This is a genomic window from Streptomyces sp. NPDC041200 (assembly GCF_055591805.1).
Window position 1 is genome coordinate 56,443 of the sequence record NZ_JBVIZF010000007.1, and the last position, 56,023, is coordinate 112,465.

The following is a 56,023-nucleotide window of genomic DNA, read 5'->3' on the forward strand; positions in this document are numbered from 1 at the left end:
CCTTCCGGGATGCTCGCGCTCCCGGTCGGATCACCTGATCAGACGGGGGTACGCCCGGGGGAGAGGGGGCGGGAGCGCGGAATGGTGAACGTGTTCATGGCTCGGCGCCTCCTTCCTCGTCTCACGGGCGTTGACGCGCACTCTAGGGGCGCCGACGGGCCCCCGTCCACGCCTTTTTGTGTTCCGCGGTCACTGCTGATGCAACCCCCGCCCGGCGAGCGTCAGATACGCCTCGCCGACCGCCTCGGAGAGGGTGGGGTGCGGATGGATGTGCTGGGCCACATCGGCCGGTTCGGCGTCCCAGCCGACGACGAGCTGGCTCTCGGCGATCATCTCCGACACATGCGGGCCCACCAGGTGGACGCCGAGGACGCGGCCGCCCGGCCTCTCGGCGACCACCTTCACCATGCCGCCCTGCCCGTGCACCATGCCCTTGGCGACGGCGGTCAGCGGCATGGTGTTGGCGACGGCCTCGCCGCCCGTACGGTCCCGCGCCTCGGCCTCCGAGAGCCCCACCGAGGCCGTCTGCGGGCTCGAGTAGGTGACGCGCGGCACCGCGTCGTAGTCCACCGGCCGGGGCGAGCCGCCCGCCAGTGTCTCGGCCGCCAACAGCCCCTCCGCGAACGACGCGTGGGCCAGCCCGAGGGACGGCGGGGGCAGTACGTCCCCCACGGCGTGGATGCCCGGCACCGCCGTCTCCAGCCGTGACCAGTCGGCGGGCGCGAGGAACCCGCGCGCGTCGGTGGTGAGTCCGGCGGCGGCCAGGCCCAGCCCGTCCGTCACGGGCGCGCGGCCGACGGCGACCAGCAGCCGCTCCACGTCCAGCTCGCGCACCTCGCCCCGCTGAGGGCGGACGGTGGCCCGCACCCAGTCCTCGTACGGCTCGGCCCCCTCCAGGCGCGCCCCGGTCAGCACCTCCACGCCGCGCTTCTTCAGCCCGCGCGTCAGATGACGGCTGACATCGGCGTCCTCCAGCGGCAGCAGCCGGTCCGCCGCCTCGACGAGGACCACCCGCGCGCCCATGGAGCGGTGCAGCGAGGCGTACTCGACGCCGATCGCGCCCCCGCCCAGCACCAGGACGGAGGCCGGGAGGCCGGGCGCGAACAGCGCGTCGTCGCTGGTGACGACCCGCCGCCCGTCCGGCGCGAGGCCCGGCAGCGTACGGGGCCGGGAGCCGGTGGCCACGACGACGCCCCGGCGCGCGGTCCACTCCCCGTACGGCCCCCCGCCCGGCGTGATCCGCACCGTACGCGGGCCGGTGAGGGCGGCGCTGCCCCGGACCACCTCGACGCCCGCGTGGGCGAGATGGCCCTCCACCCCGCGGTGGTTACGGGCCACGATGTCGTCGCGGGTCGCGGTCAGCGCGGGCCAGTCCACCGCGTCCAGGGTCGCCTTCACCCCCCAGCGCTCACGCGCCTCCGCGATCCCGTCCACCAGCTCGGCCGCGTGCAGCATCGCCTTGCTGGGGATGCAGCCGCGGTGCAGACAGGTCCCGCCGATCAGGTCCCGCTCGGCGAGGACGACCCGGAGGCCCAGTGCGGCGGCGCGCAGCGCGGTGCTGTAGCCGCCGGTGCCGCCTCCGATGACGATGATGTCCGTCTCATGCTCATGCATGCCGTCAGGCTCCGCCTTGAGCCCACCATGAGTCCAAGGCATTGTCTCTCTCAGGTCCATGAACAACCTTCATGCCCAGGGGGGCGTATGAGCCTGCGTCAGATGGAATACCTGGTGACCGTCGTCGAGGAGGCTTCCTTCACCCGCGCCGCCGATCTGCTGGGCGTCACCCAGTCCGCACTTTCCCACCAGATCAAGGCCCTGGAACGGGAGGCGGGTGGCCTGCTGCTGGAGCGGCTGCCGCGCGGCGTACGGCTCACCCCCATGGGCCGCGCCTTCCTGCCGCACGCCGAACTGGCGGTGCGCAGCGCCGGACGGGCCTGGCGCGCCGCACACGCCGCCGCCGACGCGGAGGGCGGCGAACTGCACCTCGCGACCCTGCACGCCCTCGCCGTCGGCGTGCTGCCCGCCCTCTTCGCCCGGTGGCGGCGCGAACGCCCGGGCATGCGCTTGGTGCTGCACGAGTACGCCACCGGCGAGGAACTGCGCGACGCCATGGACCACGGCGTGGCGGACCTCGCCGTCGGCCACCGGCCGAAGGGGTGGCAAGGGCCCGTGGTGTCCCTGGGCGAGGAAGAGGTGATGGTCGTCGTGGCCCAGGACGACCCCCTGGCCTCCCGTGAGACCGTACGCCTCACGGACCTGGCCGACCGGGACTGGGTGCGCTGCGCGCTGGAACCGGTGGTCGACGGCCGCCGCTTCCTGGACCTGGCCTGCGAACGCGCCGGTTTCACGCCCCGCACCGCCGTGGACACCGAACACAGCTCGACGGCGGTCTCCATGGCCGCTGCCGGGGTCGGGGTCCTCATCACCCCCGCCCACGTCGCGGCCCGCCATGCCTGCGCGACCCTGCCCCTGGACCCACCCTGGCACCGCGAGCTGACGGCGTTCTCCCGGGTCCGCCTCTCGGGCGCGGCCGCGGCGTTCGTCACCCTGCTGGGCAGGGTCGGTCTGCCGTCCGGGAACGCGGCGCGTACACCAGCGCGGCAGCGATGAGTTTGGGCACGGTCGAGGGTCGGTACTGGTGAGCACTCCGTATGACGAGAGGAAGGCCCTGTCATGGCGACGTTCGTGACCATCGGATATGGCGACCAAGACGGCTATGACCGTACCGACCCGGCGGTACGGGACGAGGCACATGCGCATGAGGCCCGCATGCTTGAGGCCGGGGCCATCGCGGGCATCGCCGGCTCGCCTGTACAGGTGCGCAACCACGACGGCGGCGGCATGATCGTGGAGAGCGGCTCCTTCATGTCCTCGGCCCTCCGGGTGGCCGGGTTCGGGATCATCGAAGCCGCAACCATCGAAGAGGCCGCCCAACTCGTGGCGAAGACCCCATGCGCAGTCGCACAAGGCGTGGTCGAGGTCTGGCCATTGCAGGTGGCACTGACCGGGCCGACGGAATAAGCGAGGTCCCCCGGCGGGCGCCGCCGGGGGACCCGCACGCCCGAGCGGTCCAGCGGTCGAACTCCCGGCGTCTGACACCCCGGATGAACGCGTGCCACGCGTCACCCGCGAACGCCAGATGCGGGCCGCCCCTGCCCAGGGCGACGCTCGCCACGGGCGTGGAGGCGCTGCCGGTAATCGCCCAGGACGGCGGATATATTTCGTAGCTCGATATATGCTCGACGCATGACACGACGGAACCCGTCCTTGACGGAACCGCAGTACTTCATCCTTGCTGCGCTCATTGACGCGCCGTTGCACGGTTACGGCATCATCAAGGCCGCCGAGCAGGCCACCGACGGGCGGCTCCGGATCGCTGTCGGCACTCTCTACGGCGCGCTGGAGCGGTTGGAGCGGGCCGGGCTGGTGGCCGCCGGCCATGAGGAGATCGTGGACGGGCGGGCGCGGCGCTACTACCGGATCACCGAGGACGGCTCCGAGGCGCTCGGCCGGGAGGCGCTGCGGATGCAGCAGGCGGCGGCCGTCGTCATCGGACGCTCGCGGGATGCCGGAGCGGCCCCGGCATGAACCGTTTACTGCTTGTGGCCTATCCCGAGCCCTACCGTTCCCGGCAGGGAGAGGAGGTGCTGACCTGCCTGGCCGAGGCGTATCCCGGCCGCTCCTGGCCCCCGCCGCGGGAAGTTGCCGCCTTGGCGCGTGCCGGGGTGCGGGCCCGCGCCCGTGCCGTCGTCGACGACACGGCCCGGCCGTGGTGGCTGGACGGCATCCATCTGGCCGCCCTGGCCCTCGCCGCGCTGGCGCTGGTTCCGTACCTCCAGGACGTGTGGCACTGGGCGCTGCGCATCGACCCCGGACAGCACGCCATCGCCTTCCACTTCTCCGGCTGGTACCCGTGGGCCGAAGGTCCCACGCGGGTACGGCTGCTGCCCTACGGGCTGCTCCCGCTGGGCTGCCTGATCGCTCTGCTGCGTGGCAGACCGTGGATCGCGCTGCCGGCCGCGGCAGCCATGATCTGGGCCGGCGCCACGTCCCACGGCCGCACCCTCTTCGGCGACGAGGGCAAGGCGGGCCTGAGCTACTACGGTCTCGGCGCCCCGATAACGGCCCGTGACCTGGTGCTCTCGGGGACACTGTGCGCCGCGTGCGCCGTGCTGGCGCTCTGCCGGCCCAGCTGCCTGCGACGCCGGTCCTACCGCTGGCTGGCTCCCGTCGTGCTCGCCATGTTCATGGCCGGGGGCCTGCACATCATCTCCGTCAGTCCGGCTTTCCAGCGCGGCTTGTTCGTCATCGAAGCAACCGCGCTCCTCGGCGCGTGGGTGGCGACGGCCGCAACCGGCGACTACCGGTGGCTGATCCCCGTCGCGGCGGTCGCGATCGTCCGCACGCAGGCGATCGTCGTCCAGCCGGACGCGTTCATGCAGTCCCTTCCGGACCTGGTCGTCCTCCTCCTGCTGATCGCACCCCTCCCCGCCCTGGCGGTCACCGCCCAGCGCCGACAGGGGCAGGCGCTCGCCGAATAGGAGCGGACCCCGGCGGGCCGCACCGTGCCCTTGACGTGCGTGACCGAACTCCCCCCCCCAGCGGAAGAAACAGAGCGATGACGAAGCACGATTCTCCGACCCTGCCCGCGCACCGTCCGGGGGGCTCAAGGCAGGCCCCCGAGGCCCCCGACGACCCCAGCCCGTCGCGTACGACACGGCGGTGGATGCCGGCTCTGCTGTACACCCTGGGGTTCCTGACGGTCTACCTGCTCGCCATCTGCACCCCGTGGGGGCAACGAGCTGAGAACGCCTTGTTTGATCTCGGTAAACAGGGCGGCGAAGAAGCATGGATCTACCCCCTGTCAGGAGCGGCCTACGGCTCGACGCCCCTGCCGCCGATGGAATTGAGCGCCAAGCCCACCCTGATGGTGGGCCTGGCCGTCATCGTGGTCCTCACCCTGGTGCGGCGGTGCTGGCGGCAGGGGTGCGCGGCGCTCGGGGTCGTCATTCTCACGACCGGAGGCAAGGAGGTGCTCAAATCGACCATCCTGCCCCGCCCCGATCTGGTGGGCGCGCCGGAGAATCTCCTTGATCAGGGTTTCCCCAGCGGGCACACGGCCATCCCCGCCGCGCTGACCCTCGCCGCCGTCCTCGTGGTTTCCCCCCGCATCCGCCCCTACGTCGCCACGGCCGGTGTGCTGTGGCTCGCCTGCATCGCCGCCGCCAGCGCGACCATGGGCGGCCACCGGCCCAGCGAAGTGCTGGGAGCCACACTGTTGGCCTGTGCCTGTTACGGCCTCGCCACCTGGCTGCTGCCGCCGGCCGCCGCGCCAGGCGTCATGCGGAGCCCCCGTGCGCTGCCCGTCATCACCCTGACGCTGGCATTGGCCGTCGCCCTCGTTTCCGGCGCACGGAACGACACCCTTATAAGGTCACTGGTCTCCGCGGCGACGGCCTTCACCTGTGCGGCCCTGGTCTGGTACGCCACAGCCGGGCGGCCCGCACACACCGGGCACCCCTGCAGGACCCGCGGGGCCGGTCTGCCGTCCGGAGGGGACGGGGGCGGCAGACCGGCGGGGTGAGGTGCGCCTGACGGTTCGGTGAGCGGGTCAGTGCACCATGCAGATCGGGGCGGTCGCCGTGTCCGGGGGGCCGCCGCTGGCGACGTAGCCGAAGGTGGTCGACGCTCCGGCGGACAGGGAGCCGTTCCAGTCGGCGTTGGTGACCGAGGCCGCCGTACTGCCGCTGGCCAGTTTCCCGTTCCAGACGCTGTCGACCCGCTGGCCGGACGGCAGGGTCCAGTCGACCATCCATGAGGAGATGGGCGTGGCGCCGGTGTTGGCCACCGTCACCTCGGCCTGGTAGCCGCCGTTCCAGGTGCCGGTGGTCTTCTGGGTCGCCGTGCACTTGGCGGTCGGCGGGTCGGTCGGGTCGGTGGGGTCAGTGGGGTCGCCGCCGGAGCTGGCGCCCGGGACCGTCACCTCGCCGTTGCCGCCGTCGAAGACCACGTCGGAGCAGCTGTAGAAGGTCTCCTGGCTGTCCGAGCGGGTCCACACGGTGTAGATGATGTGGCGCCCGCTCTTGCCCGAGGGCAGGGTGGCGTTCCACGTGTACTTGCCGTCGACCGTGCCGACCGGGCCGGACTGCGGCGGGTTGGTCACCGTGTCGAACGGCTGGTCCTCCAGGTCGTTCCAGGTGAGCGGCTTCGTCGGGTCGATCGGGTTCTTGGTGACGTAGCTGCGGAACGAACCCGGGTGCGCCGCCCAGGCGTTGTACGAGAACTGCATCGACTTGCCGGAGGTCAGATGGGTCACCGGCCAGTCCTTGCTGCCCAGGTCGAAGCCGGAGAAGTCGTAGACGGTGGCCGCGCCGCTGCACAGCTTGCCGTCCGGGATGAAGCCCTTGGTCCGGCCCGCGCCGTCCGAGCGGAGCACGGCGAACCAGTTGTAGAACGGGGTCGCGCCGCTCTTGTTGAACGCGGCCTTGCAGGCCGGGTTGGTGGGCTTGACCTCACCGGTGCTGGACAGGCTGTACTTCCAGCACAGATAGGTGCGGCTGCCCGGCGCCATGGGCGCGCCGTGGGCGGAAGCGCTGCCTCCGGAGGTGAAGACGAGCCCGAGGGCGGGCAGGACGGAGAGCAGTACCAGCAGGGCGTATCCGCGGGCGCGGGAGCCGCCCGGCGGGTGTGGGGGGCGTGCGGGGGCCAGTAATCGTCGAGCCATTGCGCTGGTCTTCCCTTCGACGTGATCGGGTCAGGAACCGTCGTTATGGGAGCGCTCCCAAGTTGCTTTGTGAACGTAGCGCGCGGGGGTGTGACTGTAAATGCTTCAGGACGCGAACACACGCGCCCTGTCGTCAGGTCCGGACCAGGAGGGCCACCGGGAGATGGTCCAGGAGGTTGGAGAGGGGGGCCGGGGTCTCGGTGGTGCGGTCGGTCAGCAGGTTCCGCCAGGGGCCGGGGGGCAGCGGGAGGCGGGTACGGGGGTCCCAGCCGCCCGTCTCCGCGAGGCGGCGGGAGAGGCGGGTGACGATGGTGATCGCGCCGTCCCCGTCTTTCGTACGGGCGAAGGCAACGCAGTGGGCGGACGCCGGGCCCGCGGCGATCAGGGGGGTATAGGCGCTGCCGGGGCCGAACCAGCTCGGGTGGTCGCGGCGCAGCCGTAGCGCCGCCCGGGTGAGCAGCAGCTTCTCGGCGGACAGCGGGTCGTCGGCCGCTGGGGCGTCCAGCGTGGGCGGGCGGCGGTTGTCCGGGTCGACGAGGGCGCGGTAGGCGCGCTCGGTGTCCAGGTACAGGTCGGGCACGCCCGGCATGGTCAGGTGCAGCAGGGCCGCGCCGAGGGTGTTGGCCCGGGCGGGGGCGGCGATCTCGGCGTCGGATGCCGCCCAGAGGGGAGAGGCGGGGTCGCAGGGCCCGGCCTCCAGGTAGGCGGTCACGGCGTCCTCGTACGCGGCGTTCCGCTCGGTCCAGGTCGTGTGCAGCCCGGCCTCCCGGACCGCCTTGAGCACGGCCGGGACGAGCCGTTCCGGGGCCGCCGTGCCGAGGCCGAGCGCGGTCTGCCAGGCCGTCCAGGCGAGGTGCGGATCGGGGGCCTCCGGTTCTCGGGCCACTTCCGTCAGCAGCCGACCCCACCAGGCCGGGGACTCGGTGAGCGCCGCGATCCGGGCCCGTACGTCCGCGCTGCGCTTGGTGTCGTGGGTGGACAGCACCGTGCCGGTAGTCGGCCAGTCGCGGAGCAGCCGGGCGGCGAAGGCGTGGAACTCCTGGGGGGAGACGGCCGGGCGTCCGGGGTCGCCGCCCACCTCGGCGGCCGAGAGCAGCGGGGTGTAGCGGTAGAAGGCGGTGTCCTCGACGGACTTGGCGCGTAGCGCGGCGGCGGTCTGGGCGAAGCGGGCGCAGAAGTCGCGGTGGTCCGGGCCGTCGCCGAGCCTGCCGAGCGCCGCGTCCCGTACGGTGTCCACCGCCCGGGCCTCGTCCGCGACGGTGAAGGCGGTACGGGCGTCCCGAGCGGCCCGGTGCAGCATCTCCGCGTCCGCCGCGTGCGCCGCGTCCGTCCCCGCCGCCGGGGGGTCGACCGTGGCGTAGGGGCGGTACACCGGCAGGCGCACCAGCAGGGCGCGGATCGCCGTGCGCAGGGCCCACGGTGCGTGGTCGCGCAGGGCCGTCGAGGAGGCGCAGACGCGGGAGGCGGTGCGGGTCAGGCGGTTCACCTCGGCGGCGAGTTCGTGGGTCACCACGTGGTGGGCGGCGCGGCGGACGGTGGCCGTCCAGTCGCCGCCCTCGTCCGGCGGGGCGGCGGTGAAACTCCGGTAGACGGCGGTCAGCTTCTCCAGGCCGTCCGGGTCGACGAAGAGGCCGTCGATGTGGTGCAGCGCGTCGTAGCCGGTGGTCCCGGCGACGGGCCAGTGGGCGGGCAGGGGTTCGTCCCGGGCGAGGATCTTCTCCACGACGGTCCAGCGGCGGCCGCCGGTCGCCGTCCGCACCGCCTCGTCGAGCCGCCGCAGATAGCCCTCGGGGTCGGCGAGACCGTCCGGGTGATCCACCCGGAGTCCCTCGATCACCCCGTCGCGCAGCAGCTCCAGCAGCTTGCCGTGGGTCGCGTCGAAGACCTCCGGGTCCTCGACGCGCACCGCGATCAGCTCGGAGATGGTGAAGAAGCGGCGGTAGTTCAGCTCGGTGCGGGCCAGCCGCCACCAGCCGAGCCGGTACCACTGGGCGTCCAGCAGCTCGGTGAGCGGCAGCCGCTCGGTGCCGGGGCGCAGCGGGAACTCGTGGTCGTAGTAGCGCAGCACCCCGTCGGCCCCCGCCCGCAGCCGGTCCCGCTCGTCGCCGAGCGGGCCGCCGAGCACGGGCAGCAGCACCTTGCGGCCGTGCTCGGCCCAGTCGATGTCGAACCACCGGGCGTAACGCGACTCCGGGCCGTCCCGCAGTGCCTCCCACAGCGGCCGGTTCAGCCGTTCCGGAACCGGCACCGCCATATGGTTCGGCACGACGTCGGCGATCAGCCCGAGGCCGTGCGCCCGGGCCGTGCGGGCGAGGGCGCGCAGCCCGTCCTCGCCGCCCAGTTCGGCCCGTACGGCGGTGGGGTCGACGACGTCGTAGCCGTGCGCCGACCCGGGGCAGGCCGCCAGGACGGGCGACAGATGCAGATGGGAGACGCCGAGCGAGGCCAGATACGGCACGGCCCGCTCGGCGGCCGCGAAGGGGAAACCGGGCTGGAGCTGAAGCCGGTAGGTGGCGGTGGGCGCGGTGGGGTCAGCCGGGGTGCGGTCAGCCGTCATATGAACGTACGTACCCAGGCGGGGCGCCTCATGACGTGCCACACCTCCATCCGGGCGCAGGTGCTTGCCGTTACGGCACGTTTCGTTGCCGCTGTACCCGGAACCCGGGGACCGTGGTCCCCGTCGTCGCCGGGGCCGCGCCACCTGGATCGTCCGGCCGTCCGTGAAGGAGTCATGGCTGTGTTCTTCATCGACACCCTGGACATCGAAGGTCTGGGAAACCGCAGCTATCTCGCGGGCGGACCGCACACCGCGGTCGCCGTCGACCCGCCCCGGGATGTCGACGCGGTGATCGCCAAGGCCGCCCGGCGGGGTGTGCGCATCGCGTACGTCGCCGAAACCCATGTGCACAACGACTATGTGACCGGCGGCCCGGAGCTGGCCCGGCTCACCGGGGCGAGCTATCTCGTCCCCGCCGGGGCCCGGGTCGCCTTCGCCCGTACGCCGGTGGCCGAGGGCGACACGTATCCCGTGGACGACGACCTGGTGCTGCGCGCGGTCGCCACCCCGGGACACACTCCGCACCACACCGCCTATGTGCTGGAGGAGGCGGCACGCGCGGCGGCCGTCTTCACGGGCGGCTCGCTGCTGATCGGCGCCGTGGGGCGGCCCGATCTGGTCGAGCCGTGGCTCACCGAGCCGCTGGCCAGGGCCCAGCACACCTCCGTACGACGCCTCGCCGAGCAGCTCGGCGACGAGGTGCCGGTGCTGCCCACGCACGGCTTCGGCAGCTTCTGCTCCTCCACCCAGGCGCTGGGCGACGCGACCACGATCGGCCGGGAACGCACCGCCAATGACGCGTTCACCCTGGACGTGGAGCCGTTCGTCGCCCGGCTCCTCGCGGGGCTGGATGACGTACCCGCCTATTACACCCATGTGGGCCCGGTCAACGCGGCCGGGCCGCCGCCCGTGGACCTGACGCCGCCCCAGCGGGCCGACCCCCGGCAGCTCGCCGAACGGCTCGCGGCGGGGGAGTGGGTGGTGGACCTGCGCAACCGCGTGGCGTTCGCCGAGGGCCATGTCGCCGGAACGCTCAACTTCGCGAGCGACGGCAAGCTCGCCACGTATCTGGCCTGGCTGATCCCCTGGGGCAAGCCCCTGACGCTGCTCGCCGAGACGCCCGGTCAGCTGGCCGGGGCCCAGCGGGAACTGGCCCGGGTCGGCATCGACCGCCCGGCCGCCGCCGCGCTCGGCGCACCCCGGAACTGGGTCGCGGGCGGTGACCGGCTCGCCTCGTTCCCGTGCGCGGACTTCGCCGCGCTGGCCGCCGCCCGCCGCCGTGGGGAGCGGGTGGTGGTGCTCGATGTGCGCCGTGACTCCGAGCGCGCGCACAGCCGCGTCGGCGAGTCCGTGCACATCCCCCTCCACCAGCTGCGAGGGCGGCTCGGTGAGATCCCGGAGGGCACGGTGTGGGCGCACTGCGCCACCGGGATGCGCGCGGCCATCGCCGCCTCGCTGCTCGACGCGGCGGGGCGCGATGTCGTCACCGTGGACGACGACTTCGACGCGGCGGCCCGGGCGGGTCTGACCGTGCCGCGGGAATCCGGTCCCACGGAGTGACGAGCCCCACGGGGTGACCGGCCCGGCAGGGTGACCGGCCCCACCGGGTGGTCGATCAGGCCGGGCGCCGCAGGACCATCAGGCTGCGGTCCACCAGGGTCAGCCGGTCGCCCGCGGCGGCCTTCTGGCCGCTGCCCGGCTCCACGCCCTCCGGGACCGAGGTGTCCACGATGACCTGCCACTGCTTGCCGTGGTCGACGGGCACGACGAAGTCCAGGGGCTCGTGGTGGGCGTTGAACAGCAGCAGGAACGAGTCGTCGGTGATGCGCTCGCCCCGCGCCCCCGGCTCCGAGATCGCGCTGCCGTTGAGGAAGACCGTGAGGGACTTGGCGTGGGCGGCCTGCCAGTCGCGCTGGCGCATCTCCTCGCCCTCGTGGGTGAACCACGCGATGTCGGACAGCTCGTCGTGGGTGCCCTCCACCGGGCGGCCGTGGAAGAAGCGGCGGCGGCGGAAGACCGGGTGGTCGCGGCGGAGCCAGATCAGGGAGCGGGTGAAGCGGAGCAGTTCCAGGGCCTCCCGGTCCTCCTCCCCGGAGTCCTTGCCGGCAAGGGGCCAGCGCACCCAGGAGGTCTCGTTGTCCTGGCAGTACGCGTTGTTGTTGCCGCCCTGGGTGCGGGCGAACTCGTCACCGTGGCTGAGCATGGGCACGCCCTGGGAGAGCATCAGGGTGGCGATGAAGTTGCGCATCTGGCGGCGGCGCAGGGCGCGTACCGCCTCGTCGTCGGTCTCGCCCTCGGTGCCGCAGTTCCAGGACCGGTTGTAGCTCTCGCCGTCCTGGTTGGACTCCCCGTTGGCCTCGTTGTGCTTCTCGTCGTAGCTCACCAGGTCGCGCAGGGTGAAGCCGTCGTGGCAGGTGACGAAGTTGACCGAGGCCAGCGGGCGGCGGCCGTCGTTCTGGTAGAGGTCGGAGGAGCCGGTGAGCCGGGAGGCGAATTCGGCCAGGGTGCGCGGCTCACCGCGCCACAGATCGCGCACCGTGTCCCGGAACTTTCCGTTCCACTCGGTCCACAGCGGCGGGAAGTTCCCCACCTGGTAGCCGCCCTCGCCGACGTCCCACGGCTCGGCGATCAGCTTCACCCGGCTGACGACCGGATCCTGCTGCACCAGGTCGAAGAACGACGACAGCCGGTCCACCTCGTGGAACTGGCGGGCCAGCGTCGCCGCCAGATCGAAGCGGAAGCCGTCCACCCGCATCTCGGTCACCCAGTACCGCAGCGAATCCATGATCAGCTGGAGTACGTGGGGGCTCCGCATCAGCAGGGAGTTCCCGGTGCCGGTGGTGTCCATGTAGTACCGCCGGTCGTCGGTCAGCCGGTAGTACGAGGCGTTGTCCAGCCCCCGGAAGGAGAGCGTCGGGCCCAGGTGGTTGCCCTCGGCGGTGTGGTTGTAGACGACGTCGAGGATGACCTCGATGCCCGCCTGGTGCAGGGCCCGCACCGCCGATTTGAACTCCAGCACCTGCTGTCCCCGGTCGCCCCAGGACGCGTAGGCGTTGTGCGGGGCGAAGAAGCCGATGGTGTTGTAACCCCAGTAGTTGGCCAGCTCCGCGTCGACCAGCCGGTGGTCGTGGACGAACTGGTGTACGGGCATCAGCTCCAGCGTGGTGACGCCCAGCTCCGTCAGATGTTCGATGATCGCCGGGTGGGCCAGCGCCGCGTACGTCCCGCGCAGCTCGTCCGGCAGCCGTGGATGGCGCATGGTCAGGCCCTTCACATGAGCCTCGTAGATGACCGTGCGGTGGTAGTCGGTGCGCGGCGGCCGGTCGTCGCCCCAGTCGAAGTACGGATTGACCACGACCGAGGCCATCGTGTGGGGGGCCGAGTCCAGGTCATTGCGCTTGTCGGGGCGGTAGAAGTGGTAGCCGTAGACCTCCTCGCCCCAGTTGATCTTCCCGCTGATGGCCTTGGCGTACGGGTCCAGCAGCAGCTTGGCGGAGTTGCAGCGGTCTCCGTGCTCCGGTTCGTAGGGGCCGTGGGCCCGGAAGCCGTAGCGCTGACCCGGCATGATGCCCGGCAGATAGGCATGGCGGACGAACCCGTCGGTCTCGCGCAGCTCGACCGCGGTCTCCGAGCCGTCGTCGTGCAGCAGACACAGTTCGATCCGCGTGGCGGCCTCGGAGAACACCGCGAAGTTGGTTCCGGCGCCGTCGTACGTGGCGCCCAGGGGATAAGGGTGTCCCGGCCAGACCTGCATACGCCGACTCTTCCACTTCTTCTCCCGGGGCCGCGAGCACCGCGGGCCCCGGACCGGAACCGACCGACGACGCATCCTTTCCCAACTCGGGCGGGAGAGCGGCGGTTTCAGCGGAACTTCCTCAAAGAGGAGGCAACCTACGGCCATATCGGTTCGTCCTACCGGGTGACCCTGACGTATGCGATATCCCGTTATGCCAGGGAATAAAGCGCGATGGGATCACCGGGGGGGATTGGGGAGGAACGTGCGCAAGTTGAACCACCGTCACCTCGGGAGAGCGCTGGCGGGCGCGGCCGTGGCCGCCACGGCCACGGCGGTCATGATCGGGGTGACGCTGCCGGACAGCGCGTCCGGCAAGGAGGGGGCGGGCGGCGGACCGCAGGGTTCCGCGGCGGAGCAGGGGCAGGCTGCCCGGCAGCTGCCCGGTGTCGTCGAGTCCGCGCCCCGCCAGGAGAAGACCGGCACGGGCCGGGACCCGCTCACCGACGCCGAGCTGAAGCGCGCCCAAACACTCGCTCTCGGCCGTGCCTTCCGGGACAGCAGCGAGGACGTCACGGGCGACAAGGGCCCGGAGCAGCTCTCCTCCGACCTCGCCGAACTGACTCCCGACGAGGTGGGCGCCGCCGATCCGCCCCGGCGGGCCGACGTCACGTACTACGACTACAGCGACGACACCTATGTGACGAAGACCGTCGACCTGGGCTCGGGCAAGGTCGAGCACACCGACACCCAGCGCGGCGTCCAGCCGCCGCCCAACCGGGACGAGGCGCGCGAGGCGGCCCGGCTCCTGATCGCCGACAAGCTCGGCAAGGGGCTGAAGAACGACTTCAAGGACGCCACCGGAAGGACGCTGACCAGCCCCGACCAGCTGATCGTCACCGGCTTCGTCTACCGCACGGGCGTGGACGGCCCGGGCCCCGCCGCCACCCGGGACTGCGGCAAGCACCGCTGCGTACGGCTGTTCACGAGGGTGACGGGCGGCGGCCCGTGGATCGACACGCGGCAGCTGGTGATCGACCTGAGCGACCGGTCCGTCGCCCGCCTCGGCTCGTAGCCCCGAGGCCCGCGCACCCCCTTATCTCCCTCAGCGACAGGAGTCACCCATGCGTGAAAGAAGGCTGCGCCGGACCCGGTTCCGGGTCGCGGCGGCCCTGGGCGCCTCGGCGCTGGTCGGCTCGGCGGCGGTCGCCGCCGGACCGGCCCAGGCCGCCCCGCAGGCCCCGGCCCCGGCCGCCGCGGACTGCAGCGCCGCTTACTCGATCAAGGAGACGCTGGACGGCGGCACCACCTGGCGGATGTGCTGGCACTACGAGAGCAAGGCCGGGCTGGTGCTCGACAGCGTCTCGTACCAGCCCAAGGGCGAAGCCCGCCCGATCAAGGTGCTGACCTCGGCGAAGCTCGGCCAGATCCACGTCCCGTACGACGACGGCCAGACCGAGTACGACGACCTCACCGGGCAGGGCTTCGCCCAGGGACTCCAGCAGCTGGCCCCGGCCGAATGCCCCGGCGGCACCATCAAGACCGTGCGGGTGCCGGACGCCTGGGACCCCGCCCACCCGAACGTCAAGGGCCTGTGCGCCACCACCCGGGCCCGCGGCCATGCCTACCGCATGAACGACGGTGAGAAGCTCTACCAGGCCCAGGGCAAGGACCTGCTGGTCTATACGGTCAACCAGGTCGGCTGGTACGAGTACATCACCGAGTGGCGGTTCTCCGGTGACGGCACCATGTCGATGCAGGTGGGCGCCACCGGCACGCTCTCCCCGATGGACTACGACGCGGGCGACGGCCGCGGCTGGCCGATCGGCAAGGGCGCCAAGGACTACGCCACCAGCCACGCCCACAACGTCTTCTGGCGGCTGAACTTCGGCCTCGACGGCTCGCCGAAAAGCAAGGTCGAACAGTACGACTCCAAGACCACGGCCGCCTCCGGCCGCATCCCCACGACCAAGACCACCCGCACCCCGGTCGGCAAGGAACTGGCGGGCGACGCGGCGGGGTCGCGCTGGTGGCGCGTGGTGAGCACCGCTGGAAAGAACAAGGACGGCCATCCGCGCAGCTACGAGATCGTGCCCGGCCACACCACCAAGTACCAGGGACGCAGCTTCACCAAGCACGACGTCTACTTCACGCAGTACAACAAATGTGAACAGTTCGCGAGCAACAACCTGGCGAACTGTGGCGCCCGAGCGGGCAAGAGCGTCGACAAGTGGGTCAACGGCCAGACGCTCACCCACCCGGTGGTGTGGGTCAATGTCGGGTTCCACCACATCGCCCGTGATGAGGACCAGGAACCGATGCCGCTGCACTGGCAGGGCTTCCAGCTCGCGCCCCGTGACGTGACCGCGATGAATCCCCTGACGCCGCCTGCACTCTCCCGTCACAACGGCCATACACAAGAATAAGGTTGACCTTCAGGCCGACCGGAGTGTCGCACCGCCCCCGCCCGAGCAGTAGTCTGCGGTGATCGTTGGAGCGGGGGCGGAAGGCGGTGCACAGGTGAGCTCGGGCGGGCTGGAGCTGCCCCCTGGTGACGGAGGTCCCGGGGGTGACGGCTCCACCGAGGCACCCCCCGGTGCGGTGTCCCTGGTGCGTCCGATGGAGATCGGAGCGGAACTGGACTGGGGCGCGGACGCCTGGGACGAGGTGCGGACGCGCGCACGCCGGGCCGGGCGGGCCTACATCTGGCTGAATCTGGTCGAACAGCGGCTGCGCGCGGTGGTCGGCGCGGTGCTCCGGCCGATCTACGAACCGGTCCACGGCGACGACTGGGTCATCGCCGCCGCCGGACCGGCCGGCCAGGAGTGGGTGCAGCGGGCCGTGGCGGTACGGGAGGTGAGCCGCCGCAAGGGTTATCTGCTCGACCCGGCCGACGACAACGTGCTCAGCTTCCTCACCCTGCCCCAGCTGCGCGAGCTGCTCGTCCAGCACTGGCCGTGCTTCGAGCCCTACCTGGACGACCGGCGCGAGGTGGAACTGGCCCTGGACGAGCTGGAGGTCGCCCGTAACGTCGTCTCCCGCAACCGCGCCCTGTCCGGCACCGTGCTGGCCCAGGCCGAGCGCGCCTCGGCCCGGCTGCTGGAGATCCTGGGCAGCGGCACCGGCTCCCCCTCCACCGACCGGCTGCCCATCGACGCGGTCGAGGACCTGGTCGGCGACCGGTACGCGGATGTGGTGGGTGTCCATTCCGACCGGGTGCGGCTCCAGCGGCAGCTGCCCGTCGAGGACCTGTTCGCGGGTGCCCGACGGCTGGACGCGGTCGGCATCGGGCTCAACCTGCTGGTCCAGAACTACTCCGGCCGCCGCCTGGTCCGGCTGGCCGAGGCCGGGTGCCGGGCCCGGCTGCTCTTCCTCAACCCCGCGAGCAGCGCGGTGCGGCGGCGGGAGCGCGAGCTGGGGCTGAAGAAGGGCGAGCTGAGCCGCTCGGTGGAGATGAACATCCTCCACATGCGCCGGGTGCGCGCCGCCCTGCGCGACCCGGGCGCCTTCGAGATCCACGTCTTCGACGAGACGCCCCGCTTCACCGCCTACCTGGTCAACGGCGACGGCTCCGACGGCCTCGCGGTCGTCCAGTCGTACCTGCGCAAGGCCCGTGGCATGGAGGCCCCGGTCCTGGTCCTGCGCGGCGGCGGCCGGGGGCGCGAGGTGGTGCACGAGGGGCGCGCCCCGAACGAGGGCGACGGCGGCCTCTTCGGCACCTACCGGGAGGAGTTCGAGAGCGTCTGGGCGGACTCCCGGCCGGTGTCCTGAACCCTGGCCGCGACGTCCTCCAGGAACGGGCGGACCAGGGCCAGCAGGGCTTGCGGCCGGTGCAGCGGGATGATGTGGCCGCAGTCCTCCAGGAGATGGCCGGTGAGGTCGTCGGCGAGCGGACGCAGCTGGCGCTCCAGCGCCGTACCGACGGGGTGGGCGCCGACGGCCATCACCGGCACCGTGAGCCGCGCCGAGGCGGTGGCCTGCCGGATCTGCTCGGCGCTGGTGGGCATGGCCCGGTAGTGGGCGAAGGCGTGGCCCAGCGCGTCCCGGCCGGTGTAGGCGTGGACGAACGCGTCCCGGATCTCCGGGCGCACCCCGTCGCCGTGGGTGCCGGTGTCGAGGAACCAGTCGATGTAACGGTCCTCGTGGCCCTCGATCACGCTCTCCGCCAGGCCGGGCACGGCGTGGAAGCCGAACCACCACGGAGCGCCGTCCGCGAGGAAGTCCTCGGCACCGGGCTCCCTGCCCAGCAGGGACTCCATGACGACGAGCCCGTCCACGAGGCCGGGGCGGCGCAGCGCCAGGAGGAAGGCGGGCGGGGTGCCCGCGTCGATGCCGATCACCGTGGCGGGGCCCGCGTCCAGCGCCTCCAGCAGACCGGCGGCGTCGTCGGCGAGGGAACCGGCGTCGTAGCCGCCCTCGGTGCGGCCGCTGGCGCCGAGCCCGCGCAGGTCCGGCGCGATCAGCCGGTACCGGTCGGAGAGTCCGTCGATGACATCGCTCCACAGCTCCCAGGTGTGCGGGAAGCCGTGCAGCAGCAGGACGGCCGGTCCCTGGCCGGTCACGGCCACGTTGAGGTCGACACCGTTGACGGGAATGCGGCGAAGCTCGATCACGGACTCTCCCTAGGTAACGAATAGTGACAAGGCAACGTTAGGTAACTAGCCTGGCGGAGCCAAGAACGCACTTTCTCTTCAGGTGGTGAGCTTCAGGTGACCAGGGGTGGCCGCGGTGACCTGTTCGATCCGGACTGTCCGACCCGCCGACTGCTGGACCGCATCGGCACGAAATGGACGTCGATGGCGATCAAAGTGCTGGGCGAAGCCGCCCCGGACGAGGTCCGGTTCGCCGATCTGCGGCGCCGCATGCCGGGCATCTCGCAGAAGATGCTCTCCACCACCCTGCGCAGCCTCGTCCGCGACGGCCTGGTGGCCCGCCGGGTGCGGCCGACGGTGCCGCCGAGCGTCTACTACCAGCTCACCGAGCTGGGCCAGTCCCTCGAAGGCCCGCTCGCCTGCCTCCGTGCCTGGGCCGAGGAGAACATGGCCCGGATCGAGCACCACAACCGCCTCGACGACGAGGGCCGCACCTCCCCGTAAGCGGCTCGGCCCCGGCCTACCCCCTCCCCGGCTTCCGTACGGTACGGGCCGTCCAGCGGCCGTCGGCGCGGGTGATGTGGACCGGGTGGTCGAAGCACTTGGTGATGTGATCGGTGGTCACCACCTCGTCCACGGCGCCCGACGCCAGGCACTGGCCGTCGCGCAGCAGCATCGCGTGGGTGGTGGACGCGGGCAGCTCCTCCAGGTGGTGGGTCACCAGGACCGTGGCCAGCTCCGGGTGGGCGAGGCGCAGCGCGTCCAGGCTGTCCAGCAGCTGTTCGCGGGCGGCCAGGTCGAGGCCGGTGGCCGGTTCGTCGAGCAGCAGCAGCCGGGGGCGGGGCATCAGGGCGCGGGCGATCAGCACCCGGCCGCGCTGGCCCTGGGAGAGCGTCGGCCAGCGGGCGTCGAGCTTGTCGCCGATGCCCAGGGTGGTCAGCAGCCGTTCGGCCCGTTCGCGCTGGGCGGGGTCGGGGCGGCGGCGGGGGACCGGCTCGACGGTGTTGGTCAGCCCGGTCAGCACGACGTCCCGCGCCCGCAGCGGGGAGCGCAGCGGATGCCGGGGGTCGACATGGCCCACGTACGCGCGCAGCTCCCGCAGATCGACCCGGCCCAGGGTGCGCCCGAGCACCTCCACCACGCCCCGGGTGGGGTGGGCGTGCGCGCCGAGCAGGCTGAGCAGGGTGGATTTTCCCGCGCCGTTGGGACCGAGCAGCGCCCAGTGCTCGCCCTGGCGGACCGTCAGCGAGACCGAGCGCAGCAGCGGGGCGCCGTCGCGGACCACATCGACGTCGTCGGCCTTCAGGACGGGGGTGCCGGTCGTCGTCCCGGTCATCGTTCCTCCTCGGCGATCAGTGTCATCTGATCTTCTCCGTGGATAGTCCGCCCTTCAGGGCGGAGAGGAAGCGGACCCCCGCGGAGCAGGGCAGGGAAAGCCGATTCGCCGCTGGGGCGGATCGACGTTCGGTACCAACTGCAGTCATGCAGTCACAACGTGTCATGGTAGTTTGTGAGTTGTGGCCACTCACGTGAAGCGTGCCTTCAAGTACCGCTTCTATCCGACGGATGCGCAGGCAGCTGAGCTGTCGCGGACGTTCGGGTGCGTGCGGAAGGTCTACAACATGGCGCTTGCCGCCCGTACCCAGGCGTGGGCTCGCCAGGAGCGGGTGAACTACAACGCCACCTCGGCGATGCTGACGGCGTGGAAGAAGACCGGGGAACTGTCCTACCTCAACGAGGTGTCCTCGGTCCCGCTGCAGCAGGCGCTCCGGCACCTGCAGGTCGCGTTCACCAACTTCTTCGCCAAGCGGACCGGGTACCCGCACTTCAAGTCGCGGAAGAAGTCCCGGAAGTCCGCCGAATACACCACCAGCGCGTTCCGCTACCACGACGGCGAGCTGACATTGGCGAAAATGAGCGAGCCGCTTGCCATCGTGTGGTCCCAGCTCCTCCCGGAGGGCGCGAAGCCGTCCACGGTGACCGTCTCGCAGGACGCGGCGGGCCGCTGGTTCGTGTCGCTGCTGTGCGAGGACCCGGCAGTGAAGCCGCTTCCCGCCCGAGATCAGGCTGTGGGGATCGATGTCGGTCTCGATCACCTGCTGACCCTCTCCACCGGGGAGAAGATCGCCAACCCGCGGCACGAGCGCCGTGACCGGGAACGGCTGGCCAGGGCCCAGCGGAAGCTGTCCCGCACAGCGCGGGGGAATGGTGCGAACCGGGCCAGGGCCCGGCGGAAGGTCGCCCGTATCCATGCCCGGATCGCCGACCGTCGCCGGGACCATCTGCACAAGCTGACCACTCGACTCATGCGTGAGAACCAAACGCTCGTGATCGAGGACCTGACCGTGCGCAACATGGTCAAGAACCGGAAACTGGCCCGCGCGATCAGCGATGCGGCGTGGTCGGAGTTCCGGAGCATGCTGGAGTACAAAGCCGCCTGGTACGGGCGCGAGGTAATCGCGGTCGACCGCTGGTTTCCCTCCTCCAAGCTGTGCTCGAACTGCGGCACCCTCGCCGAAGCCATGCCGCTGCACATCCGTACCTGGACGTGCGGCGGCTGCGGTGCGACCCATGACCGGGACGTGAACGCGGCGAAGAACCTTCTGGCCGCCGGGCTGGCGGTCTCTGTCTGTGGAGCCGGTGTAAGACCTCAACGGAGAACTCCGGGCGGGCAGTCGGCAACGAAGCGGAAAACCTCACGACGCGAGCCGTGAGAATCCCCCTCGTTCGCGAGAGGGCGAAGTCAACACGGATTCCAGGTTCTTCACGGTGGCGGCGATCGCGGCGTCCGGGTCGCCGTCCGCCAGCGCGTCAAGCAGTGCCGTATGGGCGCAGGTCAGATCGGGCAGCCCGGTCTCGTGGACGACCATCTCGACCAGCTCCTCGCGCAGCACCGGCAGGACGGAGGTGAACAGGCCGAGCAGCACGGCGTTGCCGGACAGCTCCACGACCGTGCGGTGGAAGGCCAGGTCGGCGTCGACGAAGGCGGCGGGACCAGCTCCGGCCGCCTTCTGGCGGCGCTTCAGGTCGTCCGTGAGCCGGGCGATGTCCTCCGGCCGCACCCGTCGCGCGGCCAGTCGGGCGGCCTCCACCTCAAGTGCCCGGCGGACCTCGTACACCTCCAGCAGCCGGGCGCGGCGCAGCAGCTGCCGTACGTCGCGCGCCTCCCGGGGCGCCTCGGCGGCGTAGGTGCCCGAGCCGTGGCGTACGTCCAGCAGGCCGTCATGGGCCAGCAGCCGGACGGCCTCGCGCACCGAGGAGCGGCCGACGCCCAGTTCGGCGGCGAGGGTCACCTCGCTGGGGAGGCGTTCGCCGGGGCGCCAGCGGCCCTCGTCGAACATCGCGCGCAGCGCGCTCTCGACCTGCGGCACGACGCGGCCGTGCCGCAGCGGTGGGGCTTCCGCCATCTCGTCTCTCCCGACGGGCTTGTTGATCATGTCGGATGGCCTCGCGGACTCTAGCAGAACTCCTCAGACGTCTGAGGAGTCGGTCCGTGCGGGACGCCGCCTACGACGCACCGTCAGGCCCCCAGCCGGGCCATGCGGTCGGCGACCCGCCGCGGCGTCGGGTTCTCCATCGCGTCGACCAGGGTGCCGTCGGCGAGGAACAGCACCCGGTCCGCGTACGCGGCGGCGCCCGGATCGTGGGTGACCATGATCAGGGTCTGGCCGGTGCCGTCGACCACGTCGCGCAGCAGCCGCAGCACGTCCTGACCGGACGACAGGTCCAGCGCCCCGGTCGGCTCGTCGGCGAAGACCACCTCGGGCCGGGTGACCAGGGCGCGGGCGACGGCCACCCGCTGCTGCTGGCCGCCGGACAGCTCGGCGGGCCGGTGGCCGAGCCGCTCGGTGAGCCCGGTGCGGTGGACCACGTCCCGCATCCAGTCGCGGTCCGGCCGCTTTCCGGCGAGCCGGAACGGCAGCAGGATGTTGTCCTTCGCGGACAGCGACGGCACCAGGTTGAACGACTGGAAGACAAAACCGATCCGCTCCCGCCGCAGCAGCGTCAGCTTGTGCTCGCGCAGCCTACTGATCTCGGTGTCGCCCAGGAACACCCCGCCGGAGGTGGGGCGGTCGAGACCGGCGGCGCAGCGCAGGAAGGTGGACTTGCCCGAGCCGGACGGCCCCATGATGGAGGTGAACGACCCGGGCGGCAGCGACACGGTGACGCCGCGCAGCGCGTGGACCGTGCCGTCCCCCCGGCCGTAGCGCCTGGTCACGTCCTCCAGCCGCATGGCGGGGAGCGTGCCCCGCGTGGTCATGCGCGCCGTCTGATCCGGCAGCGTCATCAGATGCCTTCCTCTCCGTGATGGTTCATCGCGTTCCGTGTCGGCTCGGCGCTCAGCGCTCGCGCAGCATCCGCCAGGCCGGGACCAGCGCCGAGGCGAGCGCGAGGGCCACCGCGCCCGCGGCCGCGGCGAGGAGGAATCCGGGCGGGCCGCTGATGTGGACGCCGCCGGTCAGCGCCAGGCTGGCGGCGGACAGCACGATCGCGGCGACCGCCGCGCCGAGCACCACCCCGCAGCCCGCGACGACCAGGCTCTCCCAGGCCACCAGGGCCAGGATGTTGCGCCGGGTCGCCCCGATCAGCCGGAGCATCGCGAACTCCCCGGTCCGCACGAGCGTCCCCATGACGACCGTGTTGACCAGCGCGAGCGCCGTGAAGGCGGCGATGAGCGCGCTGAAGAGATAGACCGGCCAGGTCTCGGCCACCGCGTTGTCGGCGCCCGCCTCCTCGACCTGGTCCCGGTCGGCCGCCCGCGCCGAGGGCCAGCGCTCGGTCAGCCGTGCCAGGTCCCGGTCCAGGGAGGGCCGGTGGTCCGGGCCGGTGATCAGATAGACGGCGTCCAGCAGCGGGTCGGGGGTGTGCGGGCGCAGCACTGCGGCGGGTACGACGAGGTCGGCGAAGCCGAGGGAGCGGTCGAAGCGGGCGCCGATCGTCAGCTCCTCGCGGGTGCCGTCGGGCAGCCGCAGCCGGACGCGCTCGCCGGTCTTCCAGCCGTACTCCTTGGCCTGCTCCTCGCTGACCGCGACCGCCCGCCCGGCGGTCAGCCCGCGCAGATCGCCGTCCTTGAGGTGGATGTCCAGGGCGCGGGTCACGTCGGCGTCGGCGCCCAGCGCCCGCGCGGTGACGCTCTCCGCCTCGTCGGTGTGCACCGACGTACGCACCCACGCGGTGCTGGTCGAGGAGACCGCGGTGACGCCCGGCAGCCGCGCCGCCTCGTCGGCGACGCCCGGCGGCAGCCCCTCCGCGTCGTGCGGCAGCAGCACATGGCTCGCCGTCAGCCGCTGCCCCGCCCAGTCGGCCGCGACGCTCTGCTGAGTGGTCTGCGTGAACAGGGCCGATACGGCGAAGCCGACCATCAGCACGATCGGCACCGCGGCGGCCGCGACCTGGCGCGGCGCGGCCGAGGTGTTGGCCAGCGCCAGCTGCCCGGTGCGCCGGGAGAAGATCCGTAGGAGCGCTCCCACGAACGGCGTGAGGGGCCGCACCAGCGCGGGCCCGAGCGCGGCCGCCGCGATCAGCAGCGTGAGCACACCGCCGAACGCCAGCCCCGCCCCCGACACCCCGCCCATGGAGATGCCGAACGCCAGGAACAGCCCGGTGAAGACGAGGAAGGCCAGACCGGTCAGCAACCGTGACCGCGGCATCCGCCGCTCCGGCGCCGCGGCCTCACGCAGTGCCTCGGCCGGGCGCACCCGGGCGGCGCGGCGCGCGGCCGACCAGACGGCGAGCCGGGTGAGGACGAGCCCGGCGACCGCGGCCCCGGCCAGCGGCCACGGCCCGACCTCCACTGTCAGCTCCTCCGGTGCGATCCCGAGCGAGACGAGCCCCCCGGCCAGCGGCCCGGCCAGCGCGGCGCCCGCCGGGATGGCGATCACCCCGCCGAGGATCGCGACCAGCAGCGTCTCCCAGCCCAGCATGCGCTTGATCTGACGGGGCGTGGCGCCGATCACCCGCAGCAGCGCGATCTCCTGGTAGCGCTGGAGGATCGCGAAGGCGAAGCCGCCCGCCATCACGAACAGGGCGACGAACACGGCCAGCGAGCCCATCGACACCACGAAGACCAGGGTGTCGATGAAGAGCACGTCGCTGGAGGAGACCTCGGTCTCGCCGGTGTCCGTCAGCACCGTCACCGACGGGCCCGCCCCGAGCGCCGCGCGCACCCGGTCCGCCACCGCCTCCGGATCGGCGCCCTCGGCGGTGGTCACCGCGATCGCGTGCACCCGGTCACCGGGCGGGGCGAGCCGGGCGGCGGTGTCCGGCGCGAAGAACAGCGCGGACTGATCCTTCGTCAGCCCGCCGCGCGGTCCGGCGACGACACCGCTCAGCCGGTACGTATCGCGGCCCTGGGCCCCGGTCAGCACGGTGACCGGGCCGCCGACCCGCAAGGCCCCGCGGCGCGCCGTGGCCGTGTCCACCACCACCTCGCCGTCCGCGCCCGGGGCCCGGCCCGCGCGCAGGGTGTACGGGGTGACCCCCGCGCTCGCCCAGGAGTGGCCGTAGGACCGGGTGCCCCGCTCCGGGGTGACAGGGCTGCCGCCCGGGCCCATCACTTGCGCGTAGAAGGCCAGATCGGGGACGGCCGAGCGGACGCCCTCGACGCCGCGCACCCTCTCCACCAGCCGGGCGGGCACCGGCGGGCGCGGCACCAGCGGCGCCTCCACGTCGCCGAACCCGGGCTCGTGTTCCTTCCCGTCCAGCCCTGCGTCGGCGTTGCCCGCGACCACCAGGGACGCCCCGTGGAAGCGGTTCGGCTCGCCGTGGCCGCGCAGCGCGGACTCCAGCAGGATCCCGGCGGATGCGAGCAGCATCAGGGCCAGCGTCACCGCCGCGAGTGATCCCGCGAACAGGGAACGCCGGGCGCGAAGCGTACTGAAGGCGAGCCGCAGCACGGCGCTCCTCGTGTCGTGGTTTGTATCGACCTGGGCAGGATCCTCCGGTGGTCTGTCCGAATTCTGTCCGCCAGCTGTCCGGCTGCGCCGTCCGTGTCGGCCGGTCCGGGCCGGTTCGCGGGACAACCGTGCCCGTCCCATGGTCCGATATCGCCCATGGAGTTCGAATTACTGGGCGACCTCACGGTTCGTAACGGCTCCGGCATGGCCCTTGCCATCGCGGGGGCCCGGCCGCGCGCCCTGCTGGCCCTGTTGCTGCTCCACGCCCCCTCGGCGGTCAGCACCGGCCGGATCCTGGACGAACTGTGGACGGGGGCCCGAGCCAAGGACCCGGTGGCGGCCCTCCACACGGCGGTGGCCAAGCTCCGCCGCGCCCTCCAGCCGCACGCCCCCGGCCTGGTGGTCACGGGCCCCGCGGGCTACCGGCTGGACCTGACGGGCCATACGGTCGATGTGCGGCTGCTGGAGGAGGAGCTGATCCGGGCCCGCGCCACCGGGGACCCCGGCCGCCGGGCGGCCCTGCTGCGCGTCGCGCTCGGCCGGTGGTCCGGGACGCCGCTCGCCGGACTGCCCGCGCTGCCGTTCGTCCAGGCTGAGCGGGCCCGGCTGGAGGCCCTGCGGCTGACCGTCCTCGAAGAGCGCGCCGACGCCGAACTGGACGCGCACGCCGCGGTGGGCCGGGCTTCCGGTGGAGCGGATCCGGCCGATCTGGCCGAGGAGCTGCGGGCCGCGGCCCGGGCCGACCCGGACCGGGAGCGGCTGCACGCCCTGCTGATCCGTACGCTCCAGGCGTGCGGGCGGCAGGCCGAGGCGCTCGGGGTGTACCGGGCGGCGCGCGCTGATCTGCGCGAGCGGCTCGGCATCGAGCCGGGCGCCGAGATGCGCGCCGCCCAGCAGGCCGTCCTGCGCGGCTTCTCCGCCCCCACCGGCACCGGGGCCCGTACGGCGAACGGTACGGCGACGGGGACGGCGACCGGGGCGGTACGGGCGCGGGGTGTCCCCGCGGCCGGTGCCACCGCTCCCGCCGCCCTGCCCGGCTCCGACTTCGTCGGGCGCGCCCCCGAACTCGCCGTGATCGCCACCCGGCTGGCCGACACCCGGCTGGTCACCGTGACCGGCACCGCGGGCATCGGCAAGACCCGGCTCTCCCTGGCCGCCGCGGCCCGCGAACAGGACGCCGGGGCCACCGTCTGGCGGGTCGACCTGGTGCCCTGCTCAGCCGCCGACGTACCCGGCGCGGTGGCCGCGGCCCTGGGCATCGCGCCCGGCCCCGCCGAAACGCTCGCCGACCGGACGCGGCTCGCCATCGACCGCGCTCCCCGCTGCCTGCTGCTCCTCGACAACTGCGAACACCTCACCGAGGCCGCCGCGGACCTCACCGTCCGGCTGCTCGGCGACTGCCCCCGGCTGCGGGTGCTGGCCACCAGCCGGGAAGGGCTCGGCGTGGCCGGGGAATCCCGCCTCGCCCTGCGGCCGATGACCGGCCAGGACGCCACCCGGCTCTTCCTCGACCGGCTCGCCAGGATCTCCCCGCCCGCCGCCCGCGCCGCCGACTGGGACGAGGTCCGCGACCTGTGCGAGGCCGTCGACCGGCTTCCGCTCGGCATCGAACTCGTCGCGCCCAAGGCCGCGTCCACCCCGCTGCCCGTCATCGTCCGCCAGCTCCGCACCCGCCGCGGGCTGCTGGAGGTGCCGCTGCGCTCGGCCGACGCCCGGCACGGCACGCTGCGCGCCGCCCTCGACTGGAGCTACCGGCTCATCACCGACGAGGAGCGGGAGGTGTGGCGGGCCATGTCGGTGTTCGCCGCGCCCTTCACCGTCGACGCCGCCGAGGCGGTCGCCGGACCCGGCGCGGGCGACACGCTCGCCCTGCTCGCCGAGAAGTCGCTGCTCGTGTACGACCCCGGCCCCGGCAGCCCCCGCTACCGCATGCTCGTCTCCCTGCGCCAGTACGCCCGGCAGGCGCTCGCCGAGCGCGGCGAGGAGAGCGGGGCGCTGCGCCGCCACGCCGACTGGGTCGCCGCGCTCGCGGGCCGCACCGACGCCGCGCTGCGCACCGGCAGCGGCCCGGCCGCCTTCGCCGAGATGAACGCCGTCACCCCCGAGGTGGCGGGCTGCCTGGACTGGCTGCAGGACAGTGCCGACCCCGCCGACCGGCTGCTCGGGTCCCGCATCGCCACCCACCTGTCCCTCTACTGGATGGCCGCGGGCCAGCGCCAGGAAGGCCACCGGCGGCTGCTGCGGGCCCTGGAGTCCACGCCGCCCAGCGCCGCCTGGTACGCCGAGATCCTGGCCTGGTGCGGCTGGCTGGGCGTCAACATCCGCCGCGCCGGGGACGACGACGAACTGCTGCGCCAGGCCCTCCCCGCCGCCGAGAAGCGCGGCGACCCCGCCGTGGTGACCCTGGTCGGAGCGCTCGCCCTCACCGTCCACGTCCGCCAGGAGCGGCTCGCCGAGGCGCGCGAGGTGGCCCGGGCGACCGCCTCCGCCCTCGACGAGCACGGCCACCGCTGGGAGACCGGGGTGTGGCGGCTGTTCCACAGCGAACTCCTGGTCGCCGAGGACGAACGGCGCGCCGCCCTCACCTCCGCCATGACCGCCCGGGAGCTGCTGACCACCCTCGACCCGCACTCCGCCGCCACCGCGCAGATCATGACCGGCATGGCGTACGAGCGGCTGGGCGAGCGCGCCCTGTCGGCGCGCGCCTTCCGCGCCGCCCACGACGAACTGCGGCTCATCGGCGCCGAGCATGAGGCCGCCTACGTCAAGGCCGTGCTCGCCTGCGCGGCCGCGGGCGACGGCGACTGGGACGACGCCACCTCCTTCGCCGACGCCCTGGAGACGTACGCCCGCGAGAGCGCCGAGGGCTATCTGCTGGCCAAGGTGGAGACCGTACGGGCGCTGGCCGCCCGCGCCCGCGGCGACCTCGACCAGGCCGAGCGGTTGCATCTGCGCGCCTCCGAGCGCTATCGGGGCGGCAACCGCCCCGAGTGCGCGGCCCACGACCTCACCATGCTCGGCGTGGTCGCGGCCGAGCGCGGCGAATCGGTGCTCGCCCAGGTCCGCTGGGAGCACGCGCTGCGCACCGCACAGCTCTCCGGCCGCCGCTACGCCGAGGCCCTGCCGCTGCGCGGCCTGATCGCGCTGCGTGAGGCCCAGGGTGACGGGACAGCCGCCGCCGAGCTGCGCGACCGGCTGGAGCGTACGGTCCGCGAGGCCTCGCCGCCGCGCACCACGGAGTGCCCGTTCCACCTCGCGGTGTCCTCGGTCGGGCCCGTCGCGTGGGACGCGACGGCCCGCGCCCTGCCGGGCGGTTGAGGGCAGCGGCGTCCGTTGTCAGTGGCGCGTGCGAAGGTGGCGACACCTGGGGGAAGCACAACAAAGGGAGGGCAATCGCCATGGGCTGGCACAGGGAGCTGCTGATCGGATTCGATCTGGAGACCACGGGCACGGACCCGCGCACGGCACGGATCGTGACCGCCGCGGTGGTCGAGGTGCGCGATGGGGAGCCGATCGGACGGCACGAATGGCTTGCCGCACCGGAAGTGCCCATTCCGGACGATGCGGTGGCCGTGCACGGGATCACCAACGAGCGGGCGGCGGCGGGCCGCCCGGCGCGTGAGGTGGCCGACGAGATCGCGGACGTGCTGGTGGCGCACTGGCGCACGGGCGCGCCGGTGGTGGCGTACAACGCGGCGTTCGATCTGAGCCTGCTCGCCGCCGAGTTGGACCGCCACGGGCTGCGCTCGCTGAGCGAGCGGCTGGGCGGCGCGCAGACCGGCCCGGTCGTGGATCCCTACACGATAGACCGCGCCGTCGACCGCTACCGCAAGGGCAAGCGCACGCTGGAGGCGGTCTGCGGGGAGTACGGGGTGGCGCACGAGCGCGCCCACGAGGCCGGGGCGGACGCCCTCGCCGCGGTGCGCGTCGCCTGCGCGCTCGCCGAGCGGCACGGGCAGGTCGCCGGGCTCGACCTGTGGGAGCTGCACCGCAAGCAGGTCGGGTGGTATGCCCACTGGGCCGCCGACTTCCAGTCCTGGCTGCGCCGCAAGGGCACCCCGGACGCGGTCGTGGACGGCAGCTGGCCGCTGCGGGAGGCGCGGGCGGCGGTGGGGTAGGGCCGGGGGCACCGATGAGTTCCCGGCGCCGCGCCGGTCCGTACAGATGAGGGGGAACGGACCGGAGAAGGAGAGCGAACGATGACCGACCAGACCTCGCGCATCGACCTCGGCCCCGCGGCCGAGCGGGTGACGGCGCTGCTCAGCGGCGTCTCGGACGACCAGCTCGGGGCGCCCACACCGTGCCCGGCGTACTCCGTGGGCGATCTGCTCGACCACTTCATGGGGCTGGCCATCGGCATGCGCCAGGCCGCGGAGAAGGCCCCCGGCCAGGACCCCGGCCACGGACGGGCCGACCGGCTGGCCCCCGACTGGCGCGATGAGCTGCCCCGGCGGCTGGACGCGATGGCCGCCGCCTGGCGCGACCCGGCCGCCTGGCAGGGCACCACCCAAGCCGGTGGCGTCACCCTGCCCGCCGAGGTCATGGGCATCGTCGCGCTGGACGAGCTGGTGATCCACGGATGGGACCTGGCCCGCGCCACGGGGCAGCCCTACGACTGCGCTCCGGGCTGCGCCGAGGCGATCGCCGGATGGCTGTCGGCGTTCCCGGACGAGGAGCAACGGGGCGAGGCCTTCGGAGCCGTCGTCACCGTGCCGAAGGACGCGTCCGCACTGGACCGCGCCGTCGGCCTCAGCGGCCGCGACCCCGCCTGGTCGGCCTGACGAGGGCACCGCGCCGTGCGCGCCACCCCGCTCGCGCCCCCTGCCACGGCATCTAGCGGCGCCCGGCACGGCACCGCCCGGCGCCCGCGCGGCATCTAGCGGCGCCTGGCGCGGTCGCTCCCGTGCCTGGTACGGGCGTCTCGCGCGGCGCCTGGCGCGGTATCTTGCGGGGCCTGGCGCGGCGCTTCGCGGCGCCCGGCACTCGGCGCCCGCGGCGCCTAGCGGGGCCTTGCGCCGCAGTGCCCCGCGGGCTCAAAAGGCGTACCAGCGCACCGCCGGGTCGCCCTCCCGCAGGGAGGCGACGCGGCGGCGGAACTCGGTCAGTGCCGCCGGGTTGCCCGGCGCGTGCTGGGCCACCCACGCGCAGCTCGCCGTCTCCCGCGCTCCCCGCAGCACCGCGCACCCCGGCCACTCCCGCACATCCCAGCCGTACGCCGCCGTGAACTCGTCGTACGCCGCCGCGCCCAGCCCGTAGCGGTCCCGGGACAGCGCCATCACGACGAGGTCGTGCTCGCGCAGATCGGTGGCGAACGTCTCCAGGTCGACCAGGACCGGGCCGTCCGGCCCGATGTGCACATTGCGCGGCAGCGCGTCGCCGTGGATCGGGCCGGGGGTTTGGTGTGGGGTCAGCTCGGCCGTGGCCGCCGCGATGTCGTCCCGGCGGGCGCGCAGATACGCGGCGTCCGCCGGATCGATCGCCTCCCCGGCCAGCCGCAGCCAGCGTTCGACGCCGCCCAGCAGGTCGCGGCGCGGCAGCGCGAGGTCCGGCGGCGGGTCCGGCAGGGCGTGCACCTGCCGCAGCAGCGCGGCGAGGTCGCGTGGTTCGGCGGGGCGCTCGGGCGGGGGGAGCTGCTGCCAGTAGGTGACCAGGTGTCCGTCGTACGCGAGCGGCTGCTCCGGGCCGAAACGGTGGTCCGGACGCACCGCGGGCACCCCCTCCCGGGCCAGCCAGTCGGCGACCCGCGACTCCCGCGCCGCGCGCTCCCGTACGGCCAGGTCGCGGCTGACGCGGACCACCAGGGCGAGGTGGTCGAGGGCGAAGACGGCGTTCTCGCCGAGCGCCAGCAGCCGGGCCCCGGCGGCGCCGCCCGTGCCGCCCGTGCCGTGCGGCAGCGCGGCGTCGAGCACCGCCCGCGCCCGCTCCTCCGTGAACCCCGTGTCCGCCACGCCGTACCCTCCCGAAGCCTTGCCCACCGGGCCGAACCGCCCGTCCCGGACAGCCCAGTCTCGCACCCGGCCGGGGCCGGATAAGTCCGTACGCTGCCGGGATCCTTGACGGCGCGGTGCGCCGTCCGCACGATGACGGGCGTGACATCCACGACCGCGACGGAGCGGTCCGACAAGCCTCCGGCCCGCGGGCCGGACGGCGGCGGCGTCCCCACCGCGCGGCGGGGGCCCGGTACCGGCCACGGCGCGTGGTTCCTGGTGCTGCCCGCGCTGCTGCCGATCCTGCTGCTCAGCGTCGGCCCGCTGCTGTACGGGATCGCGCTGGCCTTCACCGACGCCCAGTCCGGCCGCACCGAGCCGACCCAGTGGACCGGACTGCTCAACTTCCAGGACCTGGCCCGCGACACGCTCTTCTGGGAGTCGTTCCGGATCGGCCTGGTGTGGGCGGTCGCGGTGACCGTTCCGCAGTTCGTGCTGGCGCTCGGGCTGGCGCTGCTGCTGGTGCAGAACCTCCGCTTCCGCTGGCTGGCGCGGGCCCTGGCGATCGTGCCGTGGGCGATGCCCGAGGTCGTCGTCGGCATCATGTGGCGGCTCGTCTACCACCCCGACGCGGGCCTCTTGGGCGGCGCGCTGGGCACCGACCGGGACTGGCTCGGCAGCCTCTCCACCGCCCTGCCCGCCGTGATCGTCGTCGGCATCTGGGCCCGTATGCCACAGGTGACGGTCACGCTGCTGGCCGCGCTCTCCAACGTCCCGCGCGAGCTGCACGAGGCCGCGGCGATGGACGGCGCGGGCGCCTGGCGGCGCTTCCGCACCGTCACCTGGCCCGCCATCAGGCCGGTGGCCCTCGCCATCAGCGCGCTCAGCCTCATCTGGAACATCAACTCCTTCGCGCTGGTCTACGTCCTGACCGGCGGAGGCCCTGGCGGGCGCACCCGGCTGCCGATGCTCTTCGCGTACGAGGAGGCCTTCCGCTACGGGCAGTTCGGGTACGCGGCGGCCATGGGATGCGTGCTGGTCGCGGTCGTCTCCGTGCTGCTCGCGCTCTTCCTCGTCGGCCGGCTCAAGGGGGACGACGCGTGAACCGGGCCGCCGCGCTGCGCAGGCGCCGGGCCGCCCGCGCCGGGCAGTACCTCGCCCTGCTGGGCTATCTCGTCTTCCTCGCGTTCCCGCTGCTGTGGCTGCTGTCCACCGCGTTCAAACCGCCGCGCGAGCTGGCGAGCCCGGACCCGAGCTGGTGGCCCGGCGATCCGACGCTCGACAACTTCCGCCAGGCGTTCGACGAGCAGCCGCTGCTGCGGGCGGCCGCGAACAGCCTGACCGCGTCGGTCGCCGCCGCGGCCATCACCGTCGTCATCGCGACCCCGATGGCGTACGTGATGGCCCGCCACCACCGCTCCCCGCTGTCCCGGGCGGCCACCGGATGGGTCGTGGTCAGCCAGGCGTTCCCCTTCGTCCTGGTGATCATCCCGCTGTTCCTCGTGCTCAAGAACCTGTATCTGATCAACTCCCTGACCGGCCTGATCATGGTGTACGTGGTGTGGTCCCTGCCGTTCGCCCTGTGGATGCTCGCGGGGTACGCCCGGGCCGTGCCCAGGGAGTTGGAGGAGGCCGCGGCGGTGGACGGGGCGGGGCGGCTGCGCATCCTCGTCTCGGTCACCATGCCGCTGCTGGCGCCCGGCCTCGTGGCCACCGCCCTCTTCGCCTTCATCACCGCATGGAACGAGTTCTTCTTCGCGCTGGTTCTGCTCAAGACCCCGCAGAAGCAGACCATGCCGGTCATCCTCACCCACTTCATCGGCGCGGAGGGCGTCGCCGACCTCGGTCCGCTGGCCGCCGCCTCGCTGCTCGCCACGCTGCCCTCACTCGTCCTGTTCGCCGTCATCCAGCGGCGGATCACCAGCGGGACCCTGGCCGGGGCGGTGAAGTCCTGATGCGCCGCCGCACGCTGCTGACCGGCGCGCTGGCCGCGCCCGCCGCCGCTCTGGCGCCAGGATGCGCGCCCTCGCGCCGCCGGGCCCGCGGGGGAGAGGTGACCCTCCGCTTCCAGTCGCTGGCCTGGCAGAAGGAGTCCATCGAGGTCAACAAGCGGCTGGTGGCGGAGTGGAACGCGGCCCACCCCAGGATCAGGGTGGACTACGTCCAGGGCAGCTGGGACAGCGTCCACGACCAGCTCCTCACCTCCTTCGAGGGCGGCGAGGCGCCCGACATCATCCACGACGCCGCCGACGACCTCGCCGACTTCGCGTACGGCGGCTACCTCGCCGATCTGCGCGGTCTGCTGCCGGACCGGCTGCGAGCCGACATCCCGGCCCGCAGCTGGGCGACCACCACCTTCGGCGACGGCGTCTACGGGGTGCCGTTCCTCCAGGAGCCGCGCGTGATCATCGCCAACCGGGCGCTGCTGGAGCGGGCCCGGGTGCGGATCCCGACCGTGCGCGAGCCCTGGAGCTGGGCGGAGTTCGAGGACGTGGCGCGGGCGCTCACCCGGGGCGGGACGTACGGGGTCGCCTGGCCGCTCAAGGAACCCGTCGCCGCGACCCTGGGCCTCGCCCTCTCCACCGGCGGCCGCGTCTTCCACCGGGGCGCCGACGGCAAGGTCACCGTCCGCTTCGGCGCCGCCGACCAGCGCGTCCCGCGCGCCATCGCCCGTACGGCGGCCAAGTCCACGCTCGGCATGGGCGGTTCGGACACCCTCCCCGGCTTCTTCGGCGGCAAGTACGCCATGGTGCCGCTCGGGTTCTCCTACCGTCAGCAGATCGTCCAGCAGGCGCCCGAGGGCTTCGCCTGGACGGTGCTGCCCGCGCCCGCCGGGTCCGGCGGGCGCGGGCAGCGTCAGGGCGTCAGCCCGCAGACCCTGTCCATCGCCGAGGACAGCCCGTACCAGGAGGAGGCCGCCCGCTTCCTCGACTTCCTGCTGCGCCCGCGCAACATGGTGCGGCTCGCGCTGGGCGACTGGATGCTGCCGACCGGCACCGGCGCGCTGCGCGACCGGGCGCTGCGCACCGGCGAGCACGGCTGGGCGACCGGCACGGCCCTGGCCGCCCAACTGCGCCCGGCCCCCGCCCTGTCGGTGCGCGGCTATCCGGAGTGGAAGGACAAGGTGGCCACACCCGCGCTGCAGGAGTATTACAGCGGTGCCGTAGGAATGGAGGAACTCAGGCGGAGCCTGATCGAGGACGGGGGTCTGGTGCTCGCCCGGTACCAGCGCTAGGGGCGTCTCCCGAGTCCTTCACGCAGTCAACTCCGCTACGAGCGTGACCCATTGCCAGGGCGCCACCCGGGCCACCACCACGTCCCGCTCCAGCCCCGCCCGCCGGAACGCGGCGGTCAGCCGCCGGGCGGGGCAGGCCCGCCGCAGTGACGCGTAGAGCGAGCCGCCGACCCCCGAGAAGCCCAGCTCCACCAGACGCGCGTACGCTGCCCGCTGGTCCGGGTCGGCCAGCAGTGGCCGCGGGCGCCGGGTCAGCCGCAGAATCCCGCCGTCCACCCCCGGCACCGGCCGGAAGGCAGTCCGCGCCACCCGCCCGCACAGCCGCCACTCCGCCCTGGCCACGGGCATGCGGAAGCGGGTGAAACGAAGGATTCGGAGACGAGCGGTTGGACCCTTGAAATCAGTGGTCAGCGGCTCGGCGTCAGAAGGAGCGCGTCCGGTCCGGCCAGGGCACCGGGCCGCGCCGCGGGCGGCGGATGAGCGGGACATACGCGAGCACACGCGCCGCCGCGGCACAGCCGCGGGTGGTGAGGCGGGTGAACACGCCGATGCCGGGACTGCCGCCCATCGGTGTACTCCTCCCGTGCGCGCGTACGCGATCGACGCGTATGCGGATCTCCGCTGTTTCCCCGGCACCGTACGGACGGGGTGGAGCGTGCCGCAACGGGTTTTCCCCGTGTGCCCGCCGCCGTACGACGGAACCGGCCGCGCGGCTCATGGGAAGCCGCGCGGCCGGTCCAGGTCACGGAAGGAGGTGGGGCGTCAGACCCCGGCATGCCGGGGGCGGTCGTCCAGGTCCGCGCCCGGCACCGCACCCACCGGTACGGGGGCGGGCGGTGTGGCGAGCCCGGCCTCGTCGTGGGTCAGGTCGGGCAGCCACCGCAGCCACGTCGGCAGGTACCAGTTCCGCTCACCCAGCAGCGTCATCACGGCGGGCAGCAGCACGCCGCGGATCACGGTGGCGTCGATGAGGATGGCGGCCGCCAGCCCCACTCCCATCTGCTTCATGGACTGCATCGACAGCGTTCCGAAGATGGCGAACACCGCGACCATGATGACGGCGGCGCTGGTGACCACGCCTGCCGTGGTGACCACGCCGTGCACCACCGCGTCCCGGGTGGTGCGCCCGGCCAGCCGCGCCTCGCGGATCCGGGAGACCACGAACACGTGGTAGTCCATGCTCAGCCCGAACAGGACCACGAAGAGGAACAGCGGCAGCCACGACACGATCGCGCCGACACCCTCCGCTCCGACCAGCCCCGCGCCCCAGCCGTGCTGGAAGACGGCGGTGAGAACGCCGTACGCGGCGCCCACCGACAGCAGGTTGAGCGCGATCGAGGTGACCGCGATGGTCAGCGACCGGAACGACATCAGCATCAGCAGGAAGGCGAACACGACGACGAAGGCGAAGACCGGGGCGACCGCCGAGCCGAGCGCGTCGTTGAAGTCCTTCGAGGCTGCGGTGGAGCCGCCGATCGGCGCGTCCACCCCGTCCACCGTGCCGAGCGTCTCGGGGCGCACCTCGTCCCGGAGGATGGTCAGGCTCTTCCCGGCCTTCTTCTCATCGGATCCGCCGGTCAGCGGCACCGACAGCACCGCCAGGTCGTCCTTCGCGTGGAAGGCCACCGTGACCGGGCCCGTGGAGGCGCCCTTCGCGACGGCCTCGGCGCGGAAGCGGGCGATGGCGTCCCGTACCGGCGCGGCGTCGATGTCCTTGGCCTTGACCACGACCCGGGCCGGGTCGGGGCCGCCGGGGAACGCCTCGTCCATGTGCCGGTACGCCGCCACGATCGGCATGTCGCCCCCGAACTCCTGGTCCAGGGTGAGGTTCGCGGTGTTCATGCTCACCGCGGGGGCGGCGATCGCGATCAGCGCGCCACCGGCCAGCGCGAGCGACAGCTTCGGCCTGCGCAGCACCCGGCCGAGGACCGCGCGCCACACCCGGCTCTCGCCGTTGCCCTTCCGCTTCCCGCGCCCGACGAACGGCAGCTTGCCCTTCTCGACCCGCTCGCCGAGCAGCGACAGCAGCGCGGGCAGCACCGTCACCGAACCCACCATGGCCACGGCCACCACCATCAGGGTCGCCAGGCCCATCGCCTTGAACTCGGCGATGCCGGTGAAGAGCATGCCCGCCATCGCCACGATGACCGTGACACCCGAGACGAGGATCGCCCGGCCCGACGTCGCCGCCGCGATCCGCAGCGCGGTCTCGGCGTCCCGCCCGGCGGCCCGCTCCTCCCGCTCCCGGCGCAGGTAGAACAGGCAGTAGTCGACGCCCACGGCCAGACCCACCAGCAGCATCACCGAGTTGGCCGTATCGCTCATGTGCACCCAGTGGCTGACCACCGCCACCAGACCGGTGGTGGCCAGGAACGCGGTCATCGCGAGCGCCACCGGTAGCAGCGCCGCCACCAGCGCGCCGAACGCGATCAGCAGGATGCCGAGCGCCACCGGCACCGCCGAGTACTCGGCCTGGGTGAAGTCGGAGCCGAACGCGTCGTCGAAGGCCTTCTGGCCGCTCGCGTCGCCGAACTCCTCGATCCGCAGAGTCTGGTGGTCCCGCTGCGCCTTCTCCACCGCGTCCAGCACCGGCTGGATGCGGTCGACGGCGGTCTCCGGGGCGCCCCGCAGATCGAACCGCACCAGCGCGGACCGCCGGTCGGCCGAGATCGCCTTCGTTCCGTACGGGGATTCCACCCCGGTGACCTCGCCGGTGCCGCGCACCGCGGCGAGCACCCCGTCGACCGCGCCGCGGAACGCCGCGTCGTCCGCGGTCAGTCCGTCGTCCTTCGACTGAATCAGCACGGTTTCCCCGGCCGGTTCGTCGATGCCCGCATCGGCGAGAATCTTCACGACGCGCCCGGACTCGCCGGGAAGCTCCTCACTGTCCGTCGAATCGACCCGGCCCGTCATCGACCCCACGGCCAGCGCGAGGACGACCAGCAACAGCCAGCCCCCGACCGCCGTCCAGCGGTGCCGGGCGCTCCAGCCGCCCGCACGGGCGGCCAGCCCCCGTGGTTTCTCCAGCCGTCCTCTGTCCCCCACGACGTCCCCTTTTTCCATGGTGGCGACCCCCTGCCGCGACCCTGGGACGACGCTAGGGCGCCGGTGTGTCCGGGCCCATCCTGCTGGCCGGTGATACGGGGGGCGGCGCGCTCCACCCCGAGGAGGGGGCCAGCCCTACCCTCACCGGTCCAAGCCCCTTACAGGTAAAGGGACTTGTCATGATCGGACCGCGATGACGTTGCATATGTCACACATGGGCCAGGATCTTGAATTGCCCGGTTCGATCCGCCAGGGTTTCGTCTCAGCCCGGAGTGATCCGAACACGCTCCGGCGCCATCGCAAGCGCGTGTGAAAACACGCGTGCGCGAAATCCCCCCACAATCGCACGAGGAGGATCCCTCGTCATGGCAGTACACAAGCAGCGCAACGCGCGTCGACTCACTCTGGCGATAGCCGCGGCGGGTGCCGTCACCGCCGGTGCCTTCGTGGCCGTCCCGGCCGGGGCCGCCACCGCGAAGCCCGCCGAGGGCACCGTCTACGGCACCCAGGCCACGAACGCCGTCGACGGCAGCTACATCGTCATGCTCAAGGGTGGACCGACCGTCAAGGCCGCCGCCGAGGGCAAGGACCTGGCCCAGAGTTACGGCGGCAAGCTGAGCCGCAGCTACGACTCGGCCGTCAACGGCTTCTCCGCCACCAGCCTCAGCGAGACCGAGGCCAAGCGGCTGGCCGCCGACCCGTCGGTGGCCAAGGTCGTCCAGAACCACCGCTACTCCATCAAGACCACCCAGGCGGACCCGCCGTCCTGGGGTCTGGACCGGATCGACCAGGACGACACCAAGGGCGACAAGAAGTACACCTACCCGGACAGTGCGGGTGAGGGTGTCACGGCGTACGTCATCGACACCGGGGTCCGTGCCTCGCACAAGGACTTCGACGGCCGGGTCACCTCCGGCTTCGACGCCATCGACAACGACGAGGACGCCGACGACGGCAACGGCCACGGCACCCATGTCGCGGGCACCATCGCCGGTAGCGACCACGGCGTGGCCAAGAAGGCCAAGGTCGTGGGCGTCAGAGTCCTGGACGACCAGGGCTCGGGCACGACCGAGCAGGTCGTGGCCGGTATCGACTGGGTCACCAAGAACCACAAGGGCCCGTCCGTCGCCAACATGAGCCTCGGCGGCACCGCGGACGAGGCCCTGGACGCGGCCGTGCAGAAGGCCATCGACTCCGGTGTCACCTTCGGCGTCGCGGCGGGCAACGAGTCCGCCGACGCGAGCGAGAGCTCGCCCGCCCGGGTCGAGGACGCGATCACCGTCGCCTCCAGCACCGACGCCGACGAGCAGTCCGACTTCTCCAACTTCGGCAAGGTCGTCGACATCTACGCCCCCGGCTCGGACATCACCTCCGACTGGAACACCGGGGACGACGCCACCAACACCATCTCCGGTACGTCGATGGCCACCCCGCACGTCGTGGGCGCCGCCGCCGTCTACCTGAGCGGCCACCAGGACGCCAAGCCCGCCGACGTGGCGAAGGCGCTCACCGACGGTGCCACCGCCGACAAGATCTCCAACCCGAGCGAGGGCACCCCGAACAAGCTGCTGAAGGTCGTCGAGTAAGGACCTCAGACGCACCTGACACACCCGGCCGCCGCGTCCACCCCACTGGGCGCGGCGGTCGGTCGCGTCAACCGGGTACCGGAAGCAACTGGCTGACGCCTTGGGCTCGTTGAGCCCACCGTGGCAGCCTGAGCGGCATGAACATCACGGACGGATACGTATGGGCGGCGGTCGAGGACGCGCCGGTGCGGGAGCTGTTCCCGGGCATCCGGCTGCGCCCGCTGTGGACCGGGGAGAACGGCGCGAAGGCCTACGTCGTGGAACTGGACCCGGGCAGCACCTGGGAGGGGCTGGACGTCCACGAACCCGGCCCCGAGGAGGTCTTCGTCGTCTCCGGCACCTTCAACGACGGCCACCGCGACTACCCCGCGGGCACCTTCATCCACGCCCCGGCCGGTTCCTCGCACATCCCGCAGACCACCACCGGCTGCACCCTCTTCGTCTTCTACCCCGAAGGGTGAAGTGGCCCATGTGAGCGGTGGCGAATTGTCCCACGGTTCAAGGCCAATGGCCCTCTAGTGTCGCGGATATGACGAGTGCTCACACCGACACCACACCCACCAAGGTCGACCTCTACTTCGACCCCGTCTGCCCGTTCGCCTGGATCACCTCTCGCTGGATCCTGGAGGTCGAACGCCACCGCGACCTCGACCTCCGCTTCCGGGTGATGAGCCTGTCCGTCCTCAACGAGGGCCGGGAGGATCTGCCGGAGCGCTATCAGGAACTGGTGGACAAGGGCTGGGGCCCGGTCCGTGTCTGCATCGCGGCCGCACAGCACCACGGCGAGGAGGTGCTGCGCGACCTCTACACGGCCATGGGCACGCGCCTCCACACCAACACCAAGGAGGGCCGCCCGGACCGCCCGACGGTGATCAAGGAGGCCCTGGCCGAGGTGGGTCTGCCCGCCGAGCTGGCCCAGGCCGCGCACTCCACCGACTACGACGACGCCCTCCGCGCGAGCCACCACGAGGGCATGGACCCGGTCGGCGAGGACGTCGGCACCCCCACCCTCCACATCGACGGGGTGGCCTTCTTCGGCCCGGTCCTCTCCTCGATCCCCCGCGGCGAGGACGCCCTGCGGATCTTCGACGGCGCCCGGCTGCTCGCGGGCTACCCGGACTTCTTCGAGCTGAAGCGCACCCGCACGGGTGGCCTCGACTTCAGCTGAGCCGTGGGGCGTTGTCCGAGGCGGCTGATACCCGCAGATGGTGCGGTACGCGCCTCAGGCGGTGAGCAGGACCTGCCGCGCCGCCCGCGCCTCGTCGTAGCGGGCCAACAGCAGGCGGGCCAGCTCGGGGGCCGGGCCGAGGACGTCGGCCAGGGTGTCCGCGCCCGCCGCCTCCGCGCCGTGCGCGATGCGGTCGGGGAGGCGGCCGGGGGCGATGACGTACGGGGCCACGGCCACCCGCTCGACGCCCTCGGCGCGCAGGGCGCGGACCGCGTCCTCGGTGCGGGGCAGGGAAGCGGAGGCGAACGCGGGTCGCACGGCGCACCATCCGGTGTGCCGCCACTCCCGCGCGATTTCAGCGATCACCGCGATCGCCTCCGGGTCAGTGGAGCCCGCCGAGGCCAGGACGACGCCGGTCCGGTGCCGGTCGGCGGGGCGCAGCCCGGCCTCGTACAGCCGCCGTTCCAGGGCGTCCACGAGGAGGGGGGACGGGCCCAGGACGTCGGCCTGGCGGACGGTCAGGCGGGGGTGGCGGGCCGTGGCCTCGCGCAGGACCGCCGGGATGTCGGCCTTCGCGTGGAAGGCGCGGGTCAGCAGGAGGGGGAGGGCGATGACCTCGTCCGCCCCCTCCGCGGCGAGCCGGTCCACGACCTGGCCCACCCGTGGTGCGTTGAACTCCAGGAAGGACGCCTCGACGCGCAGCCCCGGCCGCAGCGACCGCACGCGCGCGCACAGCGCGCCGACGGTCGCCGCGTGGCGGGGATCGCGGCTGCCGTGGGCGACGACGAGGAGGGTCGGGGGAGACATGGCGGGTTCCGTTCGGGGAGGGTCCGTTCGGGGATGGTTCAGGGAGCGTTCGCCAGCAGGCCCCGGCTGCGCAGCACCCGGCGCTCGATCGGCGCGAAGATCAGCAGCTCGATGCCGATGCCGACGATGAGGATGAGCAGGATGGCGGCGAGCACGAGGGACATGTCCTGGTCGACGCGGGCCTGGTCGAGGAGCTGGCCGAGGCCCGTGCCCAGGTCGGGGGAGGTCGCGATGAGTTCGGCGGCCATCAGCGAGCGCCAGGAGAACGCCCAGCCCTGCTTGAGCCCCGCGATGTAGCCGGGCAGCGCGGCCGGGAGCAGGATGTGCCGGATCCCCGCGATGCCGGTGGCGCCGATCGTACGGCCCGCGCGCAGGTACAGCGGCGGGATCCGGTCGACGCCGGAGACCAGGCCGTTGGCGATGGAGGGGACCGCGCCGAGCAGCACCACCGCGTAGATGGTGGAGTCGGTCAGCCCGAACCAGATGATCGCGGCCGGTACCCAGGCGACCGACGGAAGCGACTGCAGACCGGACAGGATCGGGCCGATGGCCGCCCGTACGAACCGCACGCGCGCGACCAGCAGGCCCAGCGGCGTACCGATGACCAGCGACGCGGCGAAGCCGAGCGCGCCACGCGACACGCTGTGCCACACGTAGCCCAGCAGCGTGCCGTCCAGCCACTTCTCCCGCAGCGCGTGGGCGACGTCGACCGGGCTGGGCAGCTGGTAGTGCGGCTTCAGCTCCATGACGTAGGCGAGCTGCCACAGCGCCAGCACGATCAGGACGGCGACGACCGGCGGCAGCACCTTGTCGAGCAGCACCCGGCTGACCGGTACCCGGTCCTTGGTCCGGGTCTCCAGGGCGTCCAGGCCCGCTTCGAGCCCCGCCAGCTGGTCGGGGGCCGGTTCGGCGGCGTCGGGGGTCTTTACGGAGGCGTCCTGCTGAGCCTCAGTGCTGGCCATGTCGGCGGATCTCCCCACGGAGCTGTTCGGTGATTTCGACGGACAGGTCGGCGACGGCCGCGTCCTCGATCCGGCGCGGCTGCGGCATCTCGACGTCCCACTCGCGGGCGACGCGGCCGGGCCGGGAGGACATGAGGACCACGCGCTGGGCGAGCCGCACCGCCTCGCGCACGTTGTGCGTGACGAAGAGGACGGACACGTTGGTCTCGGCCCAGATGCGGGTCAGCTCGTGGTGCAGCACATCGCGGGTGATGGCGTCGAGCGCGGCGAACGGCTCGTCCATCAGCAGCAGTCGGCTGTCCTGCGCCAGCGCGCGGGCCATCGCGACCCGCTGCCGCATACCGCCGGACAGCTCGTGCACCCGCTTGCCGTACGCGCCCTTCAGCCGTACCAGCTCCAGCAGCCGCTCGGCCTCGTCGCGCCGCTCGGCGCGCGGCACCCCGCGCATGCGCAGCGCGAGTTCGATGTTCTTGCCCGCCGTGAGCCACGGGAAGAGCGCGTGCTCCTGGAACATCAGGGCGGGCCGTCCGCCGGGGACGTCGATGCTGCCGCTGGACGGCTTGTCGAGACCGGCGACGAGATTGAGGAGCGTGGACTTGCCACACCCCGAGGCCCCGAGGAGGCAGACGAACTCGCCTGGGGCGACATCGAGCGTGATGTCGTCCAGCACCAGCTGCTGCGCGCCGGAGCGGCCGAACGACTTCGACACGTGGTCGAAGCGGGCGGCATAGGTACCCGTGCCATTTTTCTCGACGGGCTTCTGGGTGAGCGTAGCGGTCATGGCCGTCACCTCCTGAGGACTGGGTTTGCTGACGGGACCCAAGGTTCCTGGGTCCTACTTGCTGCCGAGCCCGGCGGAGTCGACCACCGGCTTGCCCTGAGCCTTGAGAACCTTGTTGAGCAGCGTGAGGTCGTAGATGTTCTTGAGCCGGGGGTTCTCCAGCAGACCTGCCTTGACCGCGTGCTGCGCCTCGTCATGGAGCGTCGAGGCGAGCGGGTCGTTGGTGACGTCGATGTTCTTGAACGCCGGGTCGAGCACGTTGGGGGGCAGATCGCTGCCGCTGATCTGCTTCAGCGAGGCGTTGATGTCCTGGGCGGCCTTGTCCGGGTTCGCCTTGATCCAGGCGTTGGTCTTCACCGAGCCGCGCAGCACCGCCTCGACGACCTTCGGGTGTTCCTTGAGGAACTGCTGGGAGACGATCATGTTCGTGATGACGAACTTGCCGTCCTTCCACAGCTTCTTCTCGTCCAGCAGCACCTTGCCGCCCTGCGAGACGATCTTGGACGCGGTCGGCTCGGGTACCCACGCGCCGTCCACCCCACCGGTCTTGAGGGTGGTCGGGATCTCCTTGTTGTCCTGCCGGAGCACGGACACATCGCCCTTGCCGGTCTGCGCGTCGACCTTGTACCCCTTCTCGGCAAGGTAGTTGAGGAGGGCCACGTCCTGCGTGTTGCCCTTCTGCGGGGTCGCGATGGTCTTGCCCTTGAGGTCGTTCACGGACTTGATCTTGTCCGGGTTGACCACGAGCGATACGCCACCGGAGGTCGAACCCGAGATGATCTTGAGGTTCTGGCCGCCGGACTTGGTGTAGCCGTTGATGGCGGGGGAGGGGCCGATCCAGCCGATGTCGATGGACTTCGCGTTGAGCGCCTCGATCTCGGAGGGGCCCGCGTTGAAGATGAACGGCTTGACCTTGGTACCGCCCAGCTCCTTCTGGATCAGACCTTCCTGGCGGTCGACCATCGGGGTGGCGTGGGTGACGTTGGCGAAGTAGCCGATCTTCACGTCGTCGAGGCCGTCGAGCTTCTTGCCCTTCGCCTCGACCTTCGGCCCGTTGTCGGCCTTCTTCGAGCCGTAGCCGCAGGCACCGAGCGAGCCGATCATCAGCGGGAGGACGGCGGAGGCCGCCAGCAGGCGGGCGGTACGGCGGCGCGAGCGGGAGATCGCGCGGGGAACGGCAGAAGGCACGGGAGGTGTTCCTCTCGGAGGGCCGGGCGGCCCGATGTCAGGGGACGCCCGGCAGTTCAGACGGTCTTCGCGGGGAGTGGTACGGCACAGCGGGGAGGGCGCGCGTCAGCGCACACATCGCCCGACTCCGCCCTGGCCACTGCCCCGGGCGCCGCTGCCTACGCGGCCGCCCTCCTTCGCGAACGTCGAGAACACCTCACCGGCCATCGTCAGAAGTCCCAGCCCTCGTCGTCGCCCGAGGCCTCGCCGTCCGCGTCCTGCGTCTGCTCGGCGAACGAGTCGCCCGCCATGCCCGCGGTCAGCGTCGTGCCGTCCGCCGGGTCGATCAGCAGGAAGGACCCGGTGCGGCGGGAGGCGGCGTACGCGTCCAGCGCCAGCGGCTCCGACGTCCGCAGGACGACCCGGCCGATGTCGTTGGCGGCCAGCTCACCCGGCGCCGGGTGGTGCGACAGATCGGCGAGCGTGAGCCGGGACGGGATGTCCTTGACGATCGCCTTCACGGTCCGGGTGGTGTGCTTGAGCAGCACCCGGTCCCCGACCCGCAGCGGCCGGTCGTGGAGGTGGCAGACGGTCGCCTCGACGTCCTGGGTGGGGGTGGGCGCGTGGGCGCTCGGGGCGAGGACGTCGCCGCGCGAGATGTCGAGGTCGTCGGCGAGCCGGATCGTCACCGACTGCGGGGCCCACGCCAGGTCGGCGGACTCGCCCAGCACGTCGATCTCGGTGATGGTGCTCGTACGGCCGGACGGCAGCACGGTCACCTCGTCCCCGACCCGCAGCACACCGGAGGCCACCTGGCCCGCGTAGCCGCGGTAGTCGGGGTGCTCGGCGCTCTGCGGACGGATCACGAACTGCACCGGGAAGCGCGCCGGGTCCTGCGACGGGTCGATGCCCACCGGCACCGTCTCCAGGTGCTCCAGCACCGTCGGCCCGCCGTACCAGTCCATGTTCGCGGAGGCGGTCACCACGTTGTCCCCGGCCAGCGCCGAGATCGGGATCGCGGTGATCTCGGGGACGCCCAGCGAGGCCGCGTACGTCGTGAACTCCTCGGCTATCGCGGCGAACACCGGCTCCGCGTAGTCCACCAGGTCCATCTTGTTGACGGCGAGGACCACATGCGGGACCCGCAGCAGCGCGGCGACCGCGGCGTGCCGCCGGGTCTGCTCCACCACGCCGTTGCGCGCGTCCACCAGGACGACCGCCAGCTCGGCGGTGGAGGCGCCGGTGACCATGTTGCGGGTGTACTGCACATGGCCCGGGGTGTCGGCGAGGATGAACCGCCGCCGCGGGGTGGCGAAGTAGCGGTACGCGACATCGATGGTGATGCCCTGCTCGCGCTCCGCCCGCAGCCCGTCGGTCAGCAGCGCCAGGTCGGGGGCCTCCTGGCCACGGCTGCGCGAGGCGTGCTCGACCGCCTCCAGCTGGTCGGCCAGGACCGACTTGGAGTCGTGCAGCAGCCGCCCGACCAGGGTCGACTTGCCGTCGTCCACCGAACCGGCGGTCGCGAAACGCAGCTGGGAGGAGGCCGCGGACTGCTCCACCGCGGTCACCACGGCCTGCTCCTCGGCACTGAGATTGCTCGTCATGGCTAGAAGTACCCCTCGCGCTTCCGGTCCTCCATCGCGGCCTCCGACAGCTTGTCGTCGGCGCGCGTCGCGCCCCGCTCGGTCAGCCGGGACGCGGCGATCTCGTCGATGACCTGCTCGATCGTGACCGCGTCCGACTCGACGGCACCGGTGCAGGACATGTCGCCCACCGTGCGGTAGCGCACCTGGCGCCGCTCCACCGTCTCGTCGTCCTTCGGGCCGCCCCACTCGCCGGGGGCCAGCCACATGCCGCTGCGCCGGAACACCTCGCGCTCGTGCGCGTAGTAGATCTGCGGAAGCTCGATCTTCTCGCGCTCGATGTACTGCCACACGTCCAGCTCGGTCCAGTTGGACAGCGGGAACACGCGGACGTGCTCACCGGGGGAGTGGCGGCCGTTGTACAGCTGCCACAGCTCGGGGCGCTGACGGCGCGGGTCCCAGCCGCCGAACTCGTCCCGCAGCGAGAACACCCGCTCCTTGGCGCGCGCCTTCTCCTCGTCCCGGCGGCCGCCGCCGAAGACCGCGTCGAAGCGGCCCTTCTCGATGGCGTCCAGCAGCGGCACGGTCTGCAGCGGGTTGCGGGTGCCGTCCGGGCGCTCGCGCAGCCGCCCGTCGTCGATGAACTCCTGCACCGACGCCACGTGGAGCCGCAGCCCGTGCTCGGCGACGGTGCGGTCCCGGTACTCGATGACCTCCGGGAAGTTGTGCCCGGTGTCCACGTGCAGCAGCGAGAACGGCACCGGCGCGGGGGCGAAGGCCTTCAGCGCCAGATGCAGCATGACGATGGAGTCCTTGCCGCCGGAGAACAGGATCACCGGCCGCTCGAACTCGCCCGCCACCTCGCGGAAGATGTGCACTGCCTCGGACTCCAGTGCGTCCAGGTGGGAGAGCGCGTAGAGGTCGCCCTCGTCCGAGCCGGACCCGGTTCCATTGATCGGAGCCACGGTCGTCATGCCAGTCCCCTCTCGCTCAGAAGTGTCCGGAGTGCGGCCGCCGACTCCTGTACGCCCTGCTCGTGTGCCGCGATCCGCAGATCCGGGTCGGCCGGGGCCTCGTACGGGTCGTCCACCCCGGTCAGCCCCTTGATCTCGCCCGCCGCCTGCTTCGCGTACAGCCCCTTGACGTCGCGCTCGGAGCACACCTCGACCGGCGTCGCGACGTGTACCTCCACGTACGCGGTGCCCTCCGTCTGGTGGCGCTTGCGCACCGCCTCCCGGCTGTCCGCGAACGGCGCGATCACCGGCACCAGCACCTTGACCCCGTTGGAGGCCAGCAGCTCGGCCACGAAGCCGATCCGCTGCACGTTGGTGTGCCGGTCCTCGCGCGAGAAGCCGAGCCCGGCGGAGAGGAACTCGCGTATCTCGTCGCCGTCCAGCACCTCTACCCGGTGGCCCTCGCTGCGCAGCCGCTCCGCGAGCGCGTACGCGATCGTCGTCTTTCCGGCGCTCGGCAGACCGGTCAGCCACACGGTGGCCCCGGTGTGTATCGGCGCGCTCATCTCGTTCTCCTGGTCGACAGCCATCAGCCGTGCAGTCCGCATTCCGTCTTGTTGCTCCCCGCCCAGCGGCCCGACCGGGCGTCCTCGCCCTCCAGCACCCGACGGGTGCAGGGCGCGCAGCCGACGGAAGGATATCCGTCCATGAGCAGGGGGTTGGTCAGTACACCCTGTTCGGCGACGTACGTGTCCACGTCCGCCTGAGTCCAGCGGGCTATCGGCGATATCTTCACCTTCTGCCGCCGGTTGTCCCAGCTCACGACGGGGGTGTCGGCGCGGGACGGGGACTCGTCGCGGCGCAGTCCGGTGGCCCACGCGTCGTACGCCTTCAGCCCCTCCTCCAGCGGCCGCACCTTGCGCAGCGCGCAGCACAGGTCGGGGTCGCGGTCGTGCAGCTTCGGTCCGTACTCGGCGTCCTGCTCGGCCACCGTCTGACGCGGCGTCAGGCTGATGACGTTGACGTCCATCACGGCCGCCACCGCGTCCCGGGTGCCGATGGTTTCCGGGAAGTGGTATCCGGTGTCGAGGAACACCACGTCCACACCGGGGAACACCCGGGAGGCGAGATGGGCCACCACCGCGTCCTCCATCGAGGAGGTGACGCAGAACCGCGGCCCGAACGTGTCGGCCGCCCAGCGCAGGATGTCGAGCGCCGGGGCGTCCTCAAGGTCGCGGCCCGCCTGGGTGGCGAGCGCTTCGAGGTCGGTGTGCTGCTGAAGCTGGGTCATATCGATGTGTCCCCTTCTCCGGCTTGGTCGCGCCGCAGGCCCTTGGCCAGCAGCCCGAGGAACGCCAGACGGAACGCCCGATTGCAGGACGCGCATTCCCACGACCCGTGTCCCTCCTCGGAGGGCCGCAGGTCCTCGTCCCCGCAGTACGGGCAGTAGAACGGCGCGGCACGCTCGCTCATTTGAGAGCATCCTCACTCGCGCGCCCCGCCCAGGTGGCGAACCGCTCGCCCTCCTCGCGCTCCTCCTCGAAGCGGCGCAGCACGCGCTCGACGTAGTCCGGGAGTTCGTCGGCGGTCACCTTCAGGCCGCGCACCTTGCGGCCGAAGCCCGGGTCCAGGCCCAGCGCGCCGCCCAGGTGCACCTGGTAGCCCTCGACCTGCTCGCCGTTGTCGTCCATGACCAGCTGGCCCTTGAGACCGATGTCCGCGACCTGGATGCGGGCGCAGGCGTTCGGGCAGCCGTTGAGGTTGATGGTGATCGGCTCGTTGAACTCGGGCATCCGCCGCTCCAGCTCGTCGATGAGCCAGGAGCCGCGCGCCTTGGTCTCGACGATGGCGAGCTTGCAGAACTCGATGCCGGTGCAGGCCATCGTGCCGCGCCGGAACGGGGACGGCTTGACCTGGAGGTCCAGCGCCTCCAGTCCGGAGACCAGCGACTCGACCTGGTCCTCGGCCACATCGAGCACGATCATCTTCTGCTCGACGGTGGTGGTCAGCCGCCCGGAGCCATGGGCCTCGGCCAGGTCGGCGATCTTGGTGAGGGTGGTGCCGTCCACCCGGCCGACGCGCGGGGCGAAGCCGACGTAGAAGCGGCCGTCCCGCTGGCGGTGGACGCCGATGTGGTCGCGCCACTGCTGGACGGGCTTCTCGGGCGCCGGGCCGTCGGACAGCGGGCGCTTCAGGTACTCGTCCTCCAGCACCTGGCGGAACTTTTCCGGGCCCCAGTCGGCGAGCAGGTACTTCAGCCGGGCGCGGTTGCGCAGCCGCCGGTAGCCGTAGTCGCGGAAGATCGAGGTGACCCCCGCCCAGACCTCCGGGACGTCCTCCAGCGGCACCCAGGCGCCGAGCCGGACGCCGATCTTGGGGTTGGTGGACAGCCCGCCGCCGACCCACAGGTCGAAGCCGGGGCCGTGCTCGGGGTGGCGCACGCCGACGAACGCGACGTCGTTGATCTCGTGCACGACGTCGAGCACCGGGGAGCCGGAGACCGCGGTCTTGAACTTGCGCGGCAGGTTGGAGAACTCCTTGCTGCCGATGTAGCGCCGGTGGATCTCGTCGATGGCGGGGGTGCCGTCGATGATCTCGTCCTCGGCGATCCCGGCGACCGGGGAGCCGATGATCACGCGGGGGGTGTCGCCGCACGCCTCGGTGGTGGACAGGCCGACCGCTTCCAGCCGCTTCCAGATCTCGGGCACGTCCTCGATCCGGATCCAGTGGTACTGGACGTTCTGCCGGTCGGTGATGTCGGCGGTGCCGCGCGCGAACTCCTGCGAGATCTCGCCGACGACCCGCAGCTGCTCGGTGGTGAGCCGCCCGCCGTCGATCCGGACCCGCATCATGAAGTGCTCGTCGTCCAGCTCCTCCGGCTCCAGGATGGCGGTCTTGCCGCCGTCGATCCCGGGCTTGCGCTGGGTGTACAGCCCCCACCAGCGCATCCGGCCGCGCAGGTCGGCGCCGTCGATGGAGTCGAAACCACGGTGGGCGTAGATCGTCTCAATGCGTGTCCGCACATTGAGACCGTCGTCGTCCTTCTTGGTCTGCTCGTTGCCGTTGAGCGGGGTGAAGTGACCCGCGGCCCACTGGCCTTCGCCGCGATGGCGTCCGGCCTTACGGCGGGGCGTGGCTGCTGCGCGTTCCGGTGTGGCGGGCATGGCGGTGGGTGTCCTTCTGAGCGGCTCGGTGCGGCGGGTGATCTCGCGCGCACGCTCTGACCTGCGCAGGAGCGCAGGCGGGCACGGCGCTGCGGCGAATACCGGTGCGGGTGGGTTACGACAGGGGAAGTGTCGAGGCGTGCGCGCTCGCCCACGTCATCGGGGGCGGCGGGAAATGCGGTGAGGCTGTCCGGGGGCCGGTACGGGCCCTGCTGAGTGCGTCAGCTCGCCGGACAGATCGCGCTGGACATGCGGCCGAGGTCGACGTGGCGTCGACTCACCAAGGCAATTCCAGCTCGAGACATGAGGGAAGCGTGGCACGCCCCTCTTCGGCGAGTCCACCGTTGTCCACTATTCGGACGTCTTGGTCTCGTTCTGTGGGATGGGGTGGCGTTGGTCACCCCTCCGGCGCCGTTTCCGGCCCTGCCTGCGGCTCTGCCCCTGGCTCCGTCTCGGTCCTGACGTCGAAGACCTTAAAGCCCCGGCGGCGGTAGTTGTCGAGCGCGTACGGTCCGTCCTTGGTGCACGTGTGCACCCACAGCCGCTTGGTCGGCGGCCTGCCGGGCCAGCGCTCGGCCAGGTCCCAGGCGCGGCGGGCGCCCCAGGTCAGCAGGTGCCCGCCGATGCGGCGGCCCCGGAAGGCGGGCAGCAGCCCGAAGTACGAGATCTCCACGACGCCCGCGTCCTGCGGGTCCAGCTCGATGTACCCGGCCGGGGTGCCGTGCTCGTACGCGACCCACGTCTCCATCCCGGGCCGGTCCAGGAACGCCAGCCACCGCTCGGGCGACCACTCCAGCCGGTCGGTCCAGTCGTTGTCCGAGCCGACCGCCGTGTAGAGGAAGCGGCTGAACGCCGGGCTCGGCACCTCGGCGCGGACGATCCGCACCCCCGCCTCGGCCGCGGGCTCCCGCGCCGGGCTGAGGTCCGCGGACGACGTCTGCTCCAGGGACCAAGTGGTCACATCGATGGCCATGGGGGAAAGCCAACCATGGATCGTGCAACGCGGCGCAACCTTTGCCGCCCGGCGCACCGGACGCGGACAGTGTCCGCAGCGGGCGGAGGGCGGTGCCGAGTCGGCGCGGCGTCCCCTCCGCCGACGCGTTCGCCGACGCGTTCGCCGACGCGTTCGCCGACGCGTTCCGGCCGTCCGCGCCGGTGACCGTGCAGGCCGCGCCGTACGTGGCGGATACGGTTGGGGCGTGCAGCCAGCAGAAGACATCCCCAAGCCGTCCGGGCGGCTGAACAAGGCCCGCGCCATGTACCGCAATGTGTCCAAGCGCAGGATGGCCTGGCTGCTTCTCAAGGACACGATCAACTCCTGCACGGAGTACCGGGTCACCGGCCTCGCCGCCGAGGCCGCCTTCTTCACCCTGCTCTCGCTGCCGCCGCTGCTCCTCGGCCTCATCGGGCTGCTCGGATACTTCGACGCGTGGACCGACACGGACACCGTGGCCACGATCCGGCAGAACATCCTCGACGCGTCGGGCACCGTGCTCTCCGACAAGGGCGTCAAGGAGATCGCCCGGCCGCTCCTGGACGACGTCATAGAGGGTGGCCGCCCCGACGTCATCTCGCTCGGCTTCGGCATCGCGCTGTGGTCCGGGTCCCGCGCGGTGAACGTGTTCGTGGACACCATCACCATCATGTACGGGCTGGAGGGGCGCCGCGGCATCGTCCGGACCCGGCTGCTCGCCTTCAACCTCTACTTGGTGGCCCTCGTCATCGGGGCTGTGGCGCTGCCGCTGATGGTCATCGGCCCGGAGACCTTCGTGGACCTCGTGCCGTCGAGCGCCACCCTCGTCCGGTTCCTGTACTGGCCCACCGTGATCCTGCTGTCCGTCGCCTTCCTCACCACGCTGTACCACGTGTCGGTGCCGGTGCGCTCGGCGTGGCGGGAGGACATCCCGGGGGCGCTCGTGGCGCTCACGATGTGGGTGCTCGGCAGCTTCCTGCTGCGGATCTACCTCATCCACACCGTGGAGGGGCCGACGATCTACGGATCGCTGGCGGCGCCCGTCGCCGTCCTGCTGTGGATCGGTGTGTCCGCCTTCGCGGTGCTCGTCGGCGCGGCCGTCAACGCCGCGATCGACCGGGTGTGGCCCTCGGTGGCCACCGCCGCCGGCCGCGCCCAGCGGGCGGCCTGGACCCGGGAACAGGCCGCCCTGGACCGCGCCCGGGATCAGCGCACGGCCGACGACGGGGCGGCCGAGATCTCCCCGCCGTCGGAGTTCCCCGAGCGCTGGGCCCAGTTCCTGCCCCACGCGGACATACGGAGTCGGCTGCACCACCACGGCAAGCGAGACCGTGACGGCGGACCGAAGCGGACGGAGACCGCCGAGCCCAAGCCCGCCGAGCCCCAGCGCACCGAGCCCCAGCCCGCCGAGATGGCCCACCCCGAGCCCCGGCACCCCGAGATCAGCGCCGCGGAAGACGGCGCCACGCGGGACGGGGCGCCCCCGGCGTAAAACCCGTCGCGCCCCGTATCGGAGGTCGCCGATACTTCGGCGCATGGTTCACTTCTCCGACTTCGACACCCGCGGATACCGCATGGTCGACGTCGCCACCGGCTATGGACAGTGGGTCGAGACCTACGAGCAGACCGTCGAGGACGTGATGGACCTCGCGCTCCTCGACGACCTCACCGAACCCCGCTGGCCCTCCGTCCGCCGCGCCGCCGACCTCGGCTGCGGCACCGGCCGCACCGCCGCCTGGCTGCGCCGGAACGGGGTGGCCGCCACCATCGACGGCGTCGACCTCACCCCCGAGATGCTCGACCGCGCCCGCGCTCGTGGCGCCCACGACCGCCTGACCGAGGGCGACGTCCGCGCCACCGGCCTCGACACGGGCGCGTACGACCTGGTCATCGCCTCTCTCATCGACGAACACCTCCCCGATCTGCGCCCGTTCTACGACGAGGCCTGGCGGCTCGCGGAGCCCGGCGCGGCCTGTGTGGTGGTGGCCTTCCACCCGCACTTCATCATGACCACGGGCATGCCGACCCACTTCACCAGCGACACCGGCGAATCGGTCGCCATCACCACCCACGTCCACTTGCTCAGCGAACACATCACGGCGGGCCTGGGCGCGGGATGGACACTCGCCGAGATGCGGGAGGGCGTGGTGGACGAGCGGTGGCTCGCGGTCAAGCCGAAGTGGGAGCGATTCCGCCACCACCCGGTGTCCGCCGCGCTGGTGTGGCGGAAGCGCACCTGACCTGGGCATATGCCGCTTCGTGCTGCGGTGATCGCGGTGTTATGGTCAGGCCCGCCTTGTTGATCAAGGCGTCCTGTCCTCGTAACTCCGCTCCCGCAGAGGGGTCTTGTGAAGAACGCAAGGCGCGTTTCCGTCGTCATGGCTTCCGCGGCCGTATTCGTCATGACACTGTCGACGGAGGCCCTCGCCGGGCCCTTGCAGTGGATGTGGTGAGACGAGCAGAGACCGCAACCGCTCCGCCTCGGCGCCCGCTCCCAGACGCTCGTACAGGGCGATCGCCCGCGCACCGTGGCGGCGGGCGCTCTCCCGGTCGGCGGCGGACAGTGCCGTGCGGGCCAGGCCCGCGAGCGCGTGGGCGCGGCCGAGCGGGAAACCGGTGCCCTCGGCCAGGTCCAGCGCCTGCCGGTAGACCTTCGTGGCGGTGGCGAGGCGGCCCGAGCGGTGGTGTGCGTCGGCCGTGCCGATGAACGCCCGCTGCCGTTCGTACGCGTTGTCGATGCTGCGGGCCGCCTGCTCCGCCAGCGCGAAGTGGCGCAACGCCTCGTCCGTGCGGCCGCTTTCGGCGTACGCGGTCCCCATGCTGATCAGCACGTTCGCCTCGCCGAGGGTGTCCCCGCCCGCCCGGTGACTGTCGAGGGCGCGCCGGAAACACCTCAACGCCCGCTCGGTGTTCCCGGTGGCCTGGTGGACGGCGCCGAGGTTGGTGTCGAGGATGGCCAGCTCCTGGCGGCCACCGAACTGCCGCGCCAGGGTGCGGGAGCGTTCGTAGTGTGCGCGGGCGTCGTCGTAGCGTCCCTGGAGGAATTGGAGTTCGCCCAGGTTGTTGAGCGCCTTGGCCTGCCCGGGGAGGTTGCCGAGCGCTTCGTGGACGCTGAGCATGACCCGCACCCGCTCCAGTGCTTCGCTATACCGGCCCGCGTAGTGCAGCGCCGCGCCCTGGATGTTGAGGCAGTCCGCCTCCCCGCCGCGGTCGCCGACCTGCTGGTAGCGCGCGATGGCCCGGTCCAGGACCCGCAGGGCCGTCTCGCCGTGGCCCGCGGCGAGATGGGCGCGCCCGGACTGGAGGAGCGCGTCGGCGCAGCCGTGCGGGTCGCTGAGGCCACGGAAGAGGATCAGGGCTTCGGTGGCGCAGCCCTGGGCCTCGTCGTGGCGCTTCTGGGCCAGCACCTCCGCGCGTTCCACCAGGGTTCTGGCGAGGGCGGGCCGGTCGTCACCGGTGCGCAGGACGGTCAGGGCGGCGCCGTACAGCTCGGCGGCGATGTCCCAAGTACCCCAGGTCTTCAGCGCGTTGGCGAGGATGTGCGGGAAGAGGGCCGCGTGTGCGGGGGACCGGCCGGGCGCGGTGCGGGCCGCGGCCAGCAGATTGGCGCGCTCCAGGGTGAGCCACACGACGGCCTCGTCGGCGTCGGCGAACTCGGGCGCGTACGGGGACTCCTGGAGCGGACCGGGCGGCTGGGGCCGACGGTGCGGATGGACGAGGCGGTCGGCGCGGTGCGCGGCGGTGAGGTGGTAGCCGAGCAGCCGTTCGACGGCCTCGTGGCGGGCGGAATCGGGCTCCTCCCGGGCGCACATCTGGAGGCCGAACGCGCGGCCGAGGTCGTGGAACCGGTAGCGGTCGTGTACGGATTCCTCCAGCAGATGGCTGTCCAGCAGCTCTTCGACCACCCGCCGGATCCGCGCGGGGTCCGTTCCGGCGAGCGCGGTGGCCGCGCGGAGGGTGATGTCGGGACCGGTGTGCAGGGCGAGCCTGCGGAACAACCGCCGGGCGGGTGCGCTGAGTTCGGCGTACGAGAGCTGGAAGGCCGACGCCACCGAGGAGTCGAACTCGTCCAGCGGGTCGGTGGCTTCCGCCAGCCGGTCGAGGAGGTGGCGCAGGTCCCAGGTGTCCCGGTGCCGGAAGCGGCTGGCGAGCAGCTGGACGGCGAGAGGGTGGCAGCCGCACGCGGCCACCACCTGCCGCAGCGCTTCCGCGTCGGAGGCGGACGGGGCGGCGGTGAGCCGGGCGGGGCCGGCGATCCGGGTGAAGAGCGCGATGGCCTCCGCTTCGGAGAGGACGTCCAGATGGAGCGAGGTGGCGCCGTTCAGCCCGACCAGCCGGTTGCGGCTGGTGACGATCGCCCGGCAGTCGGGGGAGCCCGGCAGCAGCGGGCCGACCTGGGCGGCGTCCCGGGCGTTGTCGAGGATGACGAGCGCCCGGTGGCGCGCGGTCCAGGCCCGCCACCGTGCCGCGCGCTCGTCGAGCGAGTCGGGGAGCGGGCCGGACGCGCCGGAGGCCTGCAGCAGGACCGCGAGCGCCTCGGCGGGGTCGCAGGGCTGCTGTCCGCCGTAGGCGTGGAGGTCCACGTAGAACTGGCCCGCCGGATACGCGCCGCTCAGCCCGTTCGCGGCGCGGATGGCGAGCGCGGTCTTGCCGACGCCGGGCATGCCGTGGATGAGGGTGAGGGGCAGTCCGCCGTCGTCCCCGGCCCCGGTCGTGGCACAGGCGGCCAGCAGGATGCGCAGTTCGCTCGTCCGCCCGGTGAACTCCCGGACGTCACGCGGAAGGGTGTTGCCGGGCTCGCGCACCGCCGGGCTGCCGGTGTCCATCAGCGCACGGTCCTGATCGAGGACGCGCTGATGCAGTTCGCGCAGTTCCGCCCCGGGCTCGATGCCCTGCTCCGTCCGCAGCAGCCGCCGGGTGTCCCGGTAGACGGTGAGCGCCTCGTCGTCCCGTCCGCAGCGGTAGAGCGCCAGCATCAGGGAAGCGATCACCTTCTGGGCGTACGGGTTCTGCGCGGCCAGCTCGCGCAGCTCGCCGATGAGATCCGCGTGCTGCCCCAACTCCAGCTGCAGCCTGATGCGTTGCTCCCGCACCCGCCGGTGGTCCTCGATCAGCCGGGTGCGGGCCGCCGCCGCCCAGGCCCCGGTGAACTCCGTCAGCGGCTCGCCCCGCCACAGCTCCTCGGCGGCCCGCAGCAGCCCCACGGCCCGTTCCCGCTCGCCGCGCGCTCCCGCCGCGCCCGCCTCGTCGCGCAGCCGCTGGAAGCACAGCAGATCGATGTCCTCCGGAGCGACCCGCAGCCGGTACAGCCGTGGGGACGGCCGCTCGACCCCGGCCCGGTCCCCGACGGCCTTGCCGAGCCGTCCGCGTATCCGGGACAGATAGCTCTGCAGCGTGTCCAGGCCGGTCGGCGGCGGCTCACCGTCCCAGACCCGCTCCATCAGCGTGTCCGCGGTGACCGGCTCGCCACGGGCGTGGACCAGCACGGCGAGCACACAGCGCTCTTTCACCGAACCGAGCGTGTGGCGGCGCTCGTGATGCCATAGTTCCAGGGGTCCCAGAGCAAGAAGTTTCACCGACGGCCCCCGATGGGTGTGCTTCTTCCCGCCGTTCCCGGCGGCCCGCGCACGTTCGTACGGCACTCACTTCACTGTTGCCGCGAAGCCGGGGGTGGCGGACAGAGGCGCACGGGTGCGTGGCGGGCGCACGTCCTCACCGCTGTGATCAGGTCGTTCATCACCGCAGGAGACGTGCAGGAATTCTGCAACCTCCGCATCCAGTCCCCAGGGCACGCCCTCATCCGGCGGCCGACCGGGTCGCCAGCCGGAATCGGGCGCATGGCAGTCGCCGGGAGCCCGAAAGGAAGACCGGGGGAAGTCGAACCGATGAGCGTGACCATGCTGGAAGCTCACCCACGCCATGTGCCGGTGCGTCCGGACGTCGAGTACTGGGCCACCCGGGAGATACGCCGGAGGGTCCTGGCCGTGGTGCACACGGTGACCGCCGGACAGCGTCTGCTGGACGCCATCCGGCTGCTGGAGGGCGACACGCGGGTACAGGTGTTCTTCACCGCGGCGCCCGATGTGTTCAGCAACGGCGTCGCCGCGTTTCTGGAAGGGCTGCGGGGGCTGGTGCTGCCCTGGAGCCAGGCGGTGCAGACACCGTTCGAC

General features: G+C 72.3%; 49 protein-coding genes and 1 pseudogene (1 of these 50 cut by a window edge). 24 read left to right on the top strand and 26 right to left on the bottom strand.

Translation table 11 applies throughout. The features are described 5' to 3' along the window. Nucleotides 1-189 precede the first annotated feature (189 nt). Nucleotides 190-1,614, bottom strand: a complete 1,425-nt coding sequence (gene lpdA / locus ACZ6CL_RS18510) for a dihydrolipoyl dehydrogenase (protein WP_468937177.1) — start codon at nt 1,612-1,614, stop codon at nt 190-192. A gap of 87 nt (nt 1,615-1,701) precedes the next feature. Between lpdA and ACZ6CL_RS18515 the strand changes: the two genes are divergently transcribed. The 5 genes from ACZ6CL_RS18515 to ACZ6CL_RS18535 all read left to right on the top strand — a co-directional run bounded on the left by ACZ6CL_RS18515 (nt 1,702) and on the right by ACZ6CL_RS18535 (nt 5,584). Then, entirely contained in the window at nt 1,702-2,610 is a 909-nt protein-coding gene (locus tag ACZ6CL_RS18515; protein WP_468937178.1) for a LysR family transcriptional regulator, read from the top strand. Between the two features lie 63 nt (nt 2,611-2,673). Then, complete coding sequence (locus tag ACZ6CL_RS18520) at nt 2,674-3,021, top strand: YciI family protein (protein WP_468937179.1); 348 nt, start codon at nt 2,674-2,676, stop codon at nt 3,019-3,021. Nucleotides 3,022-3,246: 225 nt separating this feature from the next. Beyond that, the gene (locus ACZ6CL_RS18525) at nt 3,247-3,588 is read left to right on the top strand and encodes a PadR family transcriptional regulator (RefSeq protein ID WP_468937180.1); all 342 of its coding nucleotides are present in this window, start codon (nt 3,247-3,249) and stop codon (nt 3,586-3,588) included. After that, on the top strand, nt 3,585-4,541 hold the full coding sequence (locus ACZ6CL_RS18530; RefSeq protein WP_468937181.1) for a hypothetical protein: 957 nt from the start codon (nt 3,585-3,587) through the stop codon (nt 4,539-4,541). The genes ACZ6CL_RS18525 and ACZ6CL_RS18530 overlap by 4 nt, the downstream gene beginning before the upstream one ends. A gap of 77 nt (nt 4,542-4,618) precedes the next feature. Next, nucleotides 4,619-5,584: a phosphatase PAP2 family protein gene (locus tag ACZ6CL_RS18535; protein ID WP_468937182.1), complete on the top strand. Its 966-nt coding sequence runs from the start codon at nt 4,619-4,621 to the stop codon at nt 5,582-5,584. A gap of 27 nt (nt 5,585-5,611) precedes the next feature. Here the strand turns inward: ACZ6CL_RS18535 and ACZ6CL_RS18540 are convergent, their stop codons facing one another. Both ACZ6CL_RS18540 and treY read right to left on the bottom strand, forming a co-directional pair. Then, a complete protein-coding gene (locus ACZ6CL_RS18540) occupies nt 5,612-6,724 on the bottom strand; it encodes a lytic polysaccharide monooxygenase auxiliary activity family 9 protein (RefSeq protein WP_468937183.1) in 1,113 nt (370 codons plus the stop codon). A gap of 133 nt (nt 6,725-6,857) precedes the next feature. Further along, complete coding sequence (gene treY / locus ACZ6CL_RS18545; protein ID WP_468937184.1) at nt 6,858-9,281, bottom strand: malto-oligosyltrehalose synthase; 2,424 nt, start codon at nt 9,279-9,281, stop codon at nt 6,858-6,860. A gap of 180 nt (nt 9,282-9,461) precedes the next feature. On the opposite strand from treY, the gene ACZ6CL_RS18550 reads away from it, so the two are divergent. Beyond that, nucleotides 9,462-10,841, top strand: a complete 1,380-nt coding sequence (locus ACZ6CL_RS18550; RefSeq protein WP_468937385.1) for a rhodanese-like domain-containing protein — start codon at nt 9,462-9,464, stop codon at nt 10,839-10,841. Between the two features lie 55 nt (nt 10,842-10,896). On the opposite strand, the gene glgX is transcribed toward ACZ6CL_RS18550, so the two are convergent. Beyond that, nucleotides 10,897-13,035 carry a glycogen debranching protein GlgX gene (glgX, locus tag ACZ6CL_RS18555; RefSeq protein WP_468937185.1) on the bottom strand — a complete coding sequence of 713 codons (2,139 nt, stop codon included), beginning with the start codon at nt 13,033-13,035 and terminating at the stop codon, nt 10,897-10,899. 244 nt (nt 13,036-13,279) lie between these two features. On the opposite strand from glgX, the gene ACZ6CL_RS18560 reads away from it, so the two are divergent. The 3 genes from ACZ6CL_RS18560 (at nt 13,280) to ACZ6CL_RS18570 (ending at nt 16,785) form a co-directional block, all read left to right on the top strand. Next, nucleotides 13,280-14,089, top strand: coding sequence for a Tat pathway signal sequence domain protein (locus ACZ6CL_RS18560; RefSeq protein ID WP_468937186.1), 810 nt, complete (start codon nt 13,280-13,282; stop codon nt 14,087-14,089). A gap of 49 nt (nt 14,090-14,138) precedes the next feature. Next, complete coding sequence (locus ACZ6CL_RS18565) at nt 14,139-15,440, top strand: copper amine oxidase (protein ID WP_468937187.1); 1,302 nt, start codon at nt 14,139-14,141, stop codon at nt 15,438-15,440. A 94-nt stretch (nt 15,441-15,534) separates the two neighbouring features. Beyond that, a complete protein-coding gene (locus tag ACZ6CL_RS18570) occupies nt 15,535-16,785 on the top strand; it encodes an SAV2148 family HEPN domain-containing protein (protein WP_468937188.1) in 1,251 nt (416 codons plus the stop codon). Here ACZ6CL_RS18570 and ACZ6CL_RS18575 read toward each other — a convergent pair. Then, nucleotides 16,734-17,627: an alpha/beta fold hydrolase gene (locus tag ACZ6CL_RS18575; RefSeq protein ID WP_468937189.1), complete on the bottom strand. Its 894-nt coding sequence runs from the start codon at nt 17,625-17,627 to the stop codon at nt 16,734-16,736. The genes ACZ6CL_RS18570 and ACZ6CL_RS18575 overlap by 52 nt on opposite strands. A gap of 96 nt (nt 17,628-17,723) precedes the next feature. Between ACZ6CL_RS18575 and ACZ6CL_RS18580 the strand changes: the two genes are divergently transcribed. Further along, a complete protein-coding gene (locus ACZ6CL_RS18580; protein WP_468937190.1) occupies nt 17,724-18,110 on the top strand; it encodes a winged helix-turn-helix transcriptional regulator in 387 nt (128 codons plus the stop codon). 16 nt (nt 18,111-18,126) lie between these two features. Here ACZ6CL_RS18580 and ACZ6CL_RS18585 read toward each other — a convergent pair whose 3' ends face one another. Next, entirely contained in the window at nt 18,127-18,942 is an 816-nt protein-coding gene (locus tag ACZ6CL_RS18585; RefSeq protein ID WP_468937191.1) for an ABC transporter ATP-binding protein, read from the bottom strand. 181 nt (nt 18,943-19,123) lie between these two features. Between ACZ6CL_RS18585 and ACZ6CL_RS18590 the strand changes: the two genes are divergently transcribed. Then, on the top strand, nt 19,124-20,320 hold the full coding sequence (locus ACZ6CL_RS18590) for an RNA-guided endonuclease InsQ/TnpB family protein (protein WP_468937192.1): 1,197 nt from the start codon (nt 19,124-19,126) through the stop codon (nt 20,318-20,320). On the opposite strand, the gene ACZ6CL_RS18595 is transcribed toward ACZ6CL_RS18590, so the two are convergent. From ACZ6CL_RS18595 to ACZ6CL_RS18605, 3 genes are all read right to left on the bottom strand, one after another. Continuing rightward, nucleotides 20,303-21,013 carry a FadR/GntR family transcriptional regulator gene (locus ACZ6CL_RS18595; protein ID WP_468937193.1) on the bottom strand — a complete coding sequence of 237 codons (711 nt, stop codon included), beginning with the start codon at nt 21,011-21,013 and terminating at the stop codon, nt 20,303-20,305. The two genes, ACZ6CL_RS18590 and ACZ6CL_RS18595, sit on opposite strands and share 18 nt — an antisense overlap. A 113-nt stretch (nt 21,014-21,126) precedes the next feature. After that, a complete protein-coding gene (locus tag ACZ6CL_RS18600) occupies nt 21,127-21,894 on the bottom strand; it encodes an ABC transporter ATP-binding protein (protein WP_468937194.1) in 768 nt (255 codons plus the stop codon). 52 nt (nt 21,895-21,946) lie between these two features. Next, entirely contained in the window at nt 21,947-24,643 is a 2,697-nt protein-coding gene (locus tag ACZ6CL_RS18605) for an ABC transporter permease (protein WP_468937195.1), read from the bottom strand. Nucleotides 24,644-24,658: 15 nt separating this feature from the next. Here ACZ6CL_RS18605 and ACZ6CL_RS18610 point away from each other — a divergent pair, with 15 nt between their 5' ends. The 3 genes from ACZ6CL_RS18610 to ACZ6CL_RS18620 all read left to right on the top strand — a co-directional run bounded on the left by ACZ6CL_RS18610 (nt 24,659) and on the right by ACZ6CL_RS18620 (nt 29,283). After that, nucleotides 24,659-27,820, top strand: coding sequence for an AfsR/SARP family transcriptional regulator (locus ACZ6CL_RS18610; protein WP_468937196.1), 3,162 nt, complete (start codon nt 24,659-24,661; stop codon nt 27,818-27,820). A gap of 80 nt (nt 27,821-27,900) precedes the next feature. Next, on the top strand, nt 27,901-28,620 hold the full coding sequence (locus ACZ6CL_RS18615; protein ID WP_468937197.1) for an exonuclease domain-containing protein: 720 nt from the start codon (nt 27,901-27,903) through the stop codon (nt 28,618-28,620). Nucleotides 28,621-28,701: 81 nt separating this feature from the next. Further along, a complete protein-coding gene (locus ACZ6CL_RS18620) occupies nt 28,702-29,283 on the top strand; it encodes a TIGR03086 family metal-binding protein (protein WP_468937198.1) in 582 nt (193 codons plus the stop codon). A gap of 252 nt (nt 29,284-29,535) precedes the next feature. Here ACZ6CL_RS18620 and ACZ6CL_RS18625 read toward each other — a convergent pair whose 3' ends face one another. Further along, a complete protein-coding gene (locus tag ACZ6CL_RS18625) occupies nt 29,536-30,450 on the bottom strand; it encodes a phosphotransferase (RefSeq protein WP_468937199.1) in 915 nt (304 codons plus the stop codon). A gap of 132 nt (nt 30,451-30,582) precedes the next feature. Between ACZ6CL_RS18625 and ACZ6CL_RS18630 the strand changes: the two genes are divergently transcribed. The 3 genes from ACZ6CL_RS18630 to ACZ6CL_RS18640 are packed head-to-tail and all read left to right on the top strand — an operon-like array spanning nt 30,583 to nt 33,664. Beyond that, on the top strand, nt 30,583-31,533 hold the full coding sequence (locus tag ACZ6CL_RS18630; protein WP_468937200.1) for a carbohydrate ABC transporter permease: 951 nt from the start codon (nt 30,583-30,585) through the stop codon (nt 31,531-31,533). Further along, nucleotides 31,458-32,384, top strand: a complete 927-nt coding sequence (locus tag ACZ6CL_RS18635; protein WP_468937201.1) for a carbohydrate ABC transporter permease — start codon at nt 31,458-31,460, stop codon at nt 32,382-32,384. Before ACZ6CL_RS18630 ends, ACZ6CL_RS18635 begins: the two co-directional genes overlap by 76 nt. Further along, complete coding sequence (locus ACZ6CL_RS18640) at nt 32,384-33,664, top strand: ABC transporter substrate-binding protein (protein ID WP_468937202.1); 1,281 nt, start codon at nt 32,384-32,386, stop codon at nt 33,662-33,664. Before ACZ6CL_RS18635 ends, ACZ6CL_RS18640 begins: the two co-directional genes overlap by 1 nt. Before the next feature lie 18 nt (nt 33,665-33,682). Here the strand turns inward: ACZ6CL_RS18640 and ACZ6CL_RS18645 are convergent. The 3 genes and pseudogenes from ACZ6CL_RS18645 to ACZ6CL_RS18655 form a co-directional block, all read right to left on the bottom strand. Further along, nucleotides 33,683-34,000 (bottom strand): annotated as a pseudogene (locus tag ACZ6CL_RS18645) (rRNA adenine N-6-methyltransferase family protein); the annotation flags it as partial. Nucleotides 34,001-34,085: 85 nt separating this feature from the next. Next, a complete protein-coding gene (locus ACZ6CL_RS18650) occupies nt 34,086-34,232 on the bottom strand; it encodes a hypothetical protein (protein ID WP_468937203.1) in 147 nt (48 codons plus the stop codon). Between the two features lie 194 nt (nt 34,233-34,426). Beyond that, a complete protein-coding gene (locus tag ACZ6CL_RS18655) occupies nt 34,427-36,727 on the bottom strand; it encodes an MMPL family transporter (protein ID WP_468937204.1) in 2,301 nt (766 codons plus the stop codon). Nucleotides 36,728-37,074: 347 nt separating this feature from the next. Between ACZ6CL_RS18655 and ACZ6CL_RS18660 the strand changes: the two genes are divergently transcribed. The 3 genes from ACZ6CL_RS18660 to ACZ6CL_RS18670 all read left to right on the top strand — a co-directional run bounded on the left by ACZ6CL_RS18660 (nt 37,075) and on the right by ACZ6CL_RS18670 (nt 39,463). After that, on the top strand, nt 37,075-38,295 hold the full coding sequence (locus tag ACZ6CL_RS18660; RefSeq protein ID WP_468937205.1) for a S8 family peptidase: 1,221 nt from the start codon (nt 37,075-37,077) through the stop codon (nt 38,293-38,295). Nucleotides 38,296-38,432: 137 nt separating this feature from the next. Continuing rightward, a complete protein-coding gene (locus ACZ6CL_RS18665) occupies nt 38,433-38,756 on the top strand; it encodes a cupin domain-containing protein (RefSeq protein ID WP_468937206.1) in 324 nt (107 codons plus the stop codon). A 68-nt stretch (nt 38,757-38,824) separates the two neighbouring features. Further along, nucleotides 38,825-39,463 carry a mycothiol-dependent nitroreductase Rv2466c family protein gene (locus ACZ6CL_RS18670; protein ID WP_468937207.1) on the top strand — a complete coding sequence of 213 codons (639 nt, stop codon included), beginning with the start codon at nt 38,825-38,827 and terminating at the stop codon, nt 39,461-39,463. Between the two features lie 54 nt (nt 39,464-39,517). Here ACZ6CL_RS18670 and ACZ6CL_RS18675 read toward each other — a convergent pair whose 3' ends face one another. The 12 genes from ACZ6CL_RS18675 to ACZ6CL_RS18730 form a co-directional block, all read right to left on the bottom strand. Continuing rightward, nucleotides 39,518-40,270: a sirohydrochlorin chelatase gene (locus ACZ6CL_RS18675; protein WP_468937208.1), complete on the bottom strand. Its 753-nt coding sequence runs from the start codon at nt 40,268-40,270 to the stop codon at nt 39,518-39,520. Between the two features lie 38 nt (nt 40,271-40,308). Then, nucleotides 40,309-41,232: an ABC transporter permease gene (locus tag ACZ6CL_RS18680; RefSeq protein WP_468937209.1), complete on the bottom strand. Its 924-nt coding sequence runs from the start codon at nt 41,230-41,232 to the stop codon at nt 40,309-40,311. Next, on the bottom strand, nt 41,219-42,013 hold the full coding sequence (locus ACZ6CL_RS18685; RefSeq protein ID WP_468937210.1) for an ABC transporter ATP-binding protein: 795 nt from the start codon (nt 42,011-42,013) through the stop codon (nt 41,219-41,221). Before ACZ6CL_RS18685 ends, ACZ6CL_RS18680 begins: the two co-directional genes overlap by 14 nt. 54 nt (nt 42,014-42,067) lie before the next feature. Then, on the bottom strand, nt 42,068-43,201 hold the full coding sequence (locus ACZ6CL_RS18690) for an aliphatic sulfonate ABC transporter substrate-binding protein (protein ID WP_468937211.1): 1,134 nt from the start codon (nt 43,199-43,201) through the stop codon (nt 42,068-42,070). 209 nt (nt 43,202-43,410) lie between these two features. Beyond that, complete coding sequence (locus ACZ6CL_RS18695; RefSeq protein ID WP_468937212.1) at nt 43,411-44,784, bottom strand: sulfate adenylyltransferase subunit 1; 1,374 nt, start codon at nt 44,782-44,784, stop codon at nt 43,411-43,413. A 2-nt stretch (nt 44,785-44,786) separates the two neighbouring features. Further along, the gene (gene cysD / locus ACZ6CL_RS18700; protein WP_468937213.1) at nt 44,787-45,737 is read right to left on the bottom strand and encodes a sulfate adenylyltransferase subunit CysD; all 951 of its coding nucleotides are present in this window, start codon (nt 45,735-45,737) and stop codon (nt 44,787-44,789) included. Further along, nucleotides 45,734-46,306 (bottom strand): adenylyl-sulfate kinase, encoded by a 573-nt coding sequence (gene cysC / locus ACZ6CL_RS18705; protein WP_385445034.1) that lies wholly within the window; start codon nt 46,304-46,306, stop codon nt 45,734-45,736. Before cysC ends, cysD begins: the two co-directional genes overlap by 4 nt. After that, on the bottom strand, nt 46,306-47,007 hold the full coding sequence (locus ACZ6CL_RS18710; protein WP_468937214.1) for a phosphoadenylyl-sulfate reductase: 702 nt from the start codon (nt 47,005-47,007) through the stop codon (nt 46,306-46,308). The genes cysC and ACZ6CL_RS18710 overlap by 1 nt, the downstream gene beginning before the upstream one ends. Further along, nucleotides 47,004-47,189 carry a hypothetical protein gene (locus tag ACZ6CL_RS18715; protein ID WP_179937330.1) on the bottom strand — a complete coding sequence of 62 codons (186 nt, stop codon included), beginning with the start codon at nt 47,187-47,189 and terminating at the stop codon, nt 47,004-47,006. The genes ACZ6CL_RS18710 and ACZ6CL_RS18715 overlap by 4 nt, the downstream gene beginning before the upstream one ends. Beyond that, nucleotides 47,186-48,880, bottom strand: coding sequence for a nitrite/sulfite reductase (locus ACZ6CL_RS18720; protein WP_468937215.1), 1,695 nt, complete (start codon nt 48,878-48,880; stop codon nt 47,186-47,188). The genes ACZ6CL_RS18715 and ACZ6CL_RS18720 overlap by 4 nt, the downstream gene beginning before the upstream one ends. Before the next feature lie 221 nt (nt 48,881-49,101). After that, complete coding sequence (locus ACZ6CL_RS18725) at nt 49,102-49,185, bottom strand: putative leader peptide (RefSeq protein WP_313879519.1); 84 nt, start codon at nt 49,183-49,185, stop codon at nt 49,102-49,104. 92 nt (nt 49,186-49,277) lie between these two features. Beyond that, nucleotides 49,278-49,853 (bottom strand): GNAT family N-acetyltransferase, encoded by a 576-nt coding sequence (locus tag ACZ6CL_RS18730; RefSeq protein WP_468937216.1) that lies wholly within the window; start codon nt 49,851-49,853, stop codon nt 49,278-49,280. A 92-nt stretch (nt 49,854-49,945) separates the two neighbouring features. Between ACZ6CL_RS18730 and ACZ6CL_RS18735 the strand changes: the two genes are divergently transcribed. The 3 genes from ACZ6CL_RS18735 to ACZ6CL_RS18745 are packed head-to-tail and all read left to right on the top strand — an operon-like array spanning nt 49,946 to nt 52,093. After that, nucleotides 49,946-50,122, top strand: coding sequence for a hypothetical protein (locus ACZ6CL_RS18735; RefSeq protein ID WP_468937217.1), 177 nt, complete (start codon nt 49,946-49,948; stop codon nt 50,120-50,122). Beyond that, nucleotides 50,080-51,345, top strand: coding sequence for a YihY/virulence factor BrkB family protein (locus ACZ6CL_RS18740; protein ID WP_468937218.1), 1,266 nt, complete (start codon nt 50,080-50,082; stop codon nt 51,343-51,345). Before ACZ6CL_RS18735 ends, ACZ6CL_RS18740 begins: the two co-directional genes overlap by 43 nt. Nucleotides 51,346-51,388: 43 nt before the next feature. Continuing rightward, nucleotides 51,389-52,093 carry a class I SAM-dependent DNA methyltransferase gene (locus tag ACZ6CL_RS18745; RefSeq protein WP_468937219.1) on the top strand — a complete coding sequence of 235 codons (705 nt, stop codon included), beginning with the start codon at nt 51,389-51,391 and terminating at the stop codon, nt 52,091-52,093. Between the two features lie 63 nt (nt 52,094-52,156). Here ACZ6CL_RS18745 and ACZ6CL_RS18750 read toward each other — a convergent pair whose 3' ends face one another. Continuing rightward, on the bottom strand, nt 52,157-55,363 hold the full coding sequence (locus ACZ6CL_RS18750; protein ID WP_468937220.1) for an AfsR/SARP family transcriptional regulator: 3,207 nt from the start codon (nt 55,361-55,363) through the stop codon (nt 52,157-52,159). Between the two features lie 375 nt (nt 55,364-55,738). On the opposite strand from ACZ6CL_RS18750, the gene ACZ6CL_RS18755 reads away from it, so the two are divergent. Further along, nucleotides 55,739-56,023, top strand: the 5' portion of a protein-coding gene (locus ACZ6CL_RS18755; protein ID WP_468937221.1) for a hypothetical protein. The gene runs 999 nt beyond the window's last position; the window shows 285 of its 1,284 coding nt (coding positions 1-285); it begins with the start codon at nt 55,739-55,741; the stop codon falls past the right edge of the window.

Coding starts and splice junctions, on each gene's coding strand:
- ACZ6CL_RS18635 (WP_468937201.1), top strand. CDS start 31,458: ATGCGTGCTGGTCGCGGTCGTCTCCGTGCTGCTCGCGCTCTTCCTCGT.
- ACZ6CL_RS18615 (WP_468937197.1), top strand. CDS start 27,901: ATGGGCTGGCACAGGGAGCTGCTGATCGGATTCGATCTGGAGACCACG.
- ACZ6CL_RS18530 (WP_468937181.1), top strand. CDS start 3,585: ATGAACCGTTTACTGCTTGTGGCCTATCCCGAGCCCTACCGTTCCCGG.
- ACZ6CL_RS18540 (WP_468937183.1), bottom strand. CDS start 6,724: ATGGCTCGACGATTACTGGCCCCCGCACGCCCCCCACACCCGCCGGGC.
- ACZ6CL_RS18610 (WP_468937196.1), top strand. CDS start 24,659: ATGGAGTTCGAATTACTGGGCGACCTCACGGTTCGTAACGGCTCCGGC.
- ACZ6CL_RS18600 (WP_468937194.1), bottom strand. CDS start 21,894: ATGACGCTGCCGGATCAGACGGCGCGCATGACCACGCGGGGCACGCTC.
- ACZ6CL_RS18620 (WP_468937198.1), top strand. CDS start 28,702: ATGACCGACCAGACCTCGCGCATCGACCTCGGCCCCGCGGCCGAGCGG.
- ACZ6CL_RS18525 (WP_468937180.1), top strand. CDS start 3,247: ATGACACGACGGAACCCGTCCTTGACGGAACCGCAGTACTTCATCCTT.
- ACZ6CL_RS18665 (WP_468937206.1), top strand. CDS start 38,433: ATGAACATCACGGACGGATACGTATGGGCGGCGGTCGAGGACGCGCCG.
- ACZ6CL_RS18680 (WP_468937209.1), bottom strand. CDS start 41,232: ATGGCCAGCACTGAGGCTCAGCAGGACGCCTCCGTAAAGACCCCCGAC.
- ACZ6CL_RS18675 (WP_468937208.1), bottom strand. CDS start 40,270: ATGTCTCCCCCGACCCTCCTCGTCGTCGCCCACGGCAGCCGCGATCCC.
- ACZ6CL_RS18670 (WP_468937207.1), top strand. CDS start 38,825: ATGACGAGTGCTCACACCGACACCACACCCACCAAGGTCGACCTCTAC.
- ACZ6CL_RS18515 (WP_468937178.1), top strand. CDS start 1,702: ATGAGCCTGCGTCAGATGGAATACCTGGTGACCGTCGTCGAGGAGGCT.
- ACZ6CL_RS18695 (WP_468937212.1), bottom strand. CDS start 44,784: ATGACGAGCAATCTCAGTGCCGAGGAGCAGGCCGTGGTGACCGCGGTG.
- ACZ6CL_RS18650 (WP_468937203.1), bottom strand. CDS start 34,232: ATGGGCGGCAGTCCCGGCATCGGCGTGTTCACCCGCCTCACCACCCGC.
- ACZ6CL_RS18685 (WP_468937210.1), bottom strand. CDS start 42,013: ATGACCGCTACGCTCACCCAGAAGCCCGTCGAGAAAAATGGCACGGGT.
- ACZ6CL_RS18725 (WP_313879519.1), bottom strand. CDS start 49,185: ATGTCTCGAGCTGGAATTGCCTTGGTGAGTCGACGCCACGTCGACCTC.
- ACZ6CL_RS18730 (WP_468937216.1), bottom strand. CDS start 49,853: ATGGCCATCGATGTGACCACTTGGTCCCTGGAGCAGACGTCGTCCGCG.
- ACZ6CL_RS18605 (WP_468937195.1), bottom strand. CDS start 24,643: ATGGGACGGGCACGGTTGTCCCGCGAACCGGCCCGGACCGGCCGACAC.
- ACZ6CL_RS18720 (WP_468937215.1), bottom strand. CDS start 48,880: ATGCCCGCCACACCGGAACGCGCAGCAGCCACGCCCCGCCGTAAGGCC.
- ACZ6CL_RS18535 (WP_468937182.1), top strand. CDS start 4,619: ATGACGAAGCACGATTCTCCGACCCTGCCCGCGCACCGTCCGGGGGGC.
- ACZ6CL_RS18565 (WP_468937187.1), top strand. CDS start 14,139: ATGCGTGAAAGAAGGCTGCGCCGGACCCGGTTCCGGGTCGCGGCGGCC.
- glgX (WP_468937185.1), bottom strand. CDS start 13,035: ATGCAGGTCTGGCCGGGACACCCTTATCCCCTGGGCGCCACGTACGAC.
- cysD (WP_468937213.1), bottom strand. CDS start 45,737: ATGACGACCGTGGCTCCGATCAATGGAACCGGGTCCGGCTCGGACGAG.
- ACZ6CL_RS18660 (WP_468937205.1), top strand. CDS start 37,075: ATGGCAGTACACAAGCAGCGCAACGCGCGTCGACTCACTCTGGCGATA.
- ACZ6CL_RS18710 (WP_468937214.1), bottom strand. CDS start 47,007: ATGACCCAGCTTCAGCAGCACACCGACCTCGAAGCGCTCGCCACCCAG.
- ACZ6CL_RS18520 (WP_468937179.1), top strand. CDS start 2,674: ATGGCGACGTTCGTGACCATCGGATATGGCGACCAAGACGGCTATGAC.
- treY (WP_468937184.1), bottom strand. CDS start 9,281: ATGACGGCTGACCGCACCCCGGCTGACCCCACCGCGCCCACCGCCACC.
- ACZ6CL_RS18715 (WP_179937330.1), bottom strand. CDS start 47,189: ATGAGCGAGCGTGCCGCGCCGTTCTACTGCCCGTACTGCGGGGACGAG.
- lpdA (WP_468937177.1), bottom strand. CDS start 1,614: ATGCATGAGCATGAGACGGACATCATCGTCATCGGAGGCGGCACCGGC.
- cysC (WP_385445034.1), bottom strand. CDS start 46,306: ATGGCTGTCGACCAGGAGAACGAGATGAGCGCGCCGATACACACCGGG.
- ACZ6CL_RS18595 (WP_468937193.1), bottom strand. CDS start 21,013: ATGGCGGAAGCCCCACCGCTGCGGCACGGCCGCGTCGTGCCGCAGGTC.
- ACZ6CL_RS18630 (WP_468937200.1), top strand. CDS start 30,583: ATGACGGGCGTGACATCCACGACCGCGACGGAGCGGTCCGACAAGCCT.
- ACZ6CL_RS18585 (WP_468937191.1), bottom strand. CDS start 18,942: ATGACCGGGACGACGACCGGCACCCCCGTCCTGAAGGCCGACGACGTC.
- ACZ6CL_RS18640 (WP_468937202.1), top strand. CDS start 32,384: ATGCGCCGCCGCACGCTGCTGACCGGCGCGCTGGCCGCGCCCGCCGCC.
- ACZ6CL_RS18745 (WP_468937219.1), top strand. CDS start 51,389: ATGGTTCACTTCTCCGACTTCGACACCCGCGGATACCGCATGGTCGAC.
- ACZ6CL_RS18655 (WP_468937204.1), bottom strand. CDS start 36,727: ATGGAAAAAGGGGACGTCGTGGGGGACAGAGGACGGCTGGAGAAACCA.